Annotated in this window: 58 protein-coding genes, 2 pseudogenes and 1 riboswitch (1 of these 61 cut by a window edge); of the genes and pseudogenes, 19 read left to right on the top strand and 41 right to left on the bottom strand. The window is 45.1% G+C overall.

Annotated elements, in window-relative coordinates; all coding sequences use genetic code 11:
- The 10 genes from PAENI_RS10040 to PAENI_RS10085 all read left to right on the top strand — a co-directional run.
- Window positions 1-122: the 3' end of a spore germination protein gene (locus PAENI_RS10040; RefSeq protein WP_188114520.1), read on the top strand. Its footprint begins 1,492 nt before the window's first position; 122 of the gene's 1,614 nt are visible here — the last part of the coding sequence; its start codon lies off the left edge, out of view; its stop codon occupies window positions 120-122.
- Window positions 115-1,218 carry a GerAB/ArcD/ProY family transporter gene (locus tag PAENI_RS10045; protein ID WP_149645125.1) on the top strand — a complete coding sequence of 368 codons (1,104 nt, stop codon included), beginning with the start codon at window positions 115-117 and terminating at the stop codon, window positions 1,216-1,218. Before PAENI_RS10040 ends, PAENI_RS10045 begins: the two co-directional genes overlap by 8 nt.
- Window positions 1,211-2,434 (top strand): Ger(x)C family spore germination protein, encoded by a 1,224-nt coding sequence (locus tag PAENI_RS10050; RefSeq protein WP_149645126.1) that lies wholly within the window; start codon window positions 1,211-1,213, stop codon window positions 2,432-2,434. The genes PAENI_RS10045 and PAENI_RS10050 overlap by 8 nt, the downstream gene beginning before the upstream one ends.
- Window positions 2,435-2,458: 24 nt before the next feature.
- Window positions 2,459-2,647 carry a CLC_0170 family protein gene (locus tag PAENI_RS10055; protein WP_149645127.1) on the top strand — a complete coding sequence of 63 codons (189 nt, stop codon included), beginning with the start codon at window positions 2,459-2,461 and terminating at the stop codon, window positions 2,645-2,647.
- A 93-nt stretch (window positions 2,648-2,740) separates the two neighbouring features.
- Window positions 2,741-3,733 (top strand): RluA family pseudouridine synthase, encoded by a 993-nt coding sequence (locus tag PAENI_RS10060; protein WP_149645128.1) that lies wholly within the window; start codon window positions 2,741-2,743, stop codon window positions 3,731-3,733.
- A gap of 103 nt (window positions 3,734-3,836) precedes the next feature.
- Window positions 3,837-4,256, top strand: a complete 420-nt coding sequence (locus PAENI_RS10065) for a GNAT family N-acetyltransferase (protein ID WP_076119979.1) — start codon at window positions 3,837-3,839, stop codon at window positions 4,254-4,256.
- A 97-nt stretch (window positions 4,257-4,353) separates the two neighbouring features.
- Entirely contained in the window at window positions 4,354-4,875 is a 522-nt protein-coding gene (locus PAENI_RS10070) for a hypothetical protein (protein ID WP_149645129.1), read from the top strand.
- Window positions 4,876-4,922: 47 nt separating this feature from the next.
- Window positions 4,923-5,318 carry a hypothetical protein gene (locus PAENI_RS10075; RefSeq protein WP_042185681.1) on the top strand — a complete coding sequence of 132 codons (396 nt, stop codon included), beginning with the start codon at window positions 4,923-4,925 and terminating at the stop codon, window positions 5,316-5,318.
- Entirely contained in the window at window positions 5,315-5,908 is a 594-nt protein-coding gene (locus tag PAENI_RS10080) for a TetR-like C-terminal domain-containing protein (protein ID WP_316502783.1), read from the top strand. The genes PAENI_RS10075 and PAENI_RS10080 overlap by 4 nt, the downstream gene beginning before the upstream one ends.
- A gap of 156 nt (window positions 5,909-6,064) precedes the next feature.
- Window positions 6,065-7,645 carry an oleate hydratase gene (locus PAENI_RS10085; protein ID WP_149645130.1) on the top strand — a complete coding sequence of 527 codons (1,581 nt, stop codon included), beginning with the start codon at window positions 6,065-6,067 and terminating at the stop codon, window positions 7,643-7,645.
- 141 nt (window positions 7,646-7,786) lie between these two features.
- On the opposite strand, the gene PAENI_RS10090 is transcribed toward PAENI_RS10085, so the two are convergent.
- On the bottom strand, window positions 7,787-8,509 hold the full coding sequence (locus tag PAENI_RS10090) for a DsbA family oxidoreductase (protein WP_149645131.1): 723 nt from the start codon (window positions 8,507-8,509) through the stop codon (window positions 7,787-7,789).
- A gap of 274 nt (window positions 8,510-8,783) precedes the next feature.
- Between PAENI_RS10090 and PAENI_RS10095 the strand changes: the two genes are divergently transcribed.
- The 3 genes from PAENI_RS10095 to PAENI_RS10105 all read left to right on the top strand — a co-directional run bounded on the left by PAENI_RS10095 (window position 8,784) and on the right by PAENI_RS10105 (window position 11,933).
- Window positions 8,784-9,716, top strand: coding sequence for a glycosyltransferase family 2 protein (locus PAENI_RS10095; RefSeq protein WP_149645132.1), 933 nt, complete (start codon window positions 8,784-8,786; stop codon window positions 9,714-9,716).
- A 180-nt stretch (window positions 9,717-9,896) separates the two neighbouring features.
- Window positions 9,897-11,003 carry an FAD:protein FMN transferase gene (locus PAENI_RS10100; protein ID WP_149645133.1) on the top strand — a complete coding sequence of 369 codons (1,107 nt, stop codon included), beginning with the start codon at window positions 9,897-9,899 and terminating at the stop codon, window positions 11,001-11,003.
- A 78-nt stretch (window positions 11,004-11,081) separates the two neighbouring features.
- Window positions 11,082-11,933, top strand: coding sequence for an RCC1 domain-containing protein (locus PAENI_RS10105; protein WP_149645134.1), 852 nt, complete (start codon window positions 11,082-11,084; stop codon window positions 11,931-11,933).
- Between the two features lie 72 nt (window positions 11,934-12,005).
- Here the strand turns inward: PAENI_RS10105 and PAENI_RS10110 are convergent, their stop codons facing one another.
- From PAENI_RS10110 to PAENI_RS10155, 10 genes and pseudogenes are all read right to left on the bottom strand, one after another.
- The gene (locus PAENI_RS10110) at window positions 12,006-12,716 is read right to left on the bottom strand and encodes an HAD family hydrolase (protein WP_149645135.1); all 711 of its coding nucleotides are present in this window, start codon (window positions 12,714-12,716) and stop codon (window positions 12,006-12,008) included.
- A gap of 36 nt (window positions 12,717-12,752) precedes the next feature.
- A pseudogene (locus PAENI_RS10115) lies at window positions 12,753-13,214 on the bottom strand (GNAT family N-acetyltransferase).
- Window positions 13,215-13,317: 103 nt separating this feature from the next.
- Window positions 13,318-13,824: a metallophosphoesterase family protein gene (locus PAENI_RS10120; protein WP_042185664.1), complete on the bottom strand. Its 507-nt coding sequence runs from the start codon at window positions 13,822-13,824 to the stop codon at window positions 13,318-13,320.
- Window positions 13,825-13,950: 126 nt separating this feature from the next.
- Window positions 13,951-15,144 carry an anti-sigma factor gene (locus tag PAENI_RS10125; protein WP_149645136.1) on the bottom strand — a complete coding sequence of 398 codons (1,194 nt, stop codon included), beginning with the start codon at window positions 15,142-15,144 and terminating at the stop codon, window positions 13,951-13,953.
- Entirely contained in the window at window positions 15,137-15,640 is a 504-nt protein-coding gene (locus tag PAENI_RS10130; RefSeq protein WP_042185661.1) for a sigma-70 family RNA polymerase sigma factor, read from the bottom strand. The genes PAENI_RS10125 and PAENI_RS10130 overlap by 8 nt, the downstream gene beginning before the upstream one ends.
- 195 nt (window positions 15,641-15,835) lie before the next feature.
- Entirely contained in the window at window positions 15,836-16,828 is a 993-nt protein-coding gene (locus PAENI_RS10135; RefSeq protein WP_316502786.1) for a siderophore ABC transporter substrate-binding protein, read from the bottom strand.
- A gap of 122 nt (window positions 16,829-16,950) precedes the next feature.
- Complete coding sequence (locus PAENI_RS10140) at window positions 16,951-17,706, bottom strand: iron ABC transporter ATP-binding protein (RefSeq protein ID WP_149645137.1); 756 nt, start codon at window positions 17,704-17,706, stop codon at window positions 16,951-16,953.
- On the bottom strand, window positions 17,700-18,644 hold the full coding sequence (locus tag PAENI_RS10145; RefSeq protein WP_042125012.1) for an iron chelate uptake ABC transporter family permease subunit: 945 nt from the start codon (window positions 18,642-18,644) through the stop codon (window positions 17,700-17,702). The genes PAENI_RS10140 and PAENI_RS10145 overlap by 7 nt, the downstream gene beginning before the upstream one ends.
- A 2-nt stretch (window positions 18,645-18,646) precedes the next feature.
- Window positions 18,647-19,594: an ABC transporter permease gene (locus PAENI_RS10150; protein ID WP_042125010.1), complete on the bottom strand. Its 948-nt coding sequence runs from the start codon at window positions 19,592-19,594 to the stop codon at window positions 18,647-18,649.
- A 232-nt stretch (window positions 19,595-19,826) separates the two neighbouring features.
- Complete coding sequence (locus tag PAENI_RS10155; protein ID WP_042125008.1) at window positions 19,827-20,087, bottom strand: YqkE family protein; 261 nt, start codon at window positions 20,085-20,087, stop codon at window positions 19,827-19,829.
- A gap of 91 nt (window positions 20,088-20,178) precedes the next feature.
- On the opposite strand from PAENI_RS10155, the gene PAENI_RS10160 reads away from it, so the two are divergent.
- A complete protein-coding gene (locus PAENI_RS10160; RefSeq protein ID WP_149645138.1) occupies window positions 20,179-20,523 on the top strand; it encodes a winged helix-turn-helix transcriptional regulator in 345 nt (114 codons plus the stop codon).
- Window positions 20,524-20,541: 18 nt separating this feature from the next.
- Here the strand turns inward: PAENI_RS10160 and PAENI_RS10165 are convergent, their stop codons facing one another.
- Both PAENI_RS10165 and PAENI_RS10170 read right to left on the bottom strand, forming a co-directional pair.
- The gene (locus tag PAENI_RS10165) at window positions 20,542-21,045 is read right to left on the bottom strand and encodes a GNAT family N-acetyltransferase (protein WP_149645139.1); all 504 of its coding nucleotides are present in this window, start codon (window positions 21,043-21,045) and stop codon (window positions 20,542-20,544) included.
- Window positions 21,046-21,070: 25 nt separating this feature from the next.
- On the bottom strand, window positions 21,071-21,913 hold the full coding sequence (locus PAENI_RS10170) for an SDR family oxidoreductase (RefSeq protein ID WP_149645140.1): 843 nt from the start codon (window positions 21,911-21,913) through the stop codon (window positions 21,071-21,073).
- A 292-nt stretch (window positions 21,914-22,205) separates the two neighbouring features.
- On the opposite strand from PAENI_RS10170, the gene PAENI_RS10175 reads away from it, so the two are divergent.
- Window positions 22,206-23,300, top strand: a complete 1,095-nt coding sequence (locus tag PAENI_RS10175) for a M24 family metallopeptidase (RefSeq protein WP_094869904.1) — start codon at window positions 22,206-22,208, stop codon at window positions 23,298-23,300.
- Window positions 23,301-24,195: 895 nt separating this feature from the next.
- Here the strand turns inward: PAENI_RS10175 and PAENI_RS10180 are convergent.
- From PAENI_RS10180 to PAENI_RS10190, 3 genes and pseudogenes are all read right to left on the bottom strand, one after another.
- Window positions 24,196-25,869: a DUF6138 family protein gene (locus PAENI_RS10180; RefSeq protein WP_149645141.1), complete on the bottom strand. Its 1,674-nt coding sequence runs from the start codon at window positions 25,867-25,869 to the stop codon at window positions 24,196-24,198.
- A 114-nt stretch (window positions 25,870-25,983) separates the two neighbouring features.
- Window positions 25,984-26,196 (bottom strand): annotated as a pseudogene (locus PAENI_RS10185) (DNA alkylation repair protein); the annotation flags it as partial.
- A 32-nt stretch (window positions 26,197-26,228) separates the two neighbouring features.
- On the bottom strand, window positions 26,229-29,381 hold the full coding sequence (locus tag PAENI_RS10190) for a hybrid sensor histidine kinase/response regulator (protein ID WP_149645142.1): 3,153 nt from the start codon (window positions 29,379-29,381) through the stop codon (window positions 26,229-26,231).
- A 412-nt stretch (window positions 29,382-29,793) separates the two neighbouring features.
- On the opposite strand from PAENI_RS10190, the gene PAENI_RS10195 reads away from it, so the two are divergent.
- A complete protein-coding gene (locus tag PAENI_RS10195) occupies window positions 29,794-30,573 on the top strand; it encodes an alpha/beta fold hydrolase (protein WP_149645143.1) in 780 nt (259 codons plus the stop codon).
- Between the two features lie 160 nt (window positions 30,574-30,733).
- On the opposite strand, the gene PAENI_RS10200 is transcribed toward PAENI_RS10195, so the two are convergent.
- From PAENI_RS10200 to PAENI_RS10245, 10 genes are all read right to left on the bottom strand, one after another.
- The gene (locus tag PAENI_RS10200; RefSeq protein ID WP_149645247.1) at window positions 30,734-31,699 is read right to left on the bottom strand and encodes an NAD(P)H-dependent flavin oxidoreductase; all 966 of its coding nucleotides are present in this window, start codon (window positions 31,697-31,699) and stop codon (window positions 30,734-30,736) included.
- 6 nt (window positions 31,700-31,705) lie between these two features.
- Window positions 31,706-32,509 (bottom strand): energy-coupling factor transporter transmembrane component T family protein, encoded by an 804-nt coding sequence (locus PAENI_RS10205; RefSeq protein ID WP_042185644.1) that lies wholly within the window; start codon window positions 32,507-32,509, stop codon window positions 31,706-31,708.
- Window positions 32,502-33,359, bottom strand: a complete 858-nt coding sequence (locus PAENI_RS10210) for an ATP-binding cassette domain-containing protein (RefSeq protein ID WP_149645144.1) — start codon at window positions 33,357-33,359, stop codon at window positions 32,502-32,504. The genes PAENI_RS10205 and PAENI_RS10210 overlap by 8 nt, the downstream gene beginning before the upstream one ends.
- Window positions 33,344-34,144: an energy-coupling factor transporter ATPase gene (locus tag PAENI_RS10215; protein WP_149645145.1), complete on the bottom strand. Its 801-nt coding sequence runs from the start codon at window positions 34,142-34,144 to the stop codon at window positions 33,344-33,346. Before PAENI_RS10215 ends, PAENI_RS10210 begins: the two co-directional genes overlap by 16 nt.
- Complete coding sequence (locus PAENI_RS10220) at window positions 34,145-34,966, bottom strand: SDR family NAD(P)-dependent oxidoreductase (RefSeq protein ID WP_149645146.1); 822 nt, start codon at window positions 34,964-34,966, stop codon at window positions 34,145-34,147.
- A 2-nt stretch (window positions 34,967-34,968) separates the two neighbouring features.
- Entirely contained in the window at window positions 34,969-35,307 is a 339-nt protein-coding gene (locus PAENI_RS10225) for a MaoC family dehydratase (RefSeq protein ID WP_262495569.1), read from the bottom strand.
- Window positions 35,285-35,686, bottom strand: coding sequence for an FAS1-like dehydratase domain-containing protein (locus tag PAENI_RS10230; RefSeq protein WP_149645148.1), 402 nt, complete (start codon window positions 35,684-35,686; stop codon window positions 35,285-35,287). Before PAENI_RS10230 ends, PAENI_RS10225 begins: the two co-directional genes overlap by 23 nt.
- Window positions 35,683-36,834, bottom strand: a complete 1,152-nt coding sequence (locus tag PAENI_RS10235) for a thiolase family protein (protein WP_149645149.1) — start codon at window positions 36,832-36,834, stop codon at window positions 35,683-35,685. Before PAENI_RS10235 ends, PAENI_RS10230 begins: the two co-directional genes overlap by 4 nt.
- The gene (locus tag PAENI_RS10240) at window positions 36,831-38,312 is read right to left on the bottom strand and encodes an AMP-binding protein (protein WP_149645150.1); all 1,482 of its coding nucleotides are present in this window, start codon (window positions 38,310-38,312) and stop codon (window positions 36,831-36,833) included. The genes PAENI_RS10235 and PAENI_RS10240 overlap by 4 nt, the downstream gene beginning before the upstream one ends.
- Before the next feature lie 209 nt (window positions 38,313-38,521).
- Window positions 38,522-39,235 (bottom strand): queuosine precursor transporter, encoded by a 714-nt coding sequence (locus PAENI_RS10245; protein ID WP_149645151.1) that lies wholly within the window; start codon window positions 39,233-39,235, stop codon window positions 38,522-38,524.
- A gap of 10 nt (window positions 39,236-39,245) precedes the next feature.
- Window positions 39,246-39,291: riboswitch (PreQ1 riboswitch) on the bottom strand.
- A 343-nt stretch (window positions 39,292-39,634) separates the two neighbouring features.
- Here PAENI_RS10245 and PAENI_RS10250 point away from each other — a divergent pair.
- Window positions 39,635-41,323, top strand: a complete 1,689-nt coding sequence (locus PAENI_RS10250; protein ID WP_149645152.1) for a methyl-accepting chemotaxis protein — start codon at window positions 39,635-39,637, stop codon at window positions 41,321-41,323.
- A 58-nt stretch (window positions 41,324-41,381) separates the two neighbouring features.
- On the opposite strand, the gene PAENI_RS10255 is transcribed toward PAENI_RS10250, so the two are convergent.
- The 8 genes from PAENI_RS10255 to PAENI_RS10290 all read right to left on the bottom strand — a co-directional run bounded on the left by PAENI_RS10255 (window position 41,382) and on the right by PAENI_RS10290 (window position 48,665).
- On the bottom strand, window positions 41,382-41,708 hold the full coding sequence (locus tag PAENI_RS10255; RefSeq protein ID WP_149645153.1) for a YnfA family protein: 327 nt from the start codon (window positions 41,706-41,708) through the stop codon (window positions 41,382-41,384).
- 191 nt (window positions 41,709-41,899) lie between these two features.
- Window positions 41,900-42,715, bottom strand: coding sequence for an adenosylcobinamide-GDP ribazoletransferase (cobS, locus tag PAENI_RS10260; protein WP_149645154.1), 816 nt, complete (start codon window positions 42,713-42,715; stop codon window positions 41,900-41,902).
- Window positions 42,712-43,260 (bottom strand): bifunctional adenosylcobinamide kinase/adenosylcobinamide-phosphate guanylyltransferase, encoded by a 549-nt coding sequence (gene cobU, locus PAENI_RS10265; protein WP_149645155.1) that lies wholly within the window; start codon window positions 43,258-43,260, stop codon window positions 42,712-42,714. The genes cobS and cobU overlap by 4 nt, the downstream gene beginning before the upstream one ends.
- Complete coding sequence (cobT, locus tag PAENI_RS10270; RefSeq protein WP_149645156.1) at window positions 43,257-44,318, bottom strand: nicotinate-nucleotide--dimethylbenzimidazole phosphoribosyltransferase; 1,062 nt, start codon at window positions 44,316-44,318, stop codon at window positions 43,257-43,259. Before cobT ends, cobU begins: the two co-directional genes overlap by 4 nt.
- Before the next feature lie 92 nt (window positions 44,319-44,410).
- Complete coding sequence (locus tag PAENI_RS10275) at window positions 44,411-45,574, bottom strand: aminotransferase class I/II-fold pyridoxal phosphate-dependent enzyme (protein ID WP_149645157.1); 1,164 nt, start codon at window positions 45,572-45,574, stop codon at window positions 44,411-44,413.
- Window positions 45,567-46,499, bottom strand: coding sequence for a D-alanine--D-alanine ligase (locus tag PAENI_RS10280; protein ID WP_149645248.1), 933 nt, complete (start codon window positions 46,497-46,499; stop codon window positions 45,567-45,569). Before PAENI_RS10280 ends, PAENI_RS10275 begins: the two co-directional genes overlap by 8 nt.
- A 19-nt stretch (window positions 46,500-46,518) precedes the next feature.
- Window positions 46,519-47,970, bottom strand: a complete 1,452-nt coding sequence (gene pdxR / locus PAENI_RS10285; protein WP_042185623.1) for a MocR-like pyridoxine biosynthesis transcription factor PdxR — start codon at window positions 47,968-47,970, stop codon at window positions 46,519-46,521.
- Window positions 47,971-48,128: 158 nt separating this feature from the next.
- A complete protein-coding gene (locus PAENI_RS10290) occupies window positions 48,129-48,665 on the bottom strand; it encodes a P-loop nucleotide/nucleoside kinase family protein (protein ID WP_149645158.1) in 537 nt (178 codons plus the stop codon).
- A 212-nt stretch (window positions 48,666-48,877) separates the two neighbouring features.
- Here PAENI_RS10290 and catA point away from each other — a divergent pair, with 212 nt between their 5' ends.
- Window positions 48,878-49,537 carry a type A chloramphenicol O-acetyltransferase gene (gene catA / locus PAENI_RS10295; protein ID WP_149645159.1) on the top strand — a complete coding sequence of 220 codons (660 nt, stop codon included), beginning with the start codon at window positions 48,878-48,880 and terminating at the stop codon, window positions 49,535-49,537.
- A gap of 106 nt (window positions 49,538-49,643) precedes the next feature.
- Here the strand turns inward: catA and PAENI_RS10300 are convergent, their stop codons facing one another.
- The 6 genes from PAENI_RS10300 to PAENI_RS10325 form a co-directional block, all read right to left on the bottom strand.
- The gene (locus PAENI_RS10300) at window positions 49,644-50,330 is read right to left on the bottom strand and encodes a histidine phosphatase family protein (RefSeq protein ID WP_262495570.1); all 687 of its coding nucleotides are present in this window, start codon (window positions 50,328-50,330) and stop codon (window positions 49,644-49,646) included.
- Window positions 50,309-51,268, bottom strand: a complete 960-nt coding sequence (gene cbiB, locus PAENI_RS10305; RefSeq protein WP_149645160.1) for an adenosylcobinamide-phosphate synthase CbiB — start codon at window positions 51,266-51,268, stop codon at window positions 50,309-50,311. Before cbiB ends, PAENI_RS10300 begins: the two co-directional genes overlap by 22 nt.
- A 49-nt stretch (window positions 51,269-51,317) precedes the next feature.
- Entirely contained in the window at window positions 51,318-52,097 is a 780-nt protein-coding gene (locus tag PAENI_RS10310; RefSeq protein ID WP_262495571.1) for an adenosylcobinamide amidohydrolase, read from the bottom strand.
- 645 nt (window positions 52,098-52,742) lie between these two features.
- Window positions 52,743-53,831 carry a threonine-phosphate decarboxylase CobD gene (gene cobD, locus PAENI_RS10315; RefSeq protein WP_149645161.1) on the bottom strand — a complete coding sequence of 363 codons (1,089 nt, stop codon included), beginning with the start codon at window positions 53,829-53,831 and terminating at the stop codon, window positions 52,743-52,745.
- A gap of 259 nt (window positions 53,832-54,090) precedes the next feature.
- Window positions 54,091-54,837 (bottom strand): type I methionyl aminopeptidase, encoded by a 747-nt coding sequence (gene map / locus PAENI_RS10320; protein WP_149645162.1) that lies wholly within the window; start codon window positions 54,835-54,837, stop codon window positions 54,091-54,093.
- A gap of 7 nt (window positions 54,838-54,844) precedes the next feature.
- Complete coding sequence (locus PAENI_RS10325) at window positions 54,845-55,429, bottom strand: TetR/AcrR family transcriptional regulator (RefSeq protein ID WP_149645163.1); 585 nt, start codon at window positions 55,427-55,429, stop codon at window positions 54,845-54,847.
- Window positions 55,430-55,710: 281 nt separating this feature from the next.
- Here PAENI_RS10325 and lplA point away from each other — a divergent pair, with 281 nt between their 5' ends.
- Complete coding sequence (gene lplA / locus PAENI_RS10330) at window positions 55,711-56,712, top strand: lipoate--protein ligase (RefSeq protein ID WP_149645164.1); 1,002 nt, start codon at window positions 55,711-55,713, stop codon at window positions 56,710-56,712.
- A gap of 84 nt (window positions 56,713-56,796) precedes the next feature.
- Here the strand turns inward: lplA and PAENI_RS10335 are convergent, their stop codons facing one another.
- Window positions 56,797-57,510, bottom strand: coding sequence for a metal-dependent hydrolase (locus tag PAENI_RS10335; RefSeq protein ID WP_149645165.1), 714 nt, complete (start codon window positions 57,508-57,510; stop codon window positions 56,797-56,799).
- Window positions 57,511-57,671: the final 161 nt, after the last annotated feature.

Consider the following 57,671-nt stretch of genomic DNA (forward strand, 5'->3'; position numbering starts at 1 on the left):
TATGGTGGATGCGAAGTCGCCCAAGCTTTCTCAATACACCTGATCCTGATCTTCTTGCGAAGGATATCCCCAAAATGCATACCGATCTGATTTTTAAGGAGAAAAGTGAAGCTGATGAATAGTAACCGCCCCATAACAACGATCCAAGTCATGGCTGTAATCATCAGTACGATTATAGGAATAGGAATCTTAAGTATTCCTCGTTATATGGCTGAAGCCGGAGACAGTGGTGCACCGCTCATAACTGCTTCTGGCGTACCTGTTGCTTTTTTGGGTTGCTGGTTTACAGCGGTTGTCTGCCGAAAATTCCCTAACGAAACGTTGTTCGTATTCAGCCGCCGCCTTCTCGGAACTTGGCTCGCAGATATTTTCTCCATGCTTATTACTTTGTTTTTTGCTTTCTCTGCCGGGATCACCATGCGCCAATTCGGAGAAGTATGTGTTGCGGTTGTCTTTAAAAAGACACCAATCGAAGCAGTAATTCTCTTAATGCTCCTACTGGTTGCCTTATCAATCCGTAGAAATATTGTAAAATTCACTTATGTACATGTTTTTTATTTACCCTTTATTCTATTATCCGCTATCGCAATTATATTGGTAGCTATGAGAAATGTTGATGTTCTGAACTTGCTACCCCTCACCGGAAATCACACCACCTTTTCAAGCTTTTCCAAAGGAACGATTACGTCCGCTGGCATTTATCAAGGCACATTTGTCATCATCCTGCTGGTTCCTCTAATGAAAAAACCTCAACAGATCCTTAAAGCAGGCACTGTTGCACTTGGTATCATTGGATTCATTTATGTAATGATCGTTTGGGTCACTCTAGGCATGTTTGGAGCTCAGGAAACCAAATTACTGTCCTATCCAACCCTAGAAGCAGCTCGCTCCATATCCATCGGCGCAGGACTATTAGAACGGTTTGATGCTCTTTTTATAATAATTTGGGTGATTTCTATATTCACTACCATCTTTACGAACTACTACTTAGCCGCATACTCTCTGCAACAAGTGCTGCGGCACAAGGATCACCGCCTAATATCCAGTTTCTTACTTCCACTTATCTTCACTTTTTCACTTTTGCCGAGAAATATATTTCAGGTCTATTCATTTGCTAACATTACAGCGATTATCGGTTTGATTTTTTTGACCTTCTATCCTCTTTTATTATGGTTAGTCTCTTTAATCCGAAATAAAGGAGCCATTTCTCATGAATAAAAAAATTTATAAGCGTGTAGTTCTTATTTTTATTCTCTCACTCCTGTCTGGATTGCTCACAGGTTGCTGGGACCAGCTCGAAATTGAAGATCGTGCATTGGTGCTAGGGTTATCCATTGATTCCGTCCCTTCAGACAGCAAAACAAATGATGACCAAACCACTCATCTTAAAAGCGCAAATATTAACCTACCCCAAATTCGTGTAACCGCCCAAATTGCGGTTCCGGGAAGAGTTCCACTCGGACCAGGCAGTGGAGGTGAAGGCGGAGGCGGGAATCAAAATCCAGTATGGGTCGTAGAAGTTTACGGGTACACATTAGATGACGCCATGAACAATTTGCAGCAGCAAATTTCTGATCCACGTTATCTAATTCATTTACGAGTGATTATTATTAGTGAGGACATAGCAAGAAAAAGCATGGATGACTTAAATGATTATTTGCGGCGAAATCCAGAAGTTCGTCGCCGGACCTGGCTGCTAGTATCCGAAGGGGAAGCTGCCAAATTCATGAATATTAATCCTCCGCTGCAGCGAGTGCCGACCCTCTACATTCTCTCCACCATGGAAAAAGCAGTAACATCAGGAAAATTTCCTGCTGATTATATAGGTGTATTCTGGTCAGCAGATACCAAATGGGGCGAAAGTGGTTATCTGCCTTACGTCTCATTACATCAGGAAGACAATATCATGATTAAAGGCCTAGCTTACTTTAGTGGTGGATTAATGGTGGGTTCGACGCTTCCCATTGAAATTGGCGCGTATATGGCCATGAAGGGCATTAATCCCGGGGGATACTCTGATCTTTTCAATGCTGAAGAATTCGGTCCGGTGATGCTCAAGGTCAACGACCGGTTCACGAGGGTGAAAGTTCAATTCAAAGAGGGCAAACCTCACATCACCTATAACCTCTCTTTAGAGGCGGCTCTAGATGAGCATTTACGTAATGATATCCCTATCGATTCCAGCCGTTCTTTAGAAAAGATTGAAGATATCTTTCAAAAGAGAGTGATCGGTATTTTCAACCACCTTATCAAAGAAACTCAACAAGCGCATTCCGATGTCTTTGGCATGGGTGAATATATTCGTGCATATGCTCCCTCCTACTGGAAAGCCCATGTTCGTGACAAACATGACTGGGAGCAGCAGTATTCCAACCTCAGTATTGAAGTTAAGTTGAAAACTCACATCGACAGAGTAGGTCTTAAACAAAATTAAATGACCTTTATAGGAGGCTCTACTATGCTCTATCACCAGCTAACCTACGTAATTGTTGCGCTGCTGATCTCCAGTGTTCTGTTGCTTACTGTGGATACTAAAATATATGCAGTCAATGCTATGCACCGGGAAAAGAAATACGCTAATGTGATCGGTTGGATATATTTCAGCTTATTCCTGCTGATAGGACTAGCTCAGCTATTCTATCTATAAATCGAATTCGTTTCTTGCTGCCCTTCACATAGTATTTCTTAACCGCCCATGGTATATTGAGGAGTACAATATTAAAGGACGGAGAATGCAGTCATGAACACAAGAAGAAATCCTAAAGAAACAGCCAAAAGAGGTACTCGTTCCCACAGCAATTCCCACAGCAAGCCAAATGGCAAGCTTAATCATAAAGCTAAAGCACCCGCAGCACCCAAGTCTTTTACAGTAAATGAACCTTCTGAGCTGTTACCCTTCTTACTCGTCCATATCACAGGCCGTGGACGAAATGCTATTAAATCTATCCTCTCGCGTGGACAAGTAGCAGTGAATGGCAAAGTAGTCACACAGCATAATTTTCAATTGCATCCGGGTCAAACTGTGACGATTGATCAAGAAAAGCCTGTACAAGTAGCGGAAATGATCGGACTCACCATCGTCCATGAAGATGATGATCTAATCATTATTCAGAAGGATGCTGGACTGCTGTCGATTGCCACTGCGGAAGAAAATGAATTAACAGCTTACCGCCAGCTTATGGAGCATGTCCGCATCAGCAATCCTAAGAATCGAATTTTTGTCGTGCATCGCTTGGACCGCGATACGTCTGGGGTAATGATGTTTGCCAAAAGCGAACGGATCCAGCAAGCACTGCAAACTACGTGGAAGGATACCGTGAAAGAACGTTCATACGTAGCTCTAGTCGAAGGCGCCGTTAAAAGACCTGAAGGTACAGTGAGCTCTTGGCTAAAAGAAACCTCTACCCTGAAAATGTACTCCAGTCCTCATGAAGGCGATGGTCTACATGCGATCACACATTATAAGCTCATTCAGGCGAACCGCCACTTCTCGTTACTTGAGGTAAAGCTTGAAACTGGACGCAAAAATCAGATTCGTGTTCATATGGCAGATATCGGCCATCCGATTGCAGGAGACAAGAAGTATGGTGCAGAGACCAAAACGGTAGGCCGTCTCGGTCTGCATGCTCGTGTACTTTCTTTTATTCATCCTACTACAGGAGAGTTAATGACCTTCGAAAGCCCGATTCCGAAGACATTCCTGAAATATACCGCACCTGCACCTACGAACTAACAAGATCACAGTGAATACCCATTCATCCTAAGGGGGCTGATTACAGTGGAGCTTACTACACTACAATCGCTACAATAACTTAACAAAGAATGGGTGATTAGCTATGACAACAGCACATCATTATGAATGTATTGAACGTTTACCCACGACTGAGGAGCATGCCTCCTTATGGGAAGCTGTCGGTTGGGGGAACGTGAACACGGAAATGACCGCAGCCTCTCTGGCTCATTCGGTCTATGGTATGGTCGTTGTACAGGAAGACAAGGTTATCGGTATGGGGCGGATCGTCGGCGATGGTCATATGTATTTCTATATTCAGGACGTAGCCGTGCTTCCCGAATTTCAGGGCCAAGGCATTGGTAATGTCATCATTGAGCAGCTACTACACTATATTCGATCTCATTGTTTTTCTGGCGCGTTCGTCGGACTTTTCGCATCACATGGGAATGATACCTTTTACGAACGATACGGCTTTCAGAATCATGCCCCGGGTATGACGGGCATGTTCAAGGTCATGGAGTAACAAGCGAAAGATGCCCGGTCCATATGGTCCCTGGGCATCTTTTTCACTTCTATTTAGATCATGTTACAATACTAATAAACAAAAGAAGGTGCCATTATTGTTCCATCCTACTGTCTTCGATAATATTAAAATTGCTTTTGAGAACCAAATCTACGATTACGATAATTTGGACGGAATTCTAGTAGTTACGGATCGTTCCGACCTTCTGAATATGGCATCGATGTCCAGAGAATTTAGCCTTTCCTTCCAATTGACGGCTGGCAAGAGCGTAACCGCCGAAGTCTTTCTTACTTCATCTGTGAAAGATCTTAGCGATGAAATATTGGAAGTGCCTAACACGGATCCCGGCTGCAATCTTTCGTTACGTTTTTATATGGAGATCGAAGATATCCCTGCTGAATGTCAGGCGATCGAGAGTATTCTCAAAGCGATCTGGGGGCCTGAATTCCAGCCCGTGCAATCTTTAAGCTTCATTTATGGTCAAGAAGGTGAAACCTACAACAACTGCATCGAGCTGCGATTCAAAAGGCAAATCACGGAGGAGCAGATGGAGGACATTCCGAACCTGCTGAATCATCTTCTGCAAAGTGTAGAAGAACTGGAATCTTTCTCCGTATAATCCCTACTGCACACCGTTCGTACTTTGGAAAAAGAGGTGAGCCAGAAATGAAATTCCTGCCTGCTACCAAAAGTAACCGTTGGTTTATCTGGATGGCTGTTTATGGTGTTTTTCTGTGGCTGCTTTTCATTCTGCACAGATTCGTTATGATGGCTCATACATTAGATGTCACACTCTTGCTGCGCTTCGCACTCTTTTCCATTATTGTATCTGGTATCGTTAACGTCTTAGCGTGGTTCGGAGCTCGTCTACTCTGGTTAATCACTACAACAGGAATAATCATCGGTTCAGTAATTATGCTAAGCTACACCTATAGAGAGATGTCCGGTTGGGAGGATCTCGCGGGACTCCTTGCTTTTTTCTTTTTTACATGTGGAGGATTTGCACTCGGATTATTGGCGGAAGGAATTCGTCTGCTAGTTAAGCAGTGGCCGAAAGCTTGAACGGAGGAGATGATCGATCGTTGTCCAATTCTTTTCTAACCAAAAATGCATTGTCCCATTCCTTAAAAGAACTAATGGAACATACGTCGCTCAATAAAATTACAGTCAAACAGCTCGTGGACCATTGCGGACTAAATCGACAAACTTTCTATTATCATTTTCAAGATATATTTGATTTACTCGGTTGGATCTATAAGACTGAGGCTGTAGAGAGCATCGCCCAGTATCGTAGCTACAGTACGTGGACGGACGGTTTTTATAGAATCTTCTGCTATATCGAACGAAATAAAACCTTTTGCTGCAACACCTTGAACTCACTGGGCAGAAATCATCTGGATGCGTATCTATACGAAGTGACGAATGATCTCATTATGGGTGTCATAAACGAACTGTCCGCCGGGATGGAGGTTAGCCACGAAGATAAACATTTCATTGCTAACTTCTATACACTGGCCTTCACAGGCCTTGTCATTCAGTGGATGAGAGACGGGATGAAGGAGCATCCGGATCACATTATCGAGAAGCTAAGTGTACTCATTGAGGGGAATTTTCTAAAAGCTTTGCACAAATATGAGAACAAGCCGTTGTAACCTTTGGGTTCAGCGGTTTTTTTGTCTAAAAACTAGACACATAGACCGTAATGACTAAAATCCATACACTCTAAAAGGATTGATTATACCTTCAAAATTGGAGTTGGTTTACATTAAGAGTGTGATTATTTCAACAACAACTTGGAGGCGACCATTGTGAAAAAAGAGTACGGTAATAAACAGGTTTATTTTGTCGGTGGCGGAATTGCATCCCTAGCGGGCGCGGCTTACCTGGTCAGAGACTGTGACTTTCCGGGACAGAACATTCACATTATTGAAGAGATGAAGATTCTCGGTGGCAGCAACGACGGCGCAGGTGACGCTGAGCACGGTTATGTCATTCGCGGTGGCCGGATGCTCAACGATGAGACCTATGAGAATACATGGGATTTACTCATGTCGATTCCCTCCCTCGACCATCCTGAGAAATCCGTTAGAGAAGAGATTATAGAATTCGATACCGCCAATCCAACACATGCTAACGCTAGACTCGTTAACCGCAACGGTGAAGTGGAAGATGTATTATCCATGGGCTTCGATATGGCTGACCGGCTTGCGATGGGTAAATTGATTATTACACCGGAAGAAAAAATGGGAAAAGCTCGGATTAACGACTGGTTTGGTCCACACTTTTTCACCACCAACTTCTGGTATATGTGGGCTACTACTTTCGCCTTCCAACCTTGGCATAGCGCGGTAGAGCTTAAACGATATATGATTCGCTTCGTACATGAGTTCCCAAGAATTCAAACCCTGGAAGGCGTAACACGCACTCCATATAACCAGTATGATTCCATCATCTTACCTATGCACAAATATCTCGAAGGCTTCGGCGTAGACTTTACACTAAAATGTACAGTAACTGACCTGCAGTTCAAAGACGGAGATGGCATTACCGTAACTCAAATGAACGTCCTACGCCAAGGTGTTGCAGACGTTATCAACATAAGCGAAGACGATATCGTAATCGTCACGAACGGCTCCATGACCGAAGGCTCCAGCCTTGGATCCATGACCTCTGCCCCACGTCTCAACGGAAAGGGTAGCTCATGGAAATTATGGGAGAACATCGCCGCCAAAAAACAAGGTCTCGGCAATCCGTCATCCTTCGATGATCATATAGATGGTTCGAAATGGGAGTCATTTACCGTGACCTTCCAAGATTCCAAATTCTTCGATCTCATGGAGAAATTCACTCGCAATCGTGCGGGTACTGGCGCATTGGTTACCTTTAAAGATTCGAGCTGGTTGATGTCCGTTGTCTTAGCCTTCCAACCGCATTTCCGCAATCAACCGGAGCATGTAAAAGTATTCTGGGGCTACGGTTTGTACCCTGACAACGTAGGTGACTTCGTGAAGAAGAAAATGAGCGAATGTACCGGAGAAGAAATTATGGAAGAATTAATCGGTCATCTTCATTTCGAAGAACATAAGGACGAGATCATGGCAACTGCAAATTGTATTCCATGTATGATGCCTTATATCACTTCACAATTCATGCCTAGATTAAACAGTGACCGACCTAAAGTAGTTCCTGAAGGCTCTACTAACCTTGCCTTCGTTGGCCAATATTGCGAAATTCCAGATGATGTTGTATTCACGGAAGAATACTCGATCCGAGCAGCAAGAACTGCAATATACACATTGCTCGGCATTAACCGGCCTATCGAGCCAATCAATCAACATCAGTACGATGTCCGCACCTTGTTCACAAGCTTTATCACTTCTTTTAGATAAACACATCATAAAAAGACAAGCGCTCCGGGATAGATTCGGGGGCGCTTGTCTTTTTAGTGTGTAAAACAGAGCAGAGTTTCGGAATAAAGAAAAGAAGAAATGGAAACTTCCCCATCTCTTCTTCTTCACACTATACGAACTTTATATATTGCAAGATCCGTCCGCGCAGCCATCATCCGTGGAGACTTCGGATTTTCCATTTCCAACCACCTGCAGCGTTGGCCCTGCTTGCTCCTCCGCCCACACAGTATCCAACACCTCTGTAAATACAGGTCCTGGCTGTGCACCAGATAACGCATATTTATTGTTGAACACGAAGAATGGTACACCGGTAATATTAAGACGACTTCCTTCTTCGATATCACCATTCACTTCAGCTGTATAAGCATCTGTCTCCAGCATTGCCACAACTTCTGCCTGATCCAGCCCTACCTCAGCAGCAAGTGTAGCAAGTACACTACGATCTCCAAGATTCAATGAATCAGTAAAGTAGGCACGTAGCAGACGTTCGGACATTTCTGCACCTTTTCCTTTTGAGCTTGCAAAGTGACTCAGGCGGTGGCTATCGAAAGTATTCGTATGCTTCATCGTATCGAATTGAAAATTCAACCCCACATCTTGTGCTTGCTCAGCTAGCTGTGCGTTCATTGCTTTTGCTTTCTCAATCGTCATACCGTATTTGGAAGCCAGCATCTCATGAATACTCTTAGTCTCATTCACTTTCGCATGTGGATCTAGTTGAAAGCTACGGAATACCACCTCTACTTGATCACGGTTCGGAAATTGACTCAGCGCATTCTCCAAACGTCTTTTACCAATATAACAAAATGGACACGCATAATCGGACCAAATATCTATTCTCATGAAAAAAACCTCCTAATATTATTGTTCATTTGTAACTGCTGAATAAGATTGATAACTAAATATTCGTCGCTTACTATTATATAGTTAAAAACCGAAAAATACAAACTTAACTTTTATTTTCAAAAAGATCTCTTTAGACCTGAACCCCAACTAAAAGTATACGAAAGTGGTATATACGCTCTTCTTCAGGAACGATAGAATCAAGGTAACCATTTCGCCGGAAGAATGCATTCAGAGTAGCGGACGAATGAAGTCCTGAAGGGAGATTCAAGATATGTATGATCTATCTATAGTGATTCCCACCCGTAACCGAATCGATGACCTTACGGTGTGCATAGAGTCCATTGGCAAGCAGACACAGCTTGAGGACATCTCCATCGAGCTATGGATTGTGGACGACGGTGAGATCCCTGAGGACAGACTAGCCTATTATCATGAAATACTAACTGGATTACCGCAAGCTAAACTTCATTATCATCACAAAACTAAGCCTGGCCTCTGGCTTTCCCGTTACGAAGCGCTAGGACTGATCCATGCAGAAATTGTGCTCCACTTAGATGACGATGCAGAGTTAGACGACTCCTTATATATTCGACGACTGCTAGATACTTATGCAGCTGACGATTCCATTGTCGGTGTAGGTGGTGTAGCCAAAGGCATACATAGTAGCATGCCAAGCAGGCTATTCGGTATGCTAACCGGTCAAATGTCCGGATCACCAGGCAGATTGTCAGCAAGTATGTTTGCAGGCTCGCAATCTCTTTGGGGAGAGAAGCAGCATGTGTTTGATACGGATTTTTTTCACGGTTGTAATATGTCATTCCGGCGCTCGGCACTGCGTGATATTAAACCCTATCCTTGGATGACAAGCTATTCCATAGCCGAGGATATTTATCTATCCCATTTAGCCAGCCGCTATGGCAAGCTTGTGATCAACCCCGCAATGAAAATCATTCATCATGAGTCGCCAGGTTCTCGCGATAAGGCGGGCGTTGTAGCACAAGCTACAGCCGTTAATCACTACTATCTACTCAACTTGCGAAGAGCTCCATTTATGAATTATGCTGCTTTGATCTGGACACTGACTTGTCTGACGGCTAAAGCAACCCTAAAACGGAATTTCAAAGCCGTTAGCGGATATGCCAAGGGCATCCTCTTCGTATTAAATCCTCGTAAGAATAAATATAGTGAATTTATGCTCGATTAAGTAGCATCGTTTTATTCTAAATCTGCAGCGCCGCTCCGAATTCGGATACGGGGCTTTTTTGCTATGCTGGCCGACTTATCCCTTAATATGTCATGAAATTGATTTCCATCAGCTTGTTATCTGGGGTATGATATAAATAATGTGTTTTGTTTTAGAAACTAACGTTATGGATGGTGGAATATGTTCAAGAACAAAAAAACGACGCTGATCCTAGTTGTCATCGTCATCGTCGTCATAGCTGTCGGCGCTTGGCTAATTACTAAGGATAAGGACGATAAAACAGCGGGAACTACGGGTAGCGCAACAACATCCGGAAAAGGAGAGGAAAAGTCTCTCTCTCAAACCTTTTATATTTATGACACTGTTGTGAATATCAAAGTGTTCGGTGCTACAGTAGAACAGAAAAATATGGATGATATCCAGCAGATGCTGGAGCGAATGGATATGGAGCTTAGCCGCACCAAAGAAGGTGGAGAGACTTACGCAGTCAATCAGGCAGCAGGAAAAGAAGCGGTTGTTGTTTCTGACGAGACCCTGGATGTAATTAAACAATCCATACAATACGCAAAGGAAATGGACGGGCTATTTGATCCTACAATCGGTCCGTTAATCGATCTTTGGAATATCGGTAGCGGTGGAGATAAGGTCCCTCCCCAAGCTGAAATTGATAAAGCGAAGAGCCTAACCAATTACAAGGACGTTGAAATTGATGAAGCTGCGAAAACTGTAAAGCTGATGAAGGAAAATATGGTGCTAGATCTGGGCGGCATTGGTAAAGGTTATGCTGCTGACCGTATCGCTGATTATTTGAAAGAGCAAGGTCTAAATAGCGCTATGATTAACCTCGGAGGCAGCAGTATTATTGCACTCGGTAAGAAGCCAAACGGAACGGAATGGAATATCGGATTACAGGATCCAGATCAAAGCCGTGGCACACAGCTAGGAACAATTAAAATCTCAGATGAGGTCATCGATGCTTCTGGTGTTTACGAACGGTATTTTATGCAGGACAATATTCGTTACCATCATATCCTTGATCCACGCACAGGATATCCCTCACAGAACGGTCTCAAAAGCCTTACCATTATGAGCCCGAATGCAACAGATGCGGATGCCTTATCCACTGGGGTATTCCTGATGGGAATCGAGGAGGGCATGAAATATCTTGAATCTTTACCTGATGATGTTGAAGCTTTCTTTATTACCGACGACAACAAAATCTATGCCACTAAAGGCATAAAAGAAAGAATGAACCTGACAGATCCAACGTACAGCTTCGCAGAGTAAACGAAAAAGCTTGCCCCATTGAGCCGAAGCTGGCTTTCTAGGGAGCAAGCTTTTTTTTGGATAGAAGGAGCGAGATTTATGAACCTTGTGAAACCCCTACCTTCCATAGCGGCGGGCTATCGTCATACCGCCCTCCTTAAATCGGACGGCACGGTGACGGCTGTGGGTGATAATAAATACGGCCAATGTGATGTAAGCGACTGGTGCGATATTATGGCGGTTGCAGCGGGTAATGCTCATACCGGTAATGCTCATACCATCGGGCTTAAATCGGATGGTACGGTGGTTGCTGTGGGTTGGAATAAGTACGACCAATGCGATGTAAGCGGCTGGGCTGATATTGTGGCGGTAGCCGCGGGTTGGCGTCGTACCGTCGGACTTAAATCGGATGGCACGGTGGTTGCTGTGGGTCGAAATAATGAAGGCCAATGCAATGTTAGTGAATGGCGTGATATAGTAGCAGTTGCAGCGGGTGATTGGCATACCGTTGGGCTTAAAACGGACAGCACGGTGACAATTGTGGGTAATAATCGGTATGGCCAACGCAATGTAAGTGATTGGCATGACATAGTAGCTATAGCGGCGGGTTACCTTCATACCGCCCTGCTTAAATCGGACGGTACGGTGATTGCTGCGGGTCGAAATCATGAAGGCCAATGCAATGTAAACGGCTGGCATAATATTGTGGCTATAGCGGCAGGTAGTCATCATACTCTCGGTCTTAAATCAGACGGTACAGTGGCTGCTGTCGGTTGGAATAAGCACGGCGAATGCAATGTAAGTGACTGGCGCGATATGGTGGCGGTAGCGGCAGGTTGCACTCATACCATCGGTCTTAAATCGGACGGTACGGTGGTTGCTGTGGGTAACAACGAACATGGACAATGCGATGTAAGCGGGTGGCGCGGCATCCAACTATCTGGAAATTAGTTATAAAAAAATGAAAGCCATGCGCAGATTTCTCTCGCATGGCTTATTAATATCTTTGGAGGACTTGTTCTCTCACACAAGAGGAAGCTCGCCAAATTCCTTATAATTAGTAAAAATATAACTAGGCTTATGATCCGTAGCCGGCTGTCTGCCTCTCGGATTGTACCAGCAAACCTTCCATCCAGCCGCAAGTGCTCCAACTACATCGTTAGCCCAAGTATCCCCTATATAAAGCGAATTGTCCGCCATAGTACCCGTCTTTTGGTTTACGTGTATGAATATTTCCGGGTCCGGTTTAGCAAGACCTACAGCATCAGAAATAAAGATCATGTCCTCGGGAATAATCTGATCTAAGCCTAGCCCACGAATCTTACTCATCTGATGATCCTTCGGTCCATTCGTAATTATGCCTACCTTATGACCGTCTGCAATAAATCGTTCAAGATGCTCACGCACGCTATCAATCATCTGAATCGTATATTGACGTCCAATATATGCCGCTTGAACCGCTGTGGCTTGATCACGATCAATCTGCAAACCATACTCGGCAAAAGCAAGCTCCAAACGGCGCACCCTCGTCTCTTCAAGCGGAATCTCACCGCGCAAATACATCGGCCACAACTCATCGCTATGATGTCTCACTTTATAAAATAATTCCGCAAAGTCCAGACTACTCTCATCTGGGCTGAGCACTTCCCGTACCGCTTCTTTAAATGGTACCAGATGATCATACAACGTATCATCGAGATCAAAAAAGATTGCCAACTTATGACTTGTTTCCACTTTAACGCCCCTTACTCGTCTTTCTCTCTAGCTGCTTTAGAAAAAAAGGTTATAGGTAAAAAATTCATCATCCCGAATGTAGCCATGCGCTTCATATAACCGCTGCGCCCCCACATTCTCTGTCATCGTTGTCAGGGATAAGCCCTTCGTATTCGTAGAGACCGCATAATCTCTAGCACTTTCCAGCAGCATAGCACCTAGCCCTTGCCCTCAGATTTCTGCAGTAACGAACAAATCATTCAGTATCCAGAGGCGCTCCATCGTAACCGATGAAAAAGAAGGATAGAGCTGTGTGAAGCCCCACGCGCGTTTCTCATCGCCTTCCCCCTCAACCACCATAAGGATCACAGATTCATTCAGCTTTAGTCTGTCGGCTAAGAAGACGCGTGCACCTTCCCGATCTGAGGCTGCTCTATAAAATACTCGATACTCATCAAATAATGGGATGAGCCGTTCTAAATCATCCAGAACCACTCGTTCTATCCGATAATTGTTCATCATCAGTGCTCACTTTCCGGCTTCGCCCGTTTTAACCTCATTGTAAATGGTTACCGAGCCGTTCACCATGGAGAGAACGCCGAATGATTTGGACAATTGAGCCTTATTCCTTTGAATCATAGAACACATGCCGGGCACTAACTTTACCCGCTTCGATATCTAAAATTCCGAAAGAATACAATTTCTCACGCCGCTTATCTGTAGGAGAACCAGGATTAAATAGCAGGATGCCATTCTCCTCTCTTAGCAAGGGCTGATGTGAATGACCAAAGAGAATACAATCCACCTCATCATTCGCAAAAGCAAGCAGGGCGTTCCCATCCGTTCCTTTACGGGAATGTGGCGTATGTCCATGTACCATGCCAATCCGGATTCCTTCAAGGGTAATGATCTTGCGCTCTCCGAAACGCGCAATGATCTCATCCCCATCATTATTTCCGGCAATCCCCTCTACCGGTGCTAGTTCTGACAGTAAATCATAGATTCCCATACTCACCCAATCACCGAGATGCAAGATTAAATCCACATTTTGAAACTCTGCTATCAACGCCTTTGGCAGAGACTTAGCCATTCTTGACATATGTGTATCAGATACGACTCCTACTTTCATAAATCTCAGCTCCTAATCTATCATCCTCAACTTTGGTTATCATACTTATTCATAAATCTAATATTCAAATAATTGTACGATTTGCTTAAGCGAGAAGCAAGTTCTGTGACTTCTTCCACTCCGCAGCTAGTTCTCTCTATCCTGCCAATTCCACAGCCTTACTTCCCCAACATGCATTCTGCTGACCCATGTTTCTTCCCTCAACTTGAGCAGTTCTTTCACCGGACCGGTTACAACAGCTCCATAGAGCTTAACTCCATTCTTCTCTATATATCTAATGGAATCATCCAGATCAATGAATGGAATCACCCTTTTGGAGATGGATTTATACTCCTGCATCAAGTGCAGCGTCTTGAGGAAGTTTGCATTACGCAGTTCACCATCACCATATGAGTTAACAGATGGAGAACTACTCGAACGGCTAGTCACCCCTCCAAACCATCCTCGCTTCTCCCTCGATTCCTGCGTCACTTTCATATCATCCGCATGCCAAATTGGCATATATGGAAACCCTAATGGATCATTAACTACTGGCTGTCGTGTCCGTGGACCTGTATCTGCCGCAAACCACAAAGGCTGAAGATTCTTAGGCTCAAACTTCTTCAACAACTCATCTGTCGTAAATAATTGGTTAAAAGACAAGTAAGCTTCCGCTACGGTTCCTTCCGGGAGCTTCTTAAGCTTCTCCCACTCACTGTTATCAGTCATACTATTTGTCGCAGATTGCTCCCCCTGTGGATATACAAAGTAATAACCAACACTTCTACTCTCATTCGTCCAGGAATAGTTGTAGAGCCTAGCCCAGCCAAATAGAAGTTTCATGGAATAATCTCCAACAGTAATTTGTTCATCTCCCACTTTTTTCTCTATCTTACTTGTCAGATTCAGACTAAAAAATGGACCTGTACCACTACTCAAATGTACAATCGTATTCGGCTGTGAGACAGCAATAGCGGAAGAAACAACATCACGGTAAGTCTCTCCTCTTTCTCCAGTGCCATAAAATATCGCGGTGATGACACTGCTGATAATCAAGAAAATTAAGAACGCAGAAATTACCGTTAAAGTATTCGATATCCGAGCTCTCCATTTACCACGGCGGATGATCTTTTTTTCCTTGCCAGGTCTGTCTCTTTTACTCTTTCCGTATTTTATGCTCTTATCCTCACTTGAAGCCGGCTTTTCTTCACCCATGAGTTCATCCAGATAAGCCTGATAAGCTTCCATCTTCTCCAGTTCGCGCTCTACTACATCCCTATCCTCGTCAGCAAGGGTACCTTCGCCGTACCTTCTTAACTTCTCCTTGAACTCCTCACTCATGTTCATTCCTCCTCCGCTCTGCTTCACGCAGCTTCTGTCTAGCCCGAAAAATCAATATCTTATATTGGGACAGACCCACATTCATAATGTCCGATGCCTCCAGATAACTAAGACCATGAAAATCATGTAGCAGCAGTGCATGCCTCTGATTGTCCGGTAGCTCACCTATCGCAATCCTCATTTCTTCCCAACGTTCCTGCCGAAGCAGCGTGCTTTCCGTGGTATCTGGATGGGCGAGCTGTTTAAAAAAATCCTCACTCTGAACAGTACTGCGTCCTTCCTTCCGCTTATAATCTACGAAGGCATTGTACGCGACACGGAACAACCACGGCTTAATCTTCTCGTCTTTACAATCCTCCAAATATAAATAAGCACGGTAAAAGGTCTCCTGCATTAAATCTTCGGCCGCATGATGATCACCACAAAGGGAGCGCAAATAGCGGTAAATATCCATCACATACATCTGATATATTTCATCCAGTGAATTTCGCTTCATGCACTCCCCCCTTAACCTAACCACGTATACTCGCATAAAAAGTTACAGCTAAATTTAGCAACTAGTATGAATATACCAGTAATTCTATGGAAAAAAGCAAAAAAGCCTGCTGACAAGGAGGTTTACTCCTGCCAACAGGCTTGTTAATAATCATCGGAATATTTATTGATCGTTCAATTCCCCAGGTTACTCTGCTTACAGAACAACCTCAACTTCTTTGAGCATTTCACTAACAGAGATTAAACCGCCACCGGACAAGTACCAGTAGTTAGGATCAAGGTAAATGATTTTACCGTTTTTAAAAGCATTTGTGTTCTTCACGAGATCGTTCTCAACTGCATCCTTCGCTGAACCGGATTTGCTGCCATCACTCTTCACAGCCGCATCTCTATCCACTACGAACAGATAATCCGGATTCTTGTCGGCTACATATTCGTAAGATACGCTTTGACCATGAGTGGATACTTCGATTTTATCATCCGCCTGTGCAAATCCGAATACATCATGGATAATACCAAAACGTGAACCTGAACCATAAGCACTGATTTTTCCTTCATTGGCAAGAATAATAAGAGATTTTTTACCATCGGCTTTAGCTTTCTCATTCAGAGCTTTAACGGAGTCAGTAATAGTCGCAAGCTCAGCTTCTACTTCAGCTTCCTTGCCAAAAATTTGGCCCAGCGTCTTCACATTTTTCGTGAAGGATTCCATGTAATTCGCATTATCTACAGCAACGTACAATGTAGGTGCAATTTTGCTGAATTCATCATAAGAATCTTGCTGTCTGCCGGAAATGATGATCAGATCAGGAGAAAGACTATTTATTTTTTCGAAGTCAGGCTCTTTCAAACCACCGACATTCTCATATTTGGCATCGCTATATTTAGAGAGATAAGAGGGTACATTGCTTTGAGGCACTCCAGTCACCTCTACGCCCAGTTTATCCAAAGTATCGAGTGTACCGAAGTCAAATACAACCACTTTCTGCGGGTTAGTCTTAATCGTAATTTCTCCAAGTTCATGCTTAATAGTAAGCTCTTTGGATTCTGTATTCGGTGCAGTAGTAGCCTCTGTATTGCCTGCCGCTGCTGTATTATTATCTGAAATTGCTGCATTATTGGAGCCACAGGCCGCCAAGATTACGGCAAGAAACACTGTCATGATTAGTAAAGATACGTTCTTCTTCAAAATATTCACCCCTATAATTTATAGTCAAGCTATTTGAATTATTCGCGTATACGTCAAGAAGCTGGCGCCTATCACTTCTAGCGTTACGTCATAATAATTTCCGAATATAAACGGCGTCTTGTTTAAAAATAGACACCAATTTTACGACCACCTATTGTTTCTATAGGGATATCCATGTCATATACATCCCTAAGCACTGCAGTATCAATAATTTCATCCACCGTACCCGATGAAGCTACCCGTCCATTCTTGAGCGCTACAATGTAGTCAGAGTAACAAGAAGCAAAATTAATATCATGAATGACGAGCACAATCGTCTTACCCTTCTCTTCTACCAATCGGCGTAACACCTTCATAATTTGTACAGAATGCTTCATATCCAGATTGTTGAGTGGTTCATCGAGCAAAATATACTCAGTGTCCTGAGCCATAACCATTGCAATATACGCTCTCTGACGTTGTCCACCGCTAAGCTGATCAATATATTTATCCTGCATCTCTTGGAGGTCCATATAAGCAATCGCTTCGTCAACGAACGCTCGATCCTCAGGTGTGAGCTTTCCCTGTGAATAAGGGAACCTTCCGAAAGAAACAAGTTCCTTCACGGTAAGACGAACGCTGATATGATTGGACTGCTTTAGCACCGATATTTTACGAGCTAGTTCATTACTCATACAGCTGCCAATTTCCTTTCCTTCGATCAGTACTTCACCCGCGTCTTTGGAGATAAGTCTACTGATCATGGAGAGCAACGTGCTTTTACCAGCTCCGTTAGGGCCGATAAACGAGGTAATAGTACCCTTTTTAATGGATAAAGACACATCGTCAACGACGGTAACTCCGCCATAACGCTTGGTTACATGCTTAACTTCTACCACGACTTATTCTCCTTTAACAGCAGATAGACAAAGTAGACGCCACCTGCAAAATTAATGATTACACTAACCGTAGTAGTGAATCCAAACACACGTTCAACTAGAAACTGTCCCCCGACAAGAGCAATAATGCTTAGCAAAATCGTGCCGGGAATCAGATAGGAATGCTTATACGTACGGAACAACTGATGCCCCACATTGGCTACTAGTAAACCCAAGAAAGTGATCGGTCCTACTAAAGCCGTTGATATCGAAACGTAGATGGATACAATAACTAACAGCCTTTTGACTACATAGTCATAATTGATCCCTAAGTTAATGGCTTCATCTTTTCCTAAAGAAATAACATCTAAGTACTTCACAAATCGCATGAAATACAGCGTAGTTAGCGCCAGAACAACTGTAGACAATATCAGTAGATCACTGCTGACGTTGTTGAAGCTGGCGAACATTTTTCCTTGTAGAATCAGGAATTCATTCGGATCAATGAGCACTTCCATAAAAGAAGATGCACTCTGGAACATCGTCCCCATAATAAGTCCTACGAGCAGCAGGAAGTATATGTTTTGACCCTCTCTTCGGAACATTAGCTTATACAGCACACCTGAGAACAGAACCATGATGCAAGCTGAGAACAAGAAATTCACATTTTTATTCATAAACGTCATATTTGATGAGCCTAGGGCGTATACACCGAACGTCTGGATCAACATGTACAAAGAGTCTAGCCCCAGAATACTAGGTGTCAAAATCCGATTGTTCGTAATGCTCTGAAAAACTACGGTAGAGACAGCTATCACCGCTCCGGTAATTAAAATGGCCGCCAGCTTTCTCCCCCGACTGGGTAGAACATAATCCCAATTCCCCATAACATGATAGGTCATAAACAAGACGATGAGAGCAACAGCGCTTAAGGATAATATAGTTAGTTTCGTCTTCATCACTAATTCGCCTTTCTTCTCATCAGCAAGTAGATAAATAGACCACTTCCGATGACGCCTACCGTCAGACTGATGGATATTTCGTATGGATATATAATGAGCCTGCCCAGAATATCACAGAACAGGAGGAACACCGCACCGAGAATGGCAGTATGCGCCAGATTTTTTTTCAAGTTATCGCCTATGTATAGCGTTACTATGTTAGGTACAACAAGACCCAGGAATGGAATCGTACCTACGGTTAAAATAACAACTGAAGAGATTAACGCTACAATCACCAATCCTACGTTCACGACCGCTTTGTAGTTCATACCGAGATTGACGGAGAAATCCTCCCCCATACCGGCAACGGTGAACTTATTGGCGAAAACATACGCGAGAATGACAAGTGGAATACTGATATAGATTAATTCATATTGACCCTTAATAATCGTTGAGAAATCGCCAAGCATCCAAGACGAGATATTCTGAACCAAATCATTTTTGTAAGCAAAAAATGTAGTAATCGAGCCTACAATGTTCCCGAACATGAGTCCGACCAGGGGGATAAAAATACTATCCTTGAACTTGATCCGATCTAAGATTCTCATAAATATAAATGTTCCCAGTAGGGCAAAAACAAAAGCAACGAGCAGCTTCTGCATTGGTGTCGCCCCTGTGAACAGCATCAGGGACACGAGAATACCGAATTTCGCGGAATCCATCGTGCCCGCCGTAGTGGGAGAAACGAATTTATTTCGTGATAATTGCTGCATAATTAATCCGGCAATACTCATGCTTACACCAGCTATAATCAGTGCAGCTAAGCGTGGAATCCGGCTGACTAGCAGAGTCTGCATCTGAGATTCCGTAAGCGAAAAAAGATCCAAAGGTGAAATGTCTTTTACGCCTATAAACAAAGATATAAATGAAAATACTATTAGGAGTAGGGACAAATATTTTAGTTTCATGAGTTGTTCCTTATCTGTTTAATAGTTAAATAGTTTGGGAAATAGATGATATCATCGGTATTGATAATGATTTTCATTTGCACTATGTTCGATTATACCTAAGCCCACTTTGAGGGTCAACCCTTTCGTATAGTAAAATTTAAAACAATTGAATTTTATAAATTACATTAAAAAAGAGACACCCTAATAGGCATCTCTTTATCACATGATCTATTTCCGCTAGCTATAGCAGTTATTTATACTTGTGCCAATCCTGACTACTGTTCTCCAACAGATGTGCAAAATCATTCTCAAGCCGCTTTTGCTCAGCTTTTCTCTGATCCTCAACCGCTTTACGAGCAGCTTCCTTGCGGTCATTCTCTTCCGCTTTCAACGCATCAGATTGCGCCTTCAGCTTTCCAAGAACATCACTGCTCAACAGGTCTTTTAGCGTAGCTGGTGCATCGGTCGCAGCAGGACGCGGAGTGGTAGGCATTTTCTTTTTTTTAGCCACTGTCAATCATCCCTTCTAGTAATGAATTAAATTGGAATTTGTTTAAATTATTGGTCTTTTCGTTTATAATGTTCACTAAGAGGTGAGCCATATGAAGTCCACTGATTTATGTCCCCAGCTACAAAAAAGTATGGATATTATCGGCAGGCGTTGGACAGGTTTAATTATCTACCAGCTCCTCCAAGGACCGCAACGTTTCAATGTGATTGAAGTAGCCTTACCCATCAGCGGAAGATTGCTCTCCGAACGACTTAAAGAGCTGGAACTGGAAGGGATTGTCCTTCGAGAAGTATTCCCTGAGACACCTGTGCGAATCCAATATTCCTTAACGGATAAAGGACTTGCCTTGGAGACAGTTATCCGAGATTTGCAGCGTTGGTCAAAAATATGGATTGATTGTGACACAAATAGCGTAAGCTCAACACTCAAAATGTAAGCGTTTCAATTGTGGCAGTTAGATTTTAAGTCCAACAATCACTAAATCACGTTCTACACCATCCAATTCAGCTACACCGGGTAGTAATCCCCACTGCTTAAAACCGAATTTTTCTAGCAAACCAAGGCTTGGATCATTATGTCCGAACACAAAACCAACTAGATTCTTAATGCCGAGACTAGGTGCTTTCTCAATGGCCTCTTTCAAAAGAATTCTACCGGCTCCACCACCACGGAACTTTTCACTCACGTATACACTAATTTCTACTGTTGCATTATACGCTGGACGACCATAGAAGGATTGAAAGCTGAACCATGCCGCAATCTCATCTCCCTGCCTAAGTATCCATAAAGGACGATGGTGGCTGTTATGCTCATTGAACCATTTTTCTCTGTCAGCAACAGTAATAGGTTCCAGATCCGCAGTTACCATCCGTCCAGCAATCGTTGAGTTATAAATCTCCACAATAGCTGCTAAGTCTGTAGGTTTTGCATCTTCAATCCTGCTATTCTCCCAATTCATCCCTTGATTCCTCCAAATGTGTTAATTAACTCAGGCCGACCTGCTCCTGGCTCCATTGCCACAGCCGCTGCGCCTCTTGTTTATTCTGTGCTCTGGGAGTCAGCTCCTGATTCTTTCGTCGATAATAATATTGACCGGTTACCTCTTGCAAATCCGATTCTGTAGCCAAATAGATCGCAGTATCGGCTCCTTGTTCAGGAGTTAAAAAGAAGTATGACAGCAGCTTAAGGATCGACTTGCCAAAGCCTGTCTCCCGGTTAACACCTATATTTGTGCCCACTGCTCCTGGATGCACGCAATTCACCGTTACTCTTGTCCCTTGTAGGCGTGCTGCCAACTCTTTCGTGAACAGTATATTGGCTAACTTGGATCGAGCATAGGCTTTTGCGGGGTTGAAACGGCGTGCGAGAGTTGGATCTTCATAGTGAAGTGCACCTATTTTGTAAGCACCGGAAGCAACCACAACGATACGGCCTTGCTCTGCTGCTTTTAAAGGCTCCAGTAACAGATTCGTGAGCAAAAAATGACCCAAATGGTTCACGCCAAGATCCATCTCAAAGCCGTCCTTCGTAAGCTGACGCTTAATCGTGACTACCCCAGCGTTATTGATGAGTATATCTAGAATCGGATATTTCCGGGTGAATTCCTCCGCAAAACTGCGAATGCTCTCCAGCGAGGCCAGATCACACAACATCAGCTCGATATCCTCGGAGTGGCTCTTTTGCTTGGCGGCAGCCAGTGCTTCCTCTCCACGCTGGCGATTACGGCATACCATAATTACTTTGGCTCCCTTGCGAGCCAGTTCAACTGTCGTCGCTAGCCCCATACCAGAATTCGCTCCAGTTACAAGTGCAATTTTACCTCTCATCCCAAGAATCACTCCTCTCTCAACAACCGTACCCCTATAAGCTTCCGCCTAACCTTACGAGAAGTATATTTAAGATTATGTTACACCAACTAGTAGGCTCAAGAAAAGCTTCTTGTCAGGTTTTAAAAGTATAGGTGATCAAATATGCATCCTTGTTTACGGAAAGCTTGCGAATAGGCATGTTATGATTAGCCAACGATAGATGTAGTTCGTCTCGTGCGTCTAGTCTATTTTTGATCTATAATAGGAATATTGCAGTTCTAATCGTGAAGTTGAAAGGGGAACACCAACTATGAATAATGCTCTGACAAGCCTAGAGCAGCAAATGGCGGGCGAAGGCCTTGATGCCCTGCTCGTAACAGATCCCAAACATGTCTACTACTTGACCGGATTCGCCAGCGATCCGCATGAACGTTTTCTCGGTCTGCTGTTGATACGCGGAGAAGAGCCAATGCTCATTCTCCCCGCACTAGATGCAGAAGCGGCTCAAGCAGCTTCTTCGGTCACCAAAATCATAACCCATAGTGACACTGATAATCCCTATAACCTGCTTAAAGATTGTTTCGGCAGCAGTAAGCTAGGTACTCTTGGTATAGAGAAGGAACATTTCTCAGTAGCCCGTTTTGAGCATCTAACCGCAGCCGTTCCAGCAGAACGTTTTAGTGATATAGGTCCATTGCTGCGCAGCATGCGCTCCAAAAAGACCCCAGATGAAGTTAAACGCATGAAACATGCCGCTGAGCTAGTTGAGGAAGCTTTGCGCCGAGTGCTTACCCATGTGAAAACAGGCGTTACAGAAAACGATTTAGTAGCGGAACTGGAATATCTAATGAAAAAGGTTGGCGCTTCCGGCCCTTCCTTCGACACTATGGTGCTTTCTGGTCCGAAAACTGCTCTGCCTCACGGTGTTCCAGGTAACCGGGTCATTCAGCCAGGCGACTTCCTGATGTTTGATATTGGGGTGTATGCTGATGGTTATGCTTCTGATATTACACGTACCTTTGCTATTGAATCCGTGGACGACAAGCTAATCACGATCTATAACACCGTGCTGGCTGCCAACGAAGCTGGGATCGCTGCTTCCAATCCTGGAGCTCCCTTCGGTTCTGTCGACAAAGCTGCGCGTGATGTGATTGAGGAAGCCGGATTCGGAGAATATTTCTTGCACCGTGTCGGACACGGACTGGGTATGGATGTTCATGAATATCCATCACTCCATGGACAGAACGATGACATTATCGAGATCGGCAATGTGTTCACCGTCGAGCCAGGGATTTATGTACCGGGACTAGCGGGTGTACGTATCGAAGATGATCTGATTATTACAGCTGAAGGTGCGGAAACCTTAACAAGCTTCCCTAAGGAACTGACTATTCTTCATTTGTAGAAAAGAATTATAGACGTAGTTCATGTGTGCCCAATATTGATACCAAGAGTATCCGAAAGATATTAAAATCAAAGATAGCCCATCCCTAATAAGTTGGAAAAGAATCACTTTCAACTTACTGTGATGGGCTTTCTCTTTTTCCCGCACCATACTCGACTTGTTCAGACCCTTTCAAATCTATAATCCCTTTCAACCTTACAAACTCTTGTTTTATAAGTGAGTTTCAACATTTCATCTGCCATTTCCGCATATTGGTTATCTCCATCAGTTCGTTCAGATGTAAAAATCACTGCATATAAGGTGGTTTTGATGTTTTAGCAATCTCACTCATGACTTTGCCTCCGTTTTTTGGTTATTAATAGGCACATTTTTTGCTTTCTCCATTAATTTATACTATATTAGCGCTTGAATAGAAACGAGCTGTTCAGTGAAAATAAAGTATCAGACTGGAGCTGTTGATTTAGCGTGGTTTTTGAATTGAAGAATCGCCAGCTTTTGAAAAATAAGTAGACTGCTGCTATTGTCATTGAACTAACGTTTCCCGTTTGTTCAAAAACTTTGTGTTAAAATACATTCCTAACAACTGCAGTTGTATTTTCCAGAATTCTCTCTCAGTTATAAGTTTTCTAATCCCCAATCGCTGTAGGTGTATGATAAACGTGTTTGAAATCTCTACAAAAATTCAGAAGTTTTCGGCTTCTTGTTTCAAAAGATCTATCACATGTCACTTATGGTAAGGTTCACCGTAACGGGGCTAGCGGCGAAAAAAGTAAAAGGAGCTGCCGCGGCATGCTCCTTCGCTTAACGCTCTTAATACTTCGATCGTCTTCTCAAGGTTTTTTGACATGGTATGCAAATTTGCAAATGATCTTCACACAGGATAGCCTCCCTATCGTCAAGCTTGTTCCGCTGCCTTTAGCAATCGAAGCAACAGCTCCTTACGCGGTTCCTGCGCCTTTCGAGCCAATGCAGCCAGCTTCTCCGCCTTGCCCAAAATCGGATACAGCACTCGTTCGGCCTCGTAATCCGCCAAAGCCTCGACATGCTGCACCAATAGCGATAGCTTGTCTTCACTTTCCAGTTCAGGCTGAATCCTCAGCTTCAGCGAATCATGAGAGCAACGCAGGCAAGCGATCAAGGCGGGCATCGAGCGTTCGGTTATGCCATGGGTCTCGGCGAAAACAGCCGTGAACTTGTCCTGCACCAGCTGATGCTCCTCGTCTACAAGAGCCATGTAGGTCTCTACCAACGGAAAATAGCGCTCGTCCGCGAGTCCCAGCCCGAATACGGCATAACTGCCCGGCATGACGCTTTTCTCACCTTCCGTATCCTCGTACCACACAAACTCTTCCATCGCCTCACGAGCGTATTCCTCCAATAACGGATACAGCTCGGAATAGGCCAGTGCATTTGCGAAAAAACGATGCGTATCGGATTTGGCAAGTCCTTTAATGGGTAATGCCTCTCTCACGCTGGATTTTAGCTTGATTTTGTAGCTTTTTGGGAAACCCTTCCGGAGTAGGGAGAGAATGAACGAAATCGCCCGTTCGTACGCACCAGCCTCTTCTTTACGAATAACGACCGTAATGATGGAAAACACATCGTTAGCCTTGCATTCAGTCAACTCGTCACGCAGATGAACGTCTTCTCGCGCGAAGGTGTCGCTACCTTCCTTCAACATGCGTCCGGCTTTGCCGCTGCCCAGCTGCCTCGCAAGCTCCAGAAAAGTCATGCCCTTGGCTTTACTGTAACTTGGCTCGTAACGAAGAATCATCACAGCGCCGTACAACAGCAGATCGATAGGCTGGTTCGGCTCATCCATATGCTTGAGAGCCTTATCCGGCTTGATTCCATTTTCATTGGTTCTGTATTCGGAAAGGGTAACATCATAGTGACGTGGCAGGAATACTTCCTCGGTCCAGTGGGTTAAAGCTCGAATGATATCGCTTCGATGCTCCCTCAGCGCTTGCGCCCGTTCTTTATTCAACGCCTGAATCCGGTCAAATATAGCAATCGTCCTTCCGACGTCCGGTTCGTTGAACAAATACGGGTCCAACAGATGGCGTGTCAAAAAGAAAGTTTCTAACGGCTTTGTCGGGTAAGCGCCCTTCTCCAGTTTTTGCTCGATATAGGACTCAACCCGCTCCAGAAGCTGCCGCTTTTTCTCTTCATATACGATGTCAAACAGCGTTAATCTCACGGGCCCGTCTGCCGTTGTGAATCTTCCCTTCAAGGTAAATCGGTAATCGATAAGGGCCGACGTATGCAACTTGTCCAGTTTCTCCCTTACGATGCTCGTCAACCGGGGCTGCACCTCATGCAAGACCTCCTCCTGCGTAAAAGGAGACGCCTTCATCGACTTGCGCCCTGAAGCATTCCTTCTAAAATCCGAACTGCCAACGCTAGTCCTACCCGGTCGATAATCCAGCACAATGTCGTTAAAAATGCCCACTTGCAGCGTGGTACGCTTGACAGCGCCCTCCACGTCCTTTCGTTTCTCTTGTTCCTCAAACCATTCATAAATTGCCGCTTTCATCTCTTCCAGCGCTTCTTCCTGTAGTGCGTTCATCGTCTCCCGCCTTTCCACATGTTTCTTCGCTGATCGCATCCAAAATATCGGTTTTTTCCCTTCGGAAGATTCACTATCCTTGCGATTTCCGAGCAGCCAGCAGTAACAATTCTAACCCGCCGACATTTTCAGCTCTACACCACTTGCAATCCATTTATCGGCTAGTTCTTGCGCAATATCCGTTACTGCCAAAGTAACTGCTACCACAAAATCCGATAGCATAGCTACCTCAATCCACCGTTCAAAATCCGCCTAAGACATAACTTTAGGATCCGTGATCACTCCTGCATAGTAAATAGCGTCGTAATTCCCTGTAGCATAGAGCAGCCAAGGTTGCTCCTCATTAAATCACTTATTTATCACCTAGCTTTATCCCCGCTATTCAACCTGTTATGTACATGAAAAGTTACCTTTGTCCCTGTACCTAACGTACTTGTGATATGGAGTCCTGTTCCAAAGTGCCGTTTTAATCGCAGATCAGTATTAATCAATCCGACGCCTGAACGACTATCTGCTTTCCTTTCTAATATTCGTTGCAATTGGACCTCGTCTATTCCGTCCCCATCGTCTTCAACGGTTATCTCTGCATGCGTCTCATAGACAGAAATCCGAATAAGAATCGTTCCTCCACGATTGCGCTTCATTATGCCATGTCTTATCGCATTTTCAACGAGAGGCTGGATCGTAAGAAATGGGACTTTTATGTCCCCACAGTCATCTGTCTCCCAAATAACCTGTAACCTTTCTTCAAACCGAACCTTTTCAATATATAGATAAGAACGTACTAGACTTAACTCCTCTTCGATCGGAACAAGCCTATCCATGTTTTGAAATTCAAATTTATTCCTCAGAAAATTACTGAATTCATCGAGCAAATTACGCATCTTATCCAAATTAATATCACTTAAAGCTGTTACAGCATTCAACGCATTAAATATAAAATGAGGCTGGATTTGCGCTTGCAGCCATGCAGCTTCTAATCGCAGTTGTTCTCGAACGGATTGTTTAATCGTAGCTAACGCCTCGATCCGCGATTTTATTTCTATTGCTTCCACTGGCTTCGTCACATAATCGTTTGCCCCCGCTATAAAGCCGCTCTGAATATCTTTCGGTTGGCTTCTAGCGGTAAGGAGCAATACAGGGAGCTCCGTGAGTGTAAACCGCTCACGAATCATTCGTGTCAGCTCATAACCGGACATCTGTGGCATCATGATATCGGAGATGACCAGATCCCAATCCTTAGTGTCCAGTACAGCTAATGCCTCTTTACCGCTCGTTACCATCGTTAAATCATATTCGTCTGGTGGTAGTATGGCTTCAAGTACTTGAAGGTTGACAGGATCATCATCAACAACTAATAGAATCGGACGTTCACGATTCATTTCTATTAAAGTTGTTTGATTCGTAGCTGGCGGAATCTTCACTTTTTCCATATACACTGAGGAGGCTATTTCTTGAATCGGCATGGATTGTAATGGTTCAAATGAGTTAGTCAAATCATTCTCTTCCTCCACTTCCAAACCTGCTAGCCTTAATGAAAATGTGAATTTTGAGCCCTCTCCTAAAACAGAGGACACTACTAACGTACCTCCATGAAGCTCAACCAGTTGCTTGCTTATACTTAAACCCAACCCAAAGCCACCATCAATCATAGTCTCATTCGTGCTGGCTTGCTCGTACGGACGGAATAGGCGCTTAAGCATGTTCTCATCCATTCCGATCCCGGTATCAGCAATAACGATATAGGCTCGTCCATCTTTTACAAAAGCTTGAATCGAAATGACCCCATCATTCGTATATTTCACAGCATTATGAAGTAAATTGAAAACGATTTGAACAACCCGGTTCTCATCCGCATATACTGGAGGAAAATCTTCAGGAATTTGATTTGCAATTTTTACAGACTTCACATCTGCATTTAATTGCAGCATATCAAGTACTCCGTTCACAATTGGCTGAATAAATATGACTCTTTTGTGTATGCGCGGATTGCCTTCCCGTAAACTCATCACATCAATCAAATCGTCTAATATCAATGTCATTCGACGTCCTACAGATAAAAGCGTTTCAAGCTCTTTGATACTCCTTTCCTGCAACAAATGCCGCTCCCGTTTTAAAACGGATTGTGACATATTAAGAATACTATGAAGCGGATTTTTAAATTCATGAGAAGTATTTGCTAGGAATTGATCTTTATGGTCATTCATCCTTTGCAATGTTGTCGCAAGCTCTTTCGTGTTCGCATGCATGATAAAATAATCTTTAAACCATACAGAGGCTAAACAAGCTATCGCAATAATCATATCGAACGGATAGTAGACAAGACTCAAACCGCTATCCAGCAAGATTAACGACCAAAGAGCATAGTTCATCAACGCAAGAAATGAGATAAGCAGTAAAAGATTGCTCTTTAAATCTTTAATTACTTTTTTAAACATCGTAATCAGCGTTATAACTGCAGCAGTACCACCTAATACATAATAAATAGGGAAGAGCATGATCACCTGAGTTGGATTTAAAAACAACGTGATGCCGGCAGTCCCTAGATTCATTATTTTATAGACAGGGTACATCCTACGCCAATATGGAAGCTCGCGATGATTCGTACACTGGAGCAAAGCATAGGCTGCAATAACGAAAGCAATATTAGTCAGCTTAAAATCCCAATCAATTCCAATGTAAAATAACTGATGGAACAACTTCTCATCCGTACTAAAGACACTCGTGATCGTTACACATAATGCAAGCAAACTAAAATAAAGCAGCTTCTTTTCCTTATTTCCTATTAAATACAAAATAAGTGCATAGACAGCATGCATAATAAAAATAATCGCTGCCAAAAACTGCATAAAAATGGAAGCCTTCATCTCTTTGGCAATGGCTTCTTCTGAACCGAATTTTATGGATCGGACAATGCCCCCGCTTCGACTATCCACATAATTTGCCGCCTGAATCACGAGTTCGATTACACCGTTGTCATCTGCTGTAAAGGTTGTAGAATAAGGTAGGTCCTTCGAAATATATTCATCCTTTGTTGTCGCCACATGTCCGGATTTAGTAAGTAATCGACCGTTTACATATAATTCTGATGCAGTGCGTACACTGGGTACACGAATACTATAATTAAGATGCTTCGCCGGGTCTACATAAAGAAGCAAACGATAAGAGCCATACCCGTATGGAGATGGCTTGTCAGCATGCAAAACTTCACTCCATCCTCCCGGTACCTGAATGAGCCTTGGCGCATTATCGCCTAACAATTGTTGCCGACTACCATCTATCAACCATTGCGAGGGATAAAACTCCCATTCCCCATCAAGCAAGTGAATGCTGCCATCTTCTGCATTCCAATTGCGTAAATCGAATTGCCCATTATGAATTGACGCCTGTTTGGGATATTGAAACGCTTCCATCCATAAAATGCGAAAACCGGTTAAAATAACTAATATGAAAACTAGCAATAATATTATATAGCTCTTTTTCATTTGATATTTGGATGAGTGAGTTTCCACGAAGTATTTCTCCCCTAGTCATTTTCTTCTAAGACATTTAAATAAGTACTCTCCATAATTTACCACAGTTAATATAGGAGAAACAGACGATAAAGACATCTTGATGTCTATTATATAGAAATACCGACTTGGAATTTCGCGAGTTTGTTGTTCACAAGAAAACTATAGCATGTTCTTTTCAACTAAACTGCCAGTTAGTTGAACAAATAAAAAAAACGGCTGCCTAAGCAACCGCTGTTCCACTAACGTACCCCCTGAGCTCAATGATCTGAAGAAATTGTTTCACTCAAGCTATTCCTCAGAAATCTCTACGTACTATCTAAACCCAATTTGACGCCGAAATTAGGCATTAACCTTGCCTAGGGCGAATATCTTAACGGGGAAATACATTAAAAAAAATGAGGCGATACACTTGGGTTACTTCGTTACTGTGGAACCGGGCGTAAAAGTATTTATAGAGGACATCAATCCGAAGGGAAATAAAACGATACTTTTTATTCATGGCTGGCCGCTAAACCATAACCAGTTCGAATATCAGTTCAATTTCCTTCCTAAGCTCGGATATCGTTGTATCGGAATGGACTGGAGAGGATATGGCAATTCGGATAAACCATTCGATGGTTACGGTTTCGATAGATTAGCAGATGATCTTCGTATGGTCATCGAAGCGTTACAGCTAAAAAACATAACACTGGCAGGACACTCTACCGGAGGAGCGATCTCAATTCGTTATATGGCTCGTTATAAAGGGTACGGGGTATCTAAACTCGTCCTGATCGACGCTGCGTCTCCATCAAGCGTTCCAAAAGAATTTACGAATAAAATCATCGAAGAGACAAACAATGACCGTCCGAAAATGCTGCAAAACCAAACGGAGATTTTTTTCTTTCAGTACATTTCTGAAGCGAAATCCGAATGGTTCTTTCTAATGGGTTTACAAGCTGCGAATTGGTCGACCTCCGCCATTATGGTCACGCTAAGAGACGAGAATGTTTACAACGATCTTGGACAAATCGATGTGCCCACATTAATTATTCATGGAATTCATGATAAAGTCGTTCCGTTTACCCAAGCTCAGGAAACAAATAAACTGATTAAAAATTCGCAATTAGTTCCATTCCAATACAGCGGCCATTGCCCTTTTTTGGAGGAGCGTGATAGATTCAACCAACTATTATCTTCTTTTGCATAACGCCTCGGATTAGCCGCACCATCGCTCCCCATAAATATAGTCCGATAATGCCCGATGATTGAGCAAACCTGCCCGTTAGCTTAATAAAGCAGCGTCAATCTAATACCTAGCTTTCAGTTCATTAATTCATCTTTTGGATACAACTGCTCTGCTGACATCTTCACGCCTGCATTCCCCACATCCCGCGAATCGACTCTGCCTCTTTGACCATCCTGCCGACTAGTTCCGAGACCGTAGGGGTATCATGGATCAACCCTGTCACTTGGCCTGCCCAGCCGATGCCCTCTTCTTTGACATCATCATAAATCCAGCGCTTATTGGCTGCACCGCTAATATATTCTTTTAAGGCTTCATAAGTCGGAGTCACACGCTCAATTTCGAGAATCTTATCTATGTACTCACTACGTAGCACTCGCGCGGGCGCTCCGATAGAGCGTTTGATTACGACTGTATCTGACTCAGAGCTTTCTACTAGGGCTTTTTTATAAGAAGCAGCCGCATGAACACATTCAACCGTAGCAACGAATCGTGTGCCCATTTCAATTCCCTCAGCCCCCAGTGCATGGGCCGCCATCCATCCGCGGCCATCCCCGATCCCGCCTGAAGCAATCACAGGAATATCAACCGCATCAACTACTTGAGGAACGAGCACCATAGTCCCTACATCATCACGTCCCAAGTGGCCTCCTCCCTCCTGCCCAACAACAATAACCGCAGAAGCGCCTAATTGTTCAGCTTTTTGGGCTTGTCTGCGTGAAGAGACGAGCACGAGCGTTTTAATATCAGTCTGCTGTAGCATTTCCAGTATAGGGGCCGGATTCCCACCGGTGAGACTCACCACGGGAACCTTCTCGTCGATGGCGACTTGCACCCGATCTTCATAACCGATACCATGCACACCGATGGCAAAATTAACGCCAAATGGCTTGTCCGTCAAAGTACGTACCCGTTCTATTTCTGAACGTAAAGCCTCTGCGCTCGGAAGACTCATCGCTGTAACCTGACCCAATCCACCGGCATTCGAAACGGCAGCGGCGAGGTCTGCATAACCTAAATAAGCAAGTCCACCTTGAATAATAGGATACTCTATGTTCAATAACTCCGTAATACGGGTGTTCCATTTCATCTTCATCTACACCTTTCCTATCTTTAACCACAGCAGAATCACAGCAAATAAAAGAGCAATTCCCCCTGCCAGATAATCCATTTTCTGAAATTGCAAAACCCTATAAGAAGTTCTTCCTTTACCATTTCCATAAGCACGCGCATCAATCGCATAGCTCAGCTGTTCAGCACGTTGAATCGTCGTGAAGAGCAAAGGAATAATGATCGGGACATAAGCAAATATCCGTTTAGGTAGTGATAATGCTGTAAGATCATAACCTCTAGCCTTTTGTGCGAGCAGAATACGATCCAGCTCCTCCTTGATGGTAGGAATAAACCGGATCGCAATCACTATCATTAAGGAGAATTGTTCTACGGGTACCCCCATTTTGGATAGAGGTGCAAGTAGCTTTTCAAGACCATATGCTAAGTCTAGCGGTTTAGTCGTTAACGTTAATACTGAGGCTAATAAGATGAGCAATATAATACGCCAAACAAAACGTAATCCTGTTCGCAGTCCCTCTTCAGTTACCTCAATAAAGGACCACGACCAGAGGATCGTTCCTTTGGTGAACACAGCATTATACAGAAGGGTAAACAGCAAAACAAATAATAACGGCCGCAGCCCCCGCCAGAAGAAATGAATAGGAACCTTCGACAGCAGCAAAATTCCGAATACAAAAACAGTTGCAACTGCATAGCTAAGCCATGTTCCAAGCATCAGAAAGCTAAGCATGAGAATCACGATACTAACAAGCTTTATACGAGGATCTAAACGATGGAAAATCGAATGCGTCTCCACATATTGACCCACTATTACGGAATCAGCCATGTAGACGCCCCCTCGAATGCCAAATTGGCTGAACAGCATCGAAGATATCCTGCTCTTTACAGCTAGCAACCTCTATTTTTTGGCCAGATAGTTCCTCTACTAGCTTCAAAAGCTGTACGGGTTCAGGCATGGACAAGCCCAGCTCCACCAATAATTCTTCCTTTTCCATAAATAGTGTTCTGGGGTCAAAATGTCCTTCTAGCTGACCTTTATGGAAAACCAAAACCTCATCAGAGTACTCAGCAACATCCTCCATCTGATGCGAAACGAAGAGAATGGTGCGCTGATTTTGTTGCTGCCAAGTCTTCAGTAGCTTCAGCAAAGATACTTGGCTAGCTGGATCTAGCCCCGCTGTCGGTTCATCCAAAATTAGCAGCTTCGGATTCGTCATCAACACGGAGGCAATGGCCACACGACGCTTTTCTCCACCGCTTAATTGGAATGGATTTAAGGGGAGAATACCCTCTGACAGACCCACTTGCGGTAAAATCCTTTCAATCGCCTCCGTGATTTGCTGGCGTGAAGCACCCTGCAGATTCAGAGCAAAAGAAAGCTCCTTTTGCACCGTAGTTTCGAATAGCTGATGCTCTGGATATTGAAACACGAAGCCCAGCTCCGGGACCACCTTTAATTGTCCTTTGGCATCTCTGGGAGCAGGCTGCTGATCAATCCAATAGTCTCCTTTTACGGTGGGAATCAAGCCCTTCAGCACTTTGACAAAGGTAGACTTTCCTGCACCCGTGGGACCGATGATCGAAATCCATTTGCCCGCAGTAATGGTGCAGTTTATATTGTGCAAAGCCACATGATCAGCATAGTTTACACTTAAATTATCTAATTGGTAGACCATTGTGATCGAATTATCCCCTTCCAATCGGCTGTTGGCGGCACTTCTGAATGGAGCAATGCATGTACACGCACGGCAAAAGGCGGTTGTAATTGATAGTCCGCAACAGGCATCGTTTCAAAAAAAGCCAGTGGAGCACCATCATACTCAAGTCGCCCTTGATGCAGGAGTAATAATCGTTCTGCTGAAAGCACTTCCTCCATATGGTGAGTGATCTGAATAATGGTCAGACCTTGACGATGCAGCTCTTGCATAATGGCAAGCACCTGCTGCCTTCCCTGAGGATCAAGCATAGAGGTGGCTTCGTCAAAAATAATGACTTGCGGGCGCATCGCCAATATAGCCGCAATAGCGACACGTTGCTTCTGACCTCCAGAGAGCTGATGTGGCATAGCGTCCAGGTAATCCTCCATATGAACAGCCTGCAAGGCATGCTCCAATCGGCTGCGCATTTCCTCCCTTGGCACACGAACGTTCTCCAAACCAAAAAGCACCTCATCCATAACGGTTGTGGTGATAAATTGATCCTCTGGATTCTGAAAAACAAAGCCAATTTGCTGATGAATATCTGCAAGATCAGCTGGCTTTGTGGTGTCTAGGCCCTTAAACTGTACAGCCCCTTTTCGCGGTAGCAGCAGTCCGTCCATGAGCTTTGCAATGGTGGATTTGCCAGAGCCATTCGCGCCAACAATCGCCACAAACTCTCCTGCTTCTATCGTAAAGCTGATATCCTCTAGGACAGGCTGACCCTTTTTATAATAAAAATGAACTTGATCGAAGGTAAGCATTTATTCACTCCCCTTTTGACGATGCCAAGTAGCGAAAAATGCCCCAATGCTGTTCTCGGAAAATGCAGGTGCAGGCTTCTCCCATTTCGTCACTTTTGATCCATTCACAGCAAAGATTTCACCGGTTAAATCCGCGTCAGACTCACTCAATAATGCAGTCACAAAGGAAGCAATATCCTCCGGGCCACCTATTCGCCAAAAGTCTGGGAACGGTTCATTACGACTGGCATGTTTCGCTTTCAAATGATCAATGACAGGTCTGGTCATATCTGTTAAAGCGGCTGGCGAAATCGCATTGACTCTAATTTGATCACGTTTAAGCTCCGCTGCTAGTGTCCACGTCATTCCAAGTATTCCAGCTTTGGCTGCACTATAATTCACCTGACCCACAGAACCTGTTAGTCCAGCCGTAGAGGTCATCAACAGGATATCGCCACCTGTCTGACGCATATATGGAAGTACGCGTTGAATGCTATAGTAGGTGCCATTTAGATGTACATCCAGCACAGCCTTCCACTCTTCATCCGTCATCCGTAGACATTTCTGATCCTGCAAATTCCCAGCGTTAGCTATCAATACCTCAATACGGCCATACCGTGTAATAACCTCATCCACCATTGCAGTGACCGCAACTGGATCTGCTACATTAGCAGAGTATCCTGATGCCTCACCACCCGCCTGACGAATCTCGTGGACAACCTCATCGATTAAGACTTGTTTTGTACCATTTACAACCACTATATAACCGGACTTGCCGAGCTGCACGGCAATACTTCGCCCGATCCCTCTGGTTGCTCCAGTAATTAAGGCTACTTTGTTCATCACTACACCTCTTTCACTGAAAAAGCTCCCGAAGCAATAACATCGCCAGCTTCTGTTGTAAGGGTCACTTTAACCATGCAGTCATCCTCCGCAAACTCAAAAATCACGACATTATCGACCTCTATAGGCTTATGAAATTTCATATCATATTGAGTGATCCACTGTGCCTGATGCTCCTCGATATATAAGGATTGGGCTAATCCCATTAGATACATCCCATGCGCAATGGGCCGCTTAAATCCAGCCTCAGCTGCAGCATCCTCATCTAGATGAATAGTGGCCAGATCTTGGGAAGCTGCTGCATATTGCCGGATGGCCTCAGCCGTTATGCATTTTCTCATCATGATCATCACCTACCCGAATTAACACCGTTTCGGCAGTGACTATAAGCTCGCCTTCACATTTACAAACTAGCGTATGTGTGTAAAAGGTCAGCTTGCCCTGCCGGCCATCTTTTTGCACCTTGCTCGTTAATGCTAATTCACAATCTAACATCATCCCTGCCGTAATCGGAGCTTGATATGAGAATTTCTGAGTACCGTGAAGCAAAGGCTCTCCCTTGCTAAGCCAAGGAATTTCGAAGGCCTGCCAAAAAATAATAGGCATCGTAGATGGAGCAATCTGATTGCCATTAGTCGTCTGCACGGGTGCCTCAATACTCTGTGCGTAATCCGATATCCACTCTGCAGTCATAAGAATCTGAAGTCGGACACTGTTCATTCCGTAACCTCCACAAGCGTTGCCAGCCCCAACCCGCCGCCAATGCCCAAAGTGGCAAGTCCCCTTTTATAAGGCATATGCTGCATTTCAGCACATAAGCGAGTCATTAAAATCGCTCCGGACGCCCCATATGGATGACCGATAGCTAATGCGCCTCCTCCAAGATTGACCTTTTCCTGTGGGATCTGAAGCTCATTCAGTGAGGCTAGAACTTGCGAAGCAAAGGCTTCATTAAACTCTACGATATCTAAATCGGCTATGGTCAGCTGTTGACGATGTAACACCTTTTGTACAGCTGGAACTGGGCCCATACCTAAATAATTCGGATCTACACCTGCTGCTTGCGCATCTACGATACGCAGGATAGGTTTAAGCTTGAGTTGCCGACATTTCTCACGGGACATCATTAATAGAAGCGCCCCACCATCATTAATAGGACAGGCATTTCCAGCGGTGACAGTACCCTTTTCTTCAAAGATTGAAGGCAGCTTTCGCAGCTTGTCCAGGCTCGTATTAGCCCTTGGACATTCGTCGGTATTCACCCACTCCCCCTCAACCAGAAGAGGTACAATTTCCTGCTGAAACCTACCACTTTGCTGAGCATGAACGGCCTTCTGATGGCTTTTCAAGGCATATTGATCCTGCTCTTCTCGCGAAATCCCATACTTCCGCGCTACATTTTCCGCAGCAATTCCCATATCCGGATCACCGTAAGCGCTAGGTGTAAAATGAGCACGGGTATATAGCTGCGGAACCCCCATCAAGGTTTGGGGCTTAGCCATTTTCCAAGGGGCACGACTCGTGCTCTCAACACCGCCCGCTAAATAAATCTCACCTGCGCCACTTTGAATAAGCCGTGCTGCTATATTAATGGCCTCTAACCCAGAACCGCACTGCCGATCCACAGTAACGCCCGGAACCGAAACAGGCAGTCCCGCTTCAAGCGCAGCTACCCGGGCAATATTTCCACCCGGACCGACCACATTTCCAATAATCACATCATCGATCATATCGACGGGCAGGTTCGTCTCTGCCACAATATGCTGAATAAGCGGCGCCAGTAATGCTTCCGGCTCAAATGTACTTAATAAGCCGCCCATCCTGCCAATCGGTGTACGTTTTGCCATAACAATTACTGCTTCTATCATACCATCGCTCTTTTCACATATTCTTTCATCGCTTGCCGGGCAATTTTGCCACTGCTTGTATAGATAAACTCATCAACTGTCAGCAGTTGCTTCGGCGCTTTGTAACTTGCTAAATACTGGCGACAATAATTCTTTATTTCGTCTATAGATAAATGCTTTGCACCATTCCATTTCACGAGGACTGCCAGCTGTTCTCCCCAATAATCGTCAGGGACGCCAAGCACCATTACTTCTTGTATTTCCGGAAGATGCTCCAGTACTCGCTCTATTTCCTCTGGATAAACGTTCAGCCCACCGGAGATGATTCTATTTTTCAAGCGACCCGCCAGATATAAATAACCAGCTTCATCCTGATAAACATAATCCTCCAACACAAGCCATCCCTCTCGAAAAGCTGCTGCGGTCTCCTTCGGCAATTGATGGTAGCCTAGAAATATCATATCACTTCGCACATATAACTGCCCAATCTCCCCCGTAGGGACTTCACGGAACTCTTCATCACGAATGGAAATTTGCACTCCGGGATAGGGCTTGCCTACAGAGTTCGGATTATGCTCTTCCAGAACATCCAAATAACTAATATAACTCGCTTCTGAGGAACCATAGGATTCATAGAGACGCGTTCCAGCGAACACTTCTATACCCTTTTTTTTGGACAACTCCGACCACTTTGCACCTGAGCTAATAATCGCATCAATCTGCGTCTGCCCAGGAACAGCCTGCTGCATCATGGATTCAAGCATTGTCGGTACAACAAACAACACCACACCCGGAATCTGCTTGCACAGCTCTAACACCTGTGTGGCGCTAAATTTTTGCGTAATATGAAAGTTTGCTCCACCATACAGACTCTGCATTACAGCGAACAAGGACAGCGAATGCACAAACGGACCCGGTGCTAAAACATCCTTCATAGAGTCCAATTCAAAGGCAGCACTCGATACCTCAAAGCTCTTTAACCACGATAAATGGGTACGCATATATCCTTTGGGTAGCCCAGTTGTGCCTGAAGTAAAACCGATAAATAATAACTCGTTCGTCTCTTCCAATTCAGCTTCTGGCTTCTGAGCTTTCAACCACTGATCATAGGAACCTGTTCGTTCATTTGAAAAAGTCAGCGTTGGGATGGCTTGGTCCTTGAAGACCAAATTCTTTGCAGCTTCCGGCTCGGCAAAAATCATTGTCGGCTGGCACTGCTCTATAATAACCCGCAGTTCATTTGCACTCCACTTGGGATCTAAAGGAATGGGAACACAGCCTGCATAAATAGCCCCCAAGAAAACCTCGACAAATTCAATGCGATTCGTAGATAAAATAGCGATTTTGTCATGCCTAAGGCCCTTTTGCTGTAGACCATTGGCAATTCTCCGCATCGCTTGCACTAATGTTGCATAGGTATGAGTTGCTTGGTCATGGGTTAAGGCAATGCTGTCGGGCTGTTCTGCTGCATGACGCAGTATAGGAACTACTAGATTCATCCTTCACCACACCTATTCGTAATTTCTGTGACTACCGATTATGTACACTCTCTTCGATCGGGATACAATTAGAATGGCTACGATAGCTTATTTTAGCTTTATATTAATTTTATGTACATATTTATATGGAACGTTTGAGCCCTCTTACGACTGGAAAAATCAAACAGCGCGCATCGATTATGATCGGTACGCGCTGGTTGTATTGTTGTTTATTCCTTCTTATGAGCGGATGATGGTATTCCATCTTCAGCAAAAGTAAAAGTTCGGGCGATATATAAGATAGGTGTGCTTACTGCGGTTAGTAAGAATTTCGCTAGATACGTTGTAAGCAAAATTTCAAACCACACACTCCAGTTATACAACCCAGCAAATGCAATGGTACAGAAGATTAGTGTATCCACAAAGGAGCTAATCATCGTACTGCCGTTGGAACGAATCCACAACTGACTTGAGGTGCTGTAATATTTGCGAATCCAGGAGTACAACCGAACGTCTAGGAACTGACTAATGAAGTAAGCAGTCAGACTACCCAACGCTAGTCGAGGCATCAGACCAAAGATCGTCTCCAAAGAAGACTGAGCAATATCGGTCTCTTGCGGCTTAAATACTAGTACCATCTGCATAATGACTGTCGTCATAAGCAAGGTGAAGAAGCCAAACCAAACCGCTTTACGTGCTTCTGCTCTTCCATACTTCTCATTAAGCAAATCGCTGGTCATATATAAAGTGACATACATCGTATTTCCGAGTGTCATCACGATATCAAATGGCATAGCAATCGTCTTAGCTACCTGAATGTTTGCAATTACAGTAGCGATACCTACCCAGGCATACATTCCACTTTTGCCGAACAGGCGGTAACAGAGTAGAAAAAAAGCAAAATTGACAATAACAAATAAAACTCCCCACATCAAATTAAACATATTGCTTAAACTCCTCCTAGTTTTGTTTACGCGGGATGGTTACGAACCGCGGCTTACATTAAGTTTTGGAACAAAACATTAATACTCTATCACACTGTCGTCAAACAATCCATAAAAATAAACAATTTATGAAATGGGTATTTATACCCATTTTTATTAACTAAAAATAAAAGTGTCAGTAATAATTCATCTTTTTCAGAAAAATATGCTATATAAACTAAAACTTTCACTATTCATCCAGAGGTTAATTCTATAGAATAGTATCAAACACTTCATTCCCGATCCATTTAGTTGATATATTACATAACTATGGAATATATTGCAGGTTGCCAGTCACTAGCAGTCGGTAGGGATATAAAGAAATGGGGCTTCGCTGCCCATAAAAAGGGGGAGAACAATATGTTTCGTTTCAAGCAGTCGATCAGTCGCAGATTTACGCGTTTATTATTTGTAGTTCTATTACTCACGTCTCTTTTGTTAAGTACCAGCTTCTACTTTATATCCACCAGTATTTTCAACAGCTATGTCATGCCACAAATCAATCAAATTCTAACTGCAGCTGCTCAGGACGTATATAAGAATATAAATACAATGCATGCTCAGCAAGCACTAAAGAAGAACGAACAAGCAGCCACCAATCTTGAATTCTATTTTCAGGATAAGAGAAAGCAGCATGGGGTTGAGACTGTTTTTCTACTCAATCTAAAAGGCAAGGAAGCTGAGGTTCTGTCCGTAGATCATGATGCAAAATTAAAGCCGGAGGAAATTGTTAAGGTATCCTCTGCAATGCAGCAAGCTCTTAAAGGAAAGAGTGGACTAAGCGATACATACAAGGATTCGCATGGTGTACATAAGTCAGCTTATATCGGAATTCCCGGAAGTACGATGGTTATCGGAATCAGCAGTGATGTAAGCTTTATTCAAGAAAAAACAGACAGTATTCTGTGGACCAGCGCCGGGATCACTCTGCTAACGCTGATCATAGGCTCAACTGGTGCCTGGTTTATGAGCATGCGGATTACTCGTCCTATCTCAAAGCTTGCAGCTTACAGTGCCCGTCTTGCAGAGGGAGATTTCACAGAGGAATTAACGGTTAAAGGCAGTGATGAGGTAGCTCAACTGTCCAGAAGTTTCCAAGCAATGACCCTGCGCCTAAAAGAAATGATTGGACATGTACTCGTCACCTCAAATACTGTGGTCACCGATTCCAATTCTTTAAGAGAACGTGTTGAGGTCCTAAATGAAATGGCAGACCACTCTAGTACATCTGTTGTAGAAATTGGCAAAGGTAGTACGACCATCGCGAGCAGCGCTCTAGATAATTCAAAAGCTATGGAAGAAATCAATTTCGGTATTCAGCATATTGCTTCAGCAGCCACCGAAGTCACTGAGCAGATCAGTGAAGCTTCCGCTGAAGCGATTGGCGGTAATGAGATTGCCCAAAGTGCCGTTCTGCAAATGCGCCATGTTGAACGTGCCTCCCTGCAGTCGCTGGAGCAATTACAAGTTATGAATGAACGTTCAGTAATGATCGGAGAAGTCGTTCATAGTATTACTGAAATTACGAAGCAAATCCAAATGCTGTCGCTCAATGCTTCGATCGAAGCAGCACGTGCAGGAGAACATGGACGCGGCTTTGCCGTGGTTGCCGGAGAAGTACGCAAGCTTTCCGAACAATCCCGTAATGCGAATGAGCAGATTCGTGATTTCCTACTCGGACTTCAGGAAGATATGAATCGCTCCGTTACTGAGATGAACCATGTCAATTCTGAGGTAGCCTCCGGGGTAGGCAAAGTGGCAGAAGCGGGCGATGCCTTCAATCACCTTCTGATTCTGATCCAAAGCATCAATCAGAATATTCAATCCGTATCTGCGGCGACGCAGCAAATCTCAGCAAGTACAGAAGAAGTTAGTGCTTCCGTTGAGGAAACCGCACAAATCACTTCAAGATCCCAAGAAAGTGCGGACACACTATCCGAGAACTCCGAGCGCCAACGTATAGAGCTTGAAGGACATGCAGTAACCGTACAGCATCTATATGAGCAGGCTAAGAAGCTTCAGGAAGCTGTGCAACAATTTAAGATCTAAAGCTTAGGCTTAAATAAAAACAACCCGTTCACACGAAAGTGTTGAACGGGTTGTTTTGTTAGTGTCTTGGCGCCCAAAGAATGACTGAAACGCCGATCACACAAATAACAGCACCGACCCAGTCATATACATCGGGTGTTTTCTTGTCTACAAGCCAGCCCCATAACACAGCAAGCACAATAAACACCCCGCCGTAGGCTGCGTACACTCTTCCGAAGGACGGAAACTTCTGCAACGTAGGGATGATGCCATAGCCAATCAGAATCACAGAACCTACAAGACCAAACCAGAGAGGTCTTGATTCTCTTAGCCATAACCATACTAAGTATCCGCCTCCAATCTCAGCAAGGCCGGCAATTACAAATAGCAGAATGGCTGCAACCATGTCATCCCTCTTCCCTATTGAACTCTAAAAATATCAAATGATTCGCAAAATATGATACAACATCATCACGGGTTAGCAAGTATGTGTACAAGCAAGAATCTGGGCCACCAAACAGCTGGAACCACAGGCATCAATAGAGTATAAAATCAGATTGAGCGAGCTGGCTACTATGCGTCACCCGCAGGAGCCACTCACATGAAATTGTGCTGGAGCAGCACTAATACTAGTAGGAGCACAGCCTCTAGCAGCTCATTCAGTGCGCCATACACATCGCCGGTGAGCCCGCCGAGCCGGCTGCTAATCCGTCGCGCAGCAACGGTGCCGCTGGCCAAGGCCGCAGCTGGCAGCAGTAACGCTGCCGCCAGCTGCAACGGCCACGCGGCTATGCCCGCGCCGAGCGCCAGAGGCGCACCGGCTGCGGCTAGCGAGAGCAGCGCGGATATCGCCAGCGCGCGCCGCTCATCCGAGGGAGCGAGGCCGGCGAAGCTCGCGGCCAGCCCCTCGTTCCCGCGGGCAATGGGATAACGCACCATTGCCCGCACCATATACCAGCGGCTCCAGATCGCTGGCAGCAAGAGCAGTGGCAGCTCGTAATAGGCGTAGCCTTCGATTAATGCTGCCACTAAAGAGGCCTTTAACAGCAAGAGCAGCACGCAGGCGAGCACACCCATTGCACCCACACGGCTGTCCTTCATAATCTCCAGGATCCGTTCCCTCGGTCGGTAGCTTAGCAGACCATCCGCACTGTCCATCCAGCCATCGAGGTGCAGACCTCCGGTGAGTCCTACCCATAGAATGAGGGTAATGACAGCGGCTGGCCAAGCTGGTAAAATCAATCCCGTCAAAGCTGCCCCAGCAGCTACGCAAAGTCCGATAGCTGCACCCACCACGGGATAGAACATCACACTTCGGCGCAGCAGCTCAGGAGAAAATCCAGGGTCACTCTTTACAGGAAAACGGGACAAAAACTGAAAGGCAGCCGCGGCAGCATCCCTGCGCTCCCTCATAAACGATACTCCCTGCTCTTGAGTTCAATTGGAATGCCAGCAGTCACTAAAAAAACCTGCTCGCATTGCCGAGCAAGCAGCGCGTTCATACGTCCTGCCAGATCACGGTACAATCGGCCAAGCGCATACTCCGGAACTATACCGTCTCCAACCTCATTAGTGACCAAAATGAGGTTTCCTTGAAATGTGCGTACACTGTCTTCAAGTCTTGTAATCTCGCTCTCTATCAACTCTTGCCTATCCGTAAATCCTTCCATGGCTAGCAGTACATTCGATAACCACAACGTTAGACAATCTACGAGAACCGCCTTTTCACCAGATAAACGCTTAAGAAGATCTGGCAAATCATAAGGCTCCTCTAACGTCTCCCAAGCATATCCGCTTTGCGAGCGCTGTTGCTGATGCAGTACAATCCGTTCATTCATTTCATCATCAAACGCTTGTCCGGTTGCAACATAGAAGGCCTGATCTGCCAGTGACGACATCAATTTTTCTGCAAAACCACTTTTCCCGCTACGCGCACCTCCCGTTACAAGAATACTCATTGTTTCCCAGCTCCAGAGATGCCTGCACTTTCAAAGGTGGCCATTTCACTCAAAATGCGGCATATCGCCTCTATTAAATGAAGGGACAATACGCCTCCAGTTCCTTCACCCAAACGAAGACCCAGGTTAAACAACGGTTCAAGCCCAAGCCGCTCCAGCATCAGCTTATGTCCTTGTTCTCCTGATAGATGGGAGCCTATCATATAAGCAATGGATTCTGGAGCAAGCGCCTTCGCCACAAGAGCTGCCGCACCCGAAATAAAACCATCCAAAATGACAGGCACCCTAGCAGCAGCTGCGCCAAGAATCAGACCCGTCAAACCGGCGATTTCCAGTCCCCCTACTTTGGACAATACATCCAGCGGATCCGCCGGATTCGGCTGATTCACCTTTAAAGCGCGTTCCACAACTGCAATCTTATGTAGTAAACGTTCATCATCAATTCCCGTTCCTCTTCCGACGGCTACTTCAGGTGCTATTCCTTTTAGAGCACACAGAATAGCTGCGCTAGCCGTTGTATTTCCTATGCCCATTTCACCTGTAATAAAAATCTCCGTCCCGTTCTCAATCGCTTCTTGTGCGATTCTTAAACCTACAAGCACAGCATTCATCGCTTCTTCACGACTCATCGCAGGTCCCACGGCTATATTATCCGTTCCTCGGCGCACTTTACGATCAATCAGATCCTCATGACTAAGGTCGCCGTTAACACCGATATCTACGAACTTTACCTCAGCCCCAGCTTGGCGTGCCAGTACATTCACAGCCGCTCCTCCGCTGAGAAAATTATAGGCCATCTGCATTGTGACTTCCTGTGGAAACGCGCTAACTCCCTCGCAGCATACACCGTGATCGGCAGCCATCACAACTACCGTTCGTTTGGTGAAACTAGGCTGCTCCGTACCCGAAATTCCAGCGAGCTTAACGGCCAGCGTCTCCAATTGTCCCAGGCTGCCCGGTGGTTTAGTTAGAATGTTCAAGCGGTGCTCCGCCTTGAGGAAAGACTGTTCATCAGCTGGTGTGATTCGTTTAATTACTTCTTGAATAGATGAAATCATATTTTAACCTCCAATTAAAGATATCCGTATAACCTATTCTATCTTATCTACACAGAAAAGCCCCCATCTATGATAGATGGGGACCACTAGAATTACAACTTCACTTTCATAAATCCTTCGATTCTCTCCAGCGCTTCCGTCAATTTTTGTAGGGATGCTGCATAAGAGCAGCGAATATACCCTTCTCCACCCGCTCCAAACACATGCCCCGGAACCGCAGCAACACCAACCTCCTTGAGCAGCTGCAAAGCGAAATCTTCTGACTTCATTCCGGTATTAGCGATGGAAGGAAAGACATAAAATGCACCCTCCGGCTCGTGGCAAGGTAAACCAATAGATCGAAACCCACTAACCAGCAGCTTTCTTCGCTCATCAAAGCATCGTTTCATGTGGTCCTTATGCTCCATACCGTTCCGCAGTGATTCAATAGCAGCGATTTGACCTAGTATCGGAGCACACATCGCAGTGTACTGGTGGATTTTGAGCATCGCAGCAATCAATTCCTGATCACCACAAGCATAACCCACTCTCCAGCCAGTCATCGCAAATGCTTTGGAGAAGCCACTAATGACAATCGTTCGTTCCAACATCCCAGGTAGGGAGGCAATACTGACATGCTGACTATCATAGGTTAGCTCGGCATAGATTTCATCTGAAATGACAAGTAAGTTATTCTCTTTTACAATCTGTGCAATGGGTAGCCAATCCTCGTAAGTCATTACTGCTCCTGTAGGATTAGTCGGAAAATTCACCATAAGAATCTTGGAACGCGGGGTAATCACCTGCCTCAACGCTTCAGGAGTAAGCTTAAACCCCTGCTCGGCTGAAGATTCAACCTCTACCGTAACCCCACCGTTCAAATGAGTAATCGGCGAATACGCAATATAGCTCGGAGAAGGGACGATAATCTCATCCCCGGGTGTAATAAAGGCCCTCAGAGCCAAATCCACAGCTTCACTGCTCCCCACTGTAACCATAATCTCGTTAGTTGGCTCATAGCGGAGATTGAAGCTTGTATGCAGATAAGAGGCGATCTCTTCTCTAAGCTCCAACAAGCCGGAATTTGGTGTGTACATCGTCTCCCCATTATTCAAAGCACGAATACAGGCAGCTCTTACATGCTCCGGTGTAACGAAATCAGGCTCGCCTACGCCAAGCGATATAATATCCTGATTTCCTGTACTTAGGTCAAAAAAAGCCCGAATCCCCGAGGGAGCAATCTCCCGTACACGCGGAGTAATCCATTCATTATGCATGACTGAGCACCTCTTCTTTCGGACTCTTTTCTGTTAGGGAAAGGGAAATGATCTCGTCCAGCAGTCCGCTGAAGGTGTAACCTGCCGCTTGCGCGCTTTTTGGTAAAAGACTCGCCTTCGTCATGCCCGGTAATGTGTTCACCTCCAGCACATATGGAATACCATCCTTAATGAGCATATCCACCCTTGCGTACACGCTGCATTTTAGTGATTTGTAGCAAGTTAAGGCTGCATCACGTACTCGCTCATACACCTCAGCTGGTAGATCAATGACCCGTTCGTCTGCCCCGCCATCTTCGTATTTCGCACTGTAATCGAACCACTCCGCATGCGCTGAGGTGATACCCAAGACGGGCAACATCTCGCCATTTAGAATGGAGCAAGTGATTTCCTGACCTTGAATGTAGCTCTCGATCAGAATCGACTGATCACAGGCAAAAGCCTTCTGTACTGCGCTCAACAGCTCCTCGCTACTGCTCACCTTTTCCATACCGATACTCGAACCGCCTGCACATGGCTTCACCATAACAGGATACCCAATCCGCTCTACGGCTTCTTGAGAATAATCCTTCATACTATCCCAGCACAGCCAATCCGCCGTGTTGACGCCTGAGCAGCGCATAAGCTTTTTGGAAAGATCTTTATCCATACAAATGCTGCTAGACAAAACGCCACTACCCGTATAAGGAATCCCCATCGTCTCCAGCGTCCCCTGAACCGTACCGTCCTCTCCGTAAGCTCCGTGGAGCGCAAGCAGCGCGATATCGATTCCTTTTGCCTGCTCAATAAGCTCTTCACGCTTGGTGATCACTATTGGAGTAACCTCATATTTATTGGGATCTAGATTCTTCAAAATCTCTCTACCGCTATTCATGGATACCTCATACTCTGAGGACACCCCGCCCATAATTACGCCTACCTTCATCTTCATCTCAAGCACCTCTTTATCCCATTAGTTGTCGTGCTGTTCTGCCAATAATCTCGATCCCCTTGCGGATATCCTCATCCGTCACTCTGGAGAAACCGATCCGTATCGTATTTTGACCTTTACCGTCTGTGAAGAATATATCTCCTGCTGTAAAAATAACCCCTTGCTCATGACAGGCCGCCAGCAGCGTCCTTGTATTAAAGCCCTCCGCGAAGGTTACAAAAAGATGCAATCCGCCATCCCCTGATAACGCCGTATAAGGAATAAACTCCTTACAGCATTGCAGGGTTAATTCATATTTTCGTTTATATTCCGCTCTGGCTTTTTTCAAATACTTCTCTAAATGGCCACCTAATAAGTACTGATACAAAATGGATTGATCCAGCGTCGAGGTATGAATGGTACGTGCGCGCTTGACGCTTTCGAGAGAATAGATCAGCTCCTGATCTGCCAGCACCCAGCCTACGCGTAGTCCCGGAAATAATACCTTTGAGAAGCTACCTAGATAGATCACGCTGTTGCCGCTCCCTGCTGCTGCGATAAGTGGAGCCACATGTGAGCCCGAATAGCGTAACTCCTCGTTAAAACCATCCTCGATCACTGGTATTTGGTACCGGTTCATCAGCTTCATTAGCCTCTGTCTTTTCTCGGGAGACATTACAATGCCGGTCGGATTATGATAAGAGGGGACAAAGTAGGCACAGTCAAAAGCTTGCTCCTGCAATGCCTTCTCCAGCTCAACCAGATCAATCCCATCACGCTCCATAGGAATCCCGGTGATCTCAAAGCCGTTCAGCTTCAAATTTTTGATCGCCGTATGATGCGTTGGATTCTCACAGATGACCGAACCATTCTTTTTGCTAAGTGCAGACAATACAATATCGAATCCCTCTGTAAAGCCATTGGTGATCAATATATCCTTGCCTTTCATTTCAACGCCTTTGTGCTCCATGTACTGCTTCAAATAGTCTATTAAAGGCTTATACCCTTTGGCATATCCATAATTTAGTAAGACGTTGCCTTCCACCGACATACGATCCATAAAGGAGCGTTTCACATTATCTAGATCAAAAAGACTCTCATCAGGTGCGATGCTCGTGAAGGAGATCGTCCCCTTCTCCGCTCGTATGCCGCGCTTCATGATATCCAGATCCTCCGCCAGCCGCGCATGATCATTGATACGCGTCTTCCAGTCCATCGTCCAGGAAGAGATTGTTTCACTGCCGGGAGGTGTTGGTGCCACATAACTTCCCTGACCCTGCACGGCATACGCAAATCCATCATCCTCAAGCTCTGCATAAGCAGAGATTACGGAGTTGCGGCTAACCTTAAGCAATGTGCTGAGTTCTCGTGTGGAGGGTAGCTTTTGATTGCCTTGCAGACCGCCTTTTATGATTAAGTGCTTCATATAGTCTTTAATTTGTATATACACCGGCCGTCCGGCTATGAGCTTAAAATCCTTAAACATCTCTTTGGTCGCCTCCATGACTATCATGGCACAATCACTCGCTTAAAAAAAGAACCACAGCCATGGGATTTTAATCCGGCTGTGGTTCTATGAGCGGACAGACTCATAAATTTGATTATTTTCATGCTATTAAAAGGACTCGGTTAAATAAGAATGACCTAGGCTTCGATCACCGTTTCTCCTTCTGAAGCAGGGGTTTCAAAACCGCTTAGAAACCGAGTAAGCGTGTCCTCTGTGATCGTAAATGCCGCATTGGCGTCAAAACGTTCACTCCGAATGAGCAGTCGCTGACGCAGTTCATCTGGCCCAACCTTTAAAAAAATCAGCTCCCAATCGCCGCCATGCTCTTCAATTAATTGCTTATAATCGTTCCGTCTCTGACGCTGCCAAAAGCTGAAATCGACAACAACATGCTGTTTAGCCTGAATCAGTTTCACTAGCTCCTTACGTAGCTTTAATTCCGATTCTATTAAATAGGAACCATAATTCTCCTCTGGATAATCCACTCCAAAACGGCCGTAAGTGGCCCAAATGTCCTCATCTATCGAAAGCCGTACGAATCCTTCTTTCTCCAACTTTTGAGCAAAGGTCGTTTTACCCGACCCAGCTACACCGCACATCATTACAACGATGGGAACCGCGCTAGTACGCTTTTGCTGGAGTAATTTTTCGATGACCCTCTTTTCATTCAGCATTATAAAGCATCTCCCTTCCACTTTAACTGATGCTCTACTATCTCAGTCTACTATATTATTTTTCATTAAATATATTTTTAATTACGGCGATGATGATGGTATACTCATCGTTACAAAATACTTTCTCAAAGGATTGTGATAAGGATATGGTGAAATCAGTCCAGCAGACCTCCTAAAATGAAAAATGAAATAATTTTAGGAGGTCATAATAAATGATTTTTAACCCGATTGTCATTGATAACTGGAGTAGAAAACCCTATTTTGAACATTATTTAAACAATGTCAGATGCACCTATAGCATGACCGCAAATATTGATATCACCCTTCTACTGTCAGAGCTTAAGCATAAGGGAATTAAGCTGTACCCAGCACTAATCCACATAATAACTACGGTGGTGAACCGTCATAGTGAATTCCGCACATGCTTTGATTCTGAAGGTAGATTAGGTTATTGGGATAGCTTGTCACCTAGTTTTACAATTTTCCATGATGATGATAAGACTTTTTCAAGCATCTGGACTTCGTACGGTGAAAAGTTTAATGATTTCTATAACCGTTATTTGGATGATATGAAAATGTACGGAAGCGTGAAACAATTTATCGCTAAAGCAAACGAACCACCGAACACCTTCCCTATTTCTAGTATTCCGTGGGTCAGCTTCACGAGCTTTAACCTGAACGTGTATAACGAGGGAACCTTCCTGCTTCCCATCTTTACTATAGGAAAATATTTTCATCAAGACAAAAAAATACTATTACCAATATCGGGGCAATTCCATCATGCCGTGTGCGACGGTTACCATGCCAGCATGCTGTATAATGAATTGCAGTCACGTGCAGATACCTATAAGGAATGGTTACCTAACATCTAATTATCCACTTTATTCTGCTGAGGGCGAACGATAGTTTAAACATAAAGAGTTCCACATATTAGGTATGACTAATATGTGGAACCCTTTTTTTCATTTGATTTTCTCATCAATCTCCAGAAATATCTGCCGACCATTGCCCGTTCCGCCAAAATAGCCTGAGTACCATTGCTGTTCCCGGAGAAGGTGCAACTGCGCTGTAGAATGTGACACCAGGAATTAACTGTGCAAGGAAATTCCGAATAACACCACCATGTGTGACTACCAACACCCTGCTTGTTATTACCTCAGCCTTTTTTTCACTAATTGCAGCCTGCACAAATGTATCCTCAGCCCCTCGCCCCAGATCTGACAGGAAGCTACGCAACCGTTCGTCAAACTGCGCCCATGTTTCACCATCCGGTGGTGTAACTGTGGAAGGATTATCAATCCACCTTCTATATAGTGAGTTATCCTTCAATTCCTCATAAGTACAGCCTTCGAAAGCTCCAAAATTCATTTCACGCAGGCGCGGATCGTAGACAGCCACCTTCTCTAAAGAAGGAGAAATATAAGCTAGAGTCTCCCGACATCTAAGCAAATCGCTGCAAAATACACACCAAAAATCATTCGATACTTCAGACTGCTGCTTAAGCTGAGATAGCTGCTCTACTGCACTAGATAGCAACGGGAGATCCGAATGTCCTAAGTAACGATGCTCAGCATTCCACTGAGTTTGCCCGTGGCGGACAAGTACTAATTCTAGCTCTATAGAAGGAAACGCCATGTCTAGCATTAGCCCCCGATCCATATCCATGCCACAACCGCGCATAAGCCTACAAAAATTGAAGAGGAGAGCATCATCATCCGCGAGGTCTGAATAATATCGTCCAGCTCCATCGCTCGTACCGGATCACCCATATAGGCTCGGAAAGAAGCGACACCATGATAGACGTTCTCTCCTCCGAGACGGATACCAAGTGCGCCCGCAACAGCGGATTCTGGATAGCCGCTATTTGGGCTTGGATGGAGACTCGCATCCCTCTTCACCATTTGCAGACAATTGCGCCAATCCAGACGAAGCAGCCATGCACACAGTGCCAAGAGTAATGCCGTAATCCGTGCTGGAATGAAGTTGGCAACATCATCAAGCCGAGCGGATGCCCAGCCGAGATCTCGGTATTTATCATTCTTATATCCCACCATGGAATCGAGTGTATTTACTGCTCGATAAGCCATAGCAAGCGGCGCGCCACCGATGAGCGCATAGAACAATGGAGAAATAATCGCATCGACGATATTCTCTGCTACAGTCTCTACCGTGCCGCGCACAATTTCCGGGGAATCTAGCGAAGTCGTATCACGCCCCACGATCATCCCCAACGCCTTGCGGGCAGCAGGGATATCGCCCTTCTGCAATTCCACGTACACCGCCATTCCTGCATCCTTTAGTCCCTTGGAGGCAATCGTGGTTGAAATCAACCAAGCCTCGGCTATCCAGACGAGCCACGGTGAGATATATGACAGCAGCCATAGCAGAATGGCTGTCAGTGCCCAAGCACCACCCGCCACACATAGCGGAAGTAACACCCCTGCTCTGCGCAGGCTTTGCGGGTAGGACCATAAACGACGGATCGCCCGCTCCAGAGCCGTGATTGCTTTGCCCATACCGATTACGGGATGGGGCAAGCTACGCGGATCACCTACGATCCGATCAATTACATAAGCCGCAAGCAGTACTAAAGCGATTGTCACAGGCGATCACCTCTGTACATTCTCCAGCAATTCCAGCTACCTATTCTCATTAGCTGTCCTTCCTTGCCTGAACCGATAGCAAACTCCCTGTCACAGCGCTATATACAAGACGCCCGATTGCGCCCCCAAGATCGGTAGCGGTTCCGGCGTAAACATGCTCTGCCTTGTATCGCCCACTTTGGCTCACAGCGAGCACTATCGCATCCGTAGTTGTTCCAGTAGCGATCAGCCCATTCTCGGGGTCGGTAATCCCGAGATCGGCCAGAGCAGCAGCTTTGGCTTCGACAGCTGTCTGCACAGCATTGACCATGGCCGCCGGTGTCAGGCAGCCATCAATACCTAGCATTATGTTAATCGTACCCGGGCGATAAACAGCCAGCACATTGCGTTCCACACCCGCGCGCGCAGCATTTCCTGCGGCGGCAGTAACGCAAACAAAAATACCCGCTGAGCCTGTGTCTTCCTCAGCTACCGCTGCATGCTCTAGCGGTACTGCCGTCATCAGACCGGCACAGCCAGACATTGAATAACCCCACTCGCGGAGCTTATTCTCCATATCCTGAACAGGATCACTACATTCATAATTGCGATCAACATATAAATTGACGGCCCTCTCTAGCCGATTCATTCCTCCACCATAGAACGCACTCGATAAACCATCTGCTTCAGCAGGTAGCTCTAGTAGCAGATGGTTTCCCTTCCACTGTAAAGCAAGCCCTGGCCAGATGGCCGAATGATACTCTTTTACACCTCCTGCGAGGTTAAATGGAATCTTTACTTGCACCATATATCGATCTTGCTCCTTCCACAGCACATTACTTTTATCCATTCATCCAATCCGCTTCGCGGTCGCGCCTGTACTTCCCCAACCGCCTCACTTAGAAACTACCTAATTCTCTATTTCAGCAAATGACTATCTGCTCTAAAATCTACTCCAACACATGCCCCTAATTTCAGCTCTGAACACATACTCAATATCCGCTCCACAGATACTCGATTTCTACTACAACACATACTCCAATATCCATCTAAAAATCCGTCCCTCACCCATCCATTGCACTTTATACAACAAATTCAGCTTTATTCACAGGCAAAAGCCATTCTGCTGTATTTCTTGCAATAGAATGTCACGTAAAAACCTAATTCGCATCATTTTCCAAATTTCTATTGTACACAGTGCTATAGAATCGAATTGCTACGCCAGCAAAGCGAGTTCTGTTGTACGAAATACAACGAATGCACTTTGGAGGATGTCCATCAGAAGCTATCTCACCAAACTTTGTTACAACCCTAAGCATGCGAGCTGAAGCCCGCCATCCGGTATCAAATCGCAACTTCTGCGGTACTTGAGTCACTTATTCATTAGAATCCCTGCCTTCTCTACGCCGCGAGTATCACTTACAGTAGACTCCCATCCCCCTGCGCTACACCAGACACTTTAACAGCAAACCCGCTGCCCTCTAAGCTACACAGGTCACTTATCCGCCAGAATTTCCTTCATCTGTTTTAGCAGCCGGACATTATCCTCATGTCCCTTAACGGCTACTCGGATATGCTCGCCTCCTAGACCGGGGTACATGGCACAGCTGCGCACCAGTATACCGACACGCCCAAGACGGGTCTGCATCTCAGCCGCACTCCACGGCGAAGGCAGGCCGCAGAGCAGAAAGTTGGCTTCGCCTGGCGGCACATCGCAGCCTAGCTGCATAAGGCCTTGCCGCAGCAGTTCCCGTTCCGTGGCGATCAGTTCGCGTGTGCGATGTCCATACTCGTGCCCACACTCAAGGCAGGCTTCGCCCGCCAGCAGCGCCAAACCATTCACGCTCCAGGTAACCTGCTTTCGGGTCATCGCCTTTGCCAGCTCCGGATGCGAAATGGCAAACCCGAGACGCAGTCCGGGAATCGCATAAAATTTCGTCATCGACCGCACCAAAATCGTATGCGGAAACTGATCCAGATCCGGCAAAAGCGTATTTCGTTCTGCTTCTGGAATAAAATCAATAAAGGCTTCATCCACAGCCAAATACGTCCCGTAGCTTTCAGCCTTCTGCGCTAACCAGCGCAGCTCATCCACAGTATACTGAACGCCATTAGGGTTGTTCGGCTGTCCAAGGAACAGCAGATCAACCTTCTCCAGCAGCCCGGCAATCTCGTTCACTCCAGCTTGGAAGTGCTGTTCCCTTGTCCCCTGAACAGATAATACTTCTGCACCGAATTGCACAGATAGCTGCCGGTACTCAGAGAAACAAGGTTCTACGATACCTACCTTTTGCGGAGCAATCGCAAGCAGCAACAATGCCATAGCTTCTGCGGCTCCGTTGCCTACTGTCAACCAACTACTATGTATACCCAGGTCCTTTGCTAGCAGACTTTTGAAGCGTCGATGTCCAGGGTCAGGGTAGGCAACCACCGTAGACATTGCTGTTCTAAGTAGCTCTAAGACGGCTGGCGGAGGCCCGATAGGATTGATGTTTGCACTGAAATCAAGAAATGTGCCACCAGCCTCCTCATAAAGTTCCGCAGCTGTTAGCAAATCACCGCCGTGGCCGTATTTTTCAAGCATATTTACACTCCCTCTATCCACTTTCGTTTGTTCGATATGTATCTCATTGCCACCATTATTGCGTCTTTGCCGGGAATACGTCAATGCTCACTAAAGGAATCACCTGAATAACCACTTGCCTCAAATCGACATTAAAATCTACGAGATGTCAAAAGATAATAAAGTTCTAGACTGGCAGCCTCATCAGATCTATGGACACGCTGTCCCCGAATACGAAAAAAAGAAGTCGACCATTTCGTTGGTCGACCTCTAATTTTTTCTATTGCGCGGTCAAAATTTGTGGACCTTCAGCCGTGATGGCGATCGTATGCTCGTATTGGGCGGCGAGCTTGTTGTCCATCGTCCGTGCGGTCCAGCCGTCCGGATCGATTGTCATGAAGTAGGTACCTTCGGTGATCATGGGCTCAATCGTGAACACCATACCTTCCTTGATACGGGGGCCTTTTCCAGGCTTGCCGACATGCATATAAGTCGGCTCCTCGTGCAGGTCGCGGCCGATGCCATGAGCGAGAAGGTCGCGCACGACGCCGAAACCGTGTGATTCCGCATGCCGCTGAATCGCGCTCGTCACGTCGCCGAGTCGATTGCCGGGCTGAGCCTGCTCGATGCCCAGGTCAAGACATTCCTTCGTGACACGCATCAACTTCTCGGCCATCGGCGAGATCTGCCCGACCGCATAACTCCAGGCCGAATCGCCGAGCCAGCCATCGAGCTCAGCGACCGTGTCGATCGTCACGATATCGCCTTCCTCAAGTGGCTTATTGCTAGGGAAGCCATGCGCGATTACATCGTTGGCGGAGGCACACGTCGCATATTGATAGCCTCTATAGCCTTTCTGGTATGGCTTTGCGCCGTGCTTCAACATAATGTCCTCGAATATGCGCTCAATCTCGTTGGTGGTAATACCCGGTTTGATAAGCGGGGCGATTGTACGATGACATTCAGCCACCACTTGGCATGCCTTGCGGATAGCCTCAATTTCATGCTTGCTTTTTAAAATGACCATGTTCGTATCAGGACCCCTTCGTAATAGCTTGGATAGCGAGTCGGGCGATTCGATCGACGTTCAGATCGGAATTGCCCGCATAGTAGTGCAGCCCACAGCAACCGACCAGCACGGCAAGCATATGGTCGACGCTGTCGTCTTCGCACTGGGCGATCGATTGGAGTGGAACGTATAGACGTTCCATAAACCGTCTCTTGGCGTGGTGTCGATCCCTTTCAGACAAGCCTACATAATGTTCCGCCGCCATTTTGTAGACGAGATATGCGCGGGCGTCCGACTGCCACAGCTGGAGCAGCGCTTTACAATACATCAACAACTGCCTGTCATCCGGTGGGCTGCCGCTTATGTTCGCCCATTTGGCGATAACTTGCTCACATCGCTCAAAGCCGCTTTCTAATACATCTTCTATTAATAAATGCCGGTTGGGATAATAATGGTATACTGTGCCGTAACCAAGACCTGCCTCGCGGGCGACGTCGCGAATATCAAAGCTGCCGCCCGTGCGAAAGTAGGAGCGCGCGGCGACGTCCAGGATCTGTTCTTTGCGCTGTATGCGTATGAGCTCATTTTGTTCTTTGGTACGGGGGCACATAGCGTGTAACCTCCTTATTTAGACCTGCAAATTTGTCAATATAAAAATAGTAACCCATGGGCTGAAGAAATGCAAAAGATTTGTTGATTTTCGATAAAATGAAGTACTGAACAATAAGACTGGGCGCTGGAAATTCTTCAATTTAAAAATCGCATTCATTCAACGAATCCAGCCTAATACTTTATTTCCACCGAATCACGAAGCGATCTCTTTTGTTAAAAAACTGCTTTTGGTTTAAAATGAGAACTGTAATCAATTTTGCTGCAACGGAGGAATTCACTATGATTTTTATTGATAACACAGGGATTACTGACGCTTCCATCAATTTGGCGATTGAGGAATATGCGCTGAAACACTTGCCGATGGACGAGAGTTACCTGCTTTTTTATATTAACAGCCCATCTATCATCATCGGTAAACATCAAAATACGATTGAAGAAATCAATCAGGAATATGTTAAAGAGAATGATATTAAGGTTGTGCGGCGTTTGTCCGGCGGTGGAGCTGTCTATCACGATCTCGGAAATCTTAACTTCAGCTTCATTACTAAGGACGACGGCCAATCCTTCCATAACTTCCTGAAATTCACCCAACCGGTGATCGACTACTTACAAAGCATGGGTGTAAACGCTGAGCTTAGTGGACGGAATGATCTTCAAGTCGGCGAACAAAAAATTTCCGGCAACGCTCAATTCTCCACACGTGGACGCATGTTCAGCCATGGCACACTGATGTTTGATCTCAATTTGGACAATGTACAAGCCTCTCTAAAAGTAAATCCAGAGAAGTTCAAATCGAAGAGCACCAAATCCGTACGTAGTCGCGTAGCCAACATCAAAGAGCTGCTAGGTACAGACATGACCATTGAAGAGTTCCGCTCCGGTCTCCTACGTTCGATCTTTGGCATGGAGCCATCCGAGGTCCCTCAGTATAAGCTGCAACAAGCCGACTGGGACAAAATCCACGAAATTTCCAAAGAGCACTACCAGAACTGGGACTGGAACTACGGTCTGTCACCAAAAAGCAACGTCAAACACACACGTAAATTCCCTGCTGGAATTATTGATATTCGTATGGATATTGAGGATTCCCTCATTAAGGACATCAAAATCTATGGTGACTTCTTTGGGGTTGGTGACGTAGTAGATGTTGAAAATGCACTTCGTGGCAAACGTTATAATGAGGCAGAGGTTAGAGAAGCATTAGCAGATCTGGATTTGAAGCATTATTTCGGACGTATTGAACCGGAGGACTTTATCGGACTGGTTTTCCTAGAAGAATAGTTACACAAAAATAAAGGGGCCTGCTTATCCTATGCGCAATTTGCGTAAAGAATAGACAAGCCCCTCTTTCATATTCATTTTAGTTCAAGGAGAAAGTATAAATACATAGACAACGAACGCTAGAGTCAGCATGATGCAGATGTTCTCTACGGCTCCACCTTTTTTCGTGCCTGTACTCATTAGCTTTAGACGCAGCTTAAAGGGTATTGGCGGCAATGGTGTAATTCCTCTTTGAGTAAGGGAGTCTGCCAGTAGATGAAGTGCATACGACATACCGCCAGCTATCCACAGACTGCCACCATCATTTATACCCGCTGAGGCAAAATACAATAAGGCGCTCCAGCCCGCAACTCCATACAAGGTATGTGTCAGTCCACGATGAGGAACAACCGATGAGACTACAAGCACGCACGCTGCAATGTAGTTCCATGGATCATAGGCTTCCCCGAACGCAAAGAGTGCTATGGCAATCAAGATCATGACCAAATGGCGCAGCTTTCGACTAGGCAGGAAAGATACACTTCCGACTAGCAGTGCAAGCACAATATTCCAAGGACGTTCCACGATTCCGGCAAAATAGAGATAGATCGCCGCGCCTATCAAAGCAATTTGCAGCGCTCTTAATAGAAATTCTGGAATCGCCTTGCGCACAAGCAGCGAATTCGGTTCATCGATATCAGGCAGCAAAGAGCTTAACGCTGCGACCGCAATAACTGGAATCGTAATCTCGTGTGACATCAAACTCATTACAGATAGGGTAACCCCAGTGCTGATTATTAAATGGGATCTGCCCATCATGGTGAAACCGCTCCTTTCTAAGATGCGAAAAACAAGAACAAATGTGCGGTTATCGAAGTATATCAAGACCCTGTTTTTTTGTCTAGCCTAATCCCTTAAATCCCTTTAAATATAAGCCTTTGAGCGATTCCCATCTTGTCCTCCCCATGAATATACGATAC

It is taken from the genome of Paenibacillus sp. B2(2019) (assembly GCF_008370385.1).
In the GTDB taxonomy this organism is placed as follows: domain Bacteria; phylum Bacillota; class Bacilli; order Paenibacillales; family Paenibacillaceae; genus Paenibacillus_AQ.

Excerpts from the sequence above, each read along its gene's own strand:
- PAENI_RS10045 (WP_149645125.1), top strand. The coding sequence starts at position 115 with ATGAATAGTAACCGCCCCATAACAACGATCCAAGTCATGGCTGTAATC.
- PAENI_RS10050 (WP_149645126.1), top strand. The coding sequence starts at position 1,211 with ATGAATAAAAAAATTTATAAGCGTGTAGTTCTTATTTTTATTCTCTCA.
- PAENI_RS10055 (WP_149645127.1), top strand. The coding sequence starts at position 2,459 with ATGCTCTATCACCAGCTAACCTACGTAATTGTTGCGCTGCTGATCTCC.
- PAENI_RS10060 (WP_149645128.1), top strand. The coding sequence starts at position 2,741 with ATGAACACAAGAAGAAATCCTAAAGAAACAGCCAAAAGAGGTACTCGT.
- PAENI_RS10065 (WP_076119979.1), top strand. The coding sequence starts at position 3,837 with ATGACAACAGCACATCATTATGAATGTATTGAACGTTTACCCACGACT.
- PAENI_RS10075 (WP_042185681.1), top strand. The coding sequence starts at position 4,923 with ATGAAATTCCTGCCTGCTACCAAAAGTAACCGTTGGTTTATCTGGATG.
- PAENI_RS10090 (WP_149645131.1), bottom strand. The coding sequence starts at position 8,509 with ATGAGAATAGATATTTGGTCCGATTATGCGTGTCCATTTTGTTATATT.
- PAENI_RS10095 (WP_149645132.1), top strand. The coding sequence starts at position 8,784 with ATGTATGATCTATCTATAGTGATTCCCACCCGTAACCGAATCGATGAC.
- PAENI_RS10100 (WP_149645133.1), top strand. The coding sequence starts at position 9,897 with ATGTTCAAGAACAAAAAAACGACGCTGATCCTAGTTGTCATCGTCATC.
- PAENI_RS10105 (WP_149645134.1), top strand. The coding sequence starts at position 11,082 with ATGAACCTTGTGAAACCCCTACCTTCCATAGCGGCGGGCTATCGTCAT.
- PAENI_RS10120 (WP_042185664.1), bottom strand. The coding sequence starts at position 13,824 with ATGAAAGTAGGAGTCGTATCTGATACACATATGTCAAGAATGGCTAAG.
- PAENI_RS10125 (WP_149645136.1), bottom strand. The coding sequence starts at position 15,144 with ATGAGTGAGGAGTTCAAGGAGAAGTTAAGAAGGTACGGCGAAGGTACC.
- PAENI_RS10130 (WP_042185661.1), bottom strand. The coding sequence starts at position 15,640 with ATGAAGCGAAATTCACTGGATGAAATATATCAGATGTATGTGATGGAT.
- PAENI_RS10145 (WP_042125012.1), bottom strand. The coding sequence starts at position 18,644 with ATGAAGACGAAACTAACTATATTATCCTTAAGCGCTGTTGCTCTCATC.
- PAENI_RS10150 (WP_042125010.1), bottom strand. The coding sequence starts at position 19,594 with ATGAAACTAAAATATTTGTCCCTACTCCTAATAGTATTTTCATTTATA.
- PAENI_RS10160 (WP_149645138.1), top strand. The coding sequence starts at position 20,179 with ATGAAGTCCACTGATTTATGTCCCCAGCTACAAAAAAGTATGGATATT.
- PAENI_RS10165 (WP_149645139.1), bottom strand. The coding sequence starts at position 21,045 with ATGAATTGGGAGAATAGCAGGATTGAAGATGCAAAACCTACAGACTTA.
- PAENI_RS10170 (WP_149645140.1), bottom strand. The coding sequence starts at position 21,913 with ATGAGAGGTAAAATTGCACTTGTAACTGGAGCGAATTCTGGTATGGGG.
- PAENI_RS10175 (WP_094869904.1), top strand. The coding sequence starts at position 22,206 with ATGAATAATGCTCTGACAAGCCTAGAGCAGCAAATGGCGGGCGAAGGC.
- PAENI_RS10180 (WP_149645141.1), bottom strand. The coding sequence starts at position 25,869 with ATGAACGCACTACAGGAAGAAGCGCTGGAAGAGATGAAAGCGGCAATT.
- PAENI_RS10200 (WP_149645247.1), bottom strand. The coding sequence starts at position 31,699 with ATGAAATGGAACACCCGTATTACGGAGTTATTGAACATAGAGTATCCT.
- PAENI_RS10205 (WP_042185644.1), bottom strand. The coding sequence starts at position 32,509 with ATGGCTGATTCCGTAATAGTGGGTCAATATGTGGAGACGCATTCGATT.
- PAENI_RS10210 (WP_149645144.1), bottom strand. The coding sequence starts at position 33,359 with ATGGTCTACCAATTAGATAATTTAAGTGTAAACTATGCTGATCATGTG.
- PAENI_RS10215 (WP_149645145.1), bottom strand. The coding sequence starts at position 34,144 with ATGCTTACCTTCGATCAAGTTCATTTTTATTATAAAAAGGGTCAGCCT.
- PAENI_RS10220 (WP_149645146.1), bottom strand. The coding sequence starts at position 34,966 with ATGAACAAAGTAGCCTTAATTACTGGAGCAACCAGAGGGATCGGGCGA.
- PAENI_RS10225 (WP_262495569.1), bottom strand. The coding sequence starts at position 35,307 with ATGAGAAAATGCATAACGGCTGAGGCCATCCGGCAATATGCAGCAGCT.
- PAENI_RS10230 (WP_149645148.1), bottom strand. The coding sequence starts at position 35,686 with ATGAACAGTGTCCGACTTCAGATTCTTATGACTGCAGAGTGGATATCG.
- PAENI_RS10235 (WP_149645149.1), bottom strand. The coding sequence starts at position 36,834 with ATGATAGAAGCAGTAATTGTTATGGCAAAACGTACACCGATTGGCAGG.
- PAENI_RS10240 (WP_149645150.1), bottom strand. The coding sequence starts at position 38,312 with ATGAATCTAGTAGTTCCTATACTGCGTCATGCAGCAGAACAGCCCGAC.
- PAENI_RS10245 (WP_149645151.1), bottom strand. The coding sequence starts at position 39,235 with ATGTTTAATTTGATGTGGGGAGTTTTATTTGTTATTGTCAATTTTGCT.
- PAENI_RS10250 (WP_149645152.1), top strand. The coding sequence starts at position 39,635 with ATGTTTCGTTTCAAGCAGTCGATCAGTCGCAGATTTACGCGTTTATTA.
- PAENI_RS10255 (WP_149645153.1), bottom strand. The coding sequence starts at position 41,708 with ATGGTTGCAGCCATTCTGCTATTTGTAATTGCCGGCCTTGCTGAGATT.
- cobS (WP_149645154.1), bottom strand. The coding sequence starts at position 42,715 with ATGAGGGAGCGCAGGGATGCTGCCGCGGCTGCCTTTCAGTTTTTGTCC.
- cobU (WP_149645155.1), bottom strand. The coding sequence starts at position 43,260 with ATGAGTATTCTTGTAACGGGAGGTGCGCGTAGCGGGAAAAGTGGTTTT.
- cobT (WP_149645156.1), bottom strand. The coding sequence starts at position 44,318 with ATGATTTCATCTATTCAAGAAGTAATTAAACGAATCACACCAGCTGAT.
- PAENI_RS10275 (WP_149645157.1), bottom strand. The coding sequence starts at position 45,574 with ATGCATAATGAATGGATTACTCCGCGTGTACGGGAGATTGCTCCCTCG.
- PAENI_RS10280 (WP_149645248.1), bottom strand. The coding sequence starts at position 46,499 with ATGAAGGTAGGCGTAATTATGGGCGGGGTGTCCTCAGAGTATGAGGTA.
- pdxR (WP_042185623.1), bottom strand. The coding sequence starts at position 47,970 with ATGTTTAAGGATTTTAAGCTCATAGCCGGACGGCCGGTGTATATACAA.
- PAENI_RS10290 (WP_149645158.1), bottom strand. The coding sequence starts at position 48,665 with ATGCTGAATGAAAAGAGGGTCATCGAAAAATTACTCCAGCAAAAGCGT.
- catA (WP_149645159.1), top strand. The coding sequence starts at position 48,878 with ATGATTTTTAACCCGATTGTCATTGATAACTGGAGTAGAAAACCCTAT.
- PAENI_RS10300 (WP_262495570.1), bottom strand. The coding sequence starts at position 50,330 with ATGGATATGGATCGGGGGCTAATGCTAGACATGGCGTTTCCTTCTATA.
- PAENI_RS10310 (WP_262495571.1), bottom strand. The coding sequence starts at position 52,097 with ATGGATAAAAGTAATGTGCTGTGGAAGGAGCAAGATCGATATATGGTG.
- cobD (WP_149645161.1), bottom strand. The coding sequence starts at position 53,831 with ATGCTTGAAAAATACGGCCACGGCGGTGATTTGCTAACAGCTGCGGAA.
- map (WP_149645162.1), bottom strand. The coding sequence starts at position 54,837 with ATGGTCATTTTAAAAAGCAAGCATGAAATTGAGGCTATCCGCAAGGCA.
- PAENI_RS10325 (WP_149645163.1), bottom strand. The coding sequence starts at position 55,429 with ATGTGCCCCCGTACCAAAGAACAAAATGAGCTCATACGCATACAGCGC.
- lplA (WP_149645164.1), top strand. The coding sequence starts at position 55,711 with ATGATTTTTATTGATAACACAGGGATTACTGACGCTTCCATCAATTTG.
- PAENI_RS10335 (WP_149645165.1), bottom strand. The coding sequence starts at position 57,510 with ATGATGGGCAGATCCCATTTAATAATCAGCACTGGGGTTACCCTATCT.